Source organism: Streptomyces sp. NPDC005962 (genome assembly GCF_040629205.1).
Taxonomy (GTDB): Bacteria; Actinomycetota; Actinomycetes; order Streptomycetales; family Streptomycetaceae; genus Streptomyces.
The window spans coordinates 57,672-115,342 of record NZ_JBEXVE010000030.1 but is presented as its reverse complement, the minus strand read 5'-3'; the positions used below and the strand labels follow the sequence as shown (position 1 = coordinate 115,342).

General features: G+C 70.2%; 48 protein-coding genes, 1 tRNA gene and 1 pseudogene (2 of these 50 cut by a window edge). 31 read left to right on the top strand and 19 right to left on the bottom strand.

The window, feature by feature from the left end:
* The 4 genes from metH to ABZ370_RS35540 all read left to right on the top strand — a co-directional run.
* A protein-coding gene (gene metH, locus ABZ370_RS35555) for a methionine synthase (protein ID WP_358629734.1) crosses the window boundary here: on the top strand, positions 1-2,722 show its 3' portion. Its footprint begins 785 nt before the window's first position; only the last 2,722 of its 3,507 coding nucleotides appear in the window; its start codon lies off the left edge, out of view; its stop codon occupies positions 2,720-2,722.
* Between the two features lie 125 nt (positions 2,723-2,847).
* Positions 2,848-3,549 (top strand): HAD family phosphatase, encoded by a 702-nt coding sequence (locus tag ABZ370_RS35550; RefSeq protein WP_358629731.1) that lies wholly within the window; start codon positions 2,848-2,850, stop codon positions 3,547-3,549.
* Positions 3,550-3,888: 339 nt separating this feature from the next.
* Positions 3,889-5,493, top strand: a complete 1,605-nt coding sequence (locus ABZ370_RS35545) for an ABC transporter substrate-binding protein (protein WP_358629728.1) — start codon at positions 3,889-3,891, stop codon at positions 5,491-5,493.
* Between the two features lie 56 nt (positions 5,494-5,549).
* Positions 5,550-7,145, top strand: coding sequence for an ABC transporter substrate-binding protein (locus ABZ370_RS35540; RefSeq protein ID WP_358629725.1), 1,596 nt, complete (start codon positions 5,550-5,552; stop codon positions 7,143-7,145).
* A gap of 31 nt (positions 7,146-7,176) precedes the next feature.
* On the opposite strand, the gene ABZ370_RS35535 is transcribed toward ABZ370_RS35540, so the two are convergent.
* Both ABZ370_RS35535 and ABZ370_RS35530 read right to left on the bottom strand, forming a co-directional pair.
* Positions 7,177-7,848 (bottom strand): response regulator transcription factor, encoded by a 672-nt coding sequence (locus tag ABZ370_RS35535; RefSeq protein ID WP_009719179.1) that lies wholly within the window; start codon positions 7,846-7,848, stop codon positions 7,177-7,179.
* 13 nt (positions 7,849-7,861) lie between these two features.
* A complete protein-coding gene (locus ABZ370_RS35530; protein ID WP_358629720.1) occupies positions 7,862-8,770 on the bottom strand; it encodes a PD-(D/E)XK nuclease family protein in 909 nt (302 codons plus the stop codon).
* Between the two features lie 128 nt (positions 8,771-8,898).
* On the opposite strand from ABZ370_RS35530, the gene ABZ370_RS35525 reads away from it, so the two are divergent.
* The 3 genes from ABZ370_RS35525 to ABZ370_RS35515 all read left to right on the top strand — a co-directional run bounded on the left by ABZ370_RS35525 (position 8,899) and on the right by ABZ370_RS35515 (position 11,947).
* On the top strand, positions 8,899-10,143 hold the full coding sequence (locus ABZ370_RS35525; RefSeq protein WP_358629717.1) for a site-2 protease family protein: 1,245 nt from the start codon (positions 8,899-8,901) through the stop codon (positions 10,141-10,143).
* Positions 10,144-10,226: 83 nt separating this feature from the next.
* Complete coding sequence (locus tag ABZ370_RS35520) at positions 10,227-11,204, top strand: tRNA (adenine-N1)-methyltransferase (protein ID WP_358629714.1); 978 nt, start codon at positions 10,227-10,229, stop codon at positions 11,202-11,204.
* Between the two features lie 140 nt (positions 11,205-11,344).
* Positions 11,345-11,947, top strand: a complete 603-nt coding sequence (locus ABZ370_RS35515) for a hypothetical protein (protein ID WP_358629711.1) — start codon at positions 11,345-11,347, stop codon at positions 11,945-11,947.
* A gap of 53 nt (positions 11,948-12,000) precedes the next feature.
* On the opposite strand, the gene ABZ370_RS35510 is transcribed toward ABZ370_RS35515, so the two are convergent.
* Positions 12,001-12,291: a ferredoxin gene (locus tag ABZ370_RS35510; RefSeq protein ID WP_358629708.1), complete on the bottom strand. Its 291-nt coding sequence runs from the start codon at positions 12,289-12,291 to the stop codon at positions 12,001-12,003.
* 257 nt (positions 12,292-12,548) lie between these two features.
* Here ABZ370_RS35510 and arc point away from each other — a divergent pair, with 257 nt between their 5' ends.
* The 6 genes from arc (at position 12,549) to prcA (ending at position 18,691) form a co-directional block, all read left to right on the top strand.
* Complete coding sequence (gene arc / locus ABZ370_RS35505; protein WP_358629705.1) at positions 12,549-14,315, top strand: proteasome ATPase; 1,767 nt, start codon at positions 12,549-12,551, stop codon at positions 14,313-14,315.
* A gap of 262 nt (positions 14,316-14,577) precedes the next feature.
* The gene (gene dop / locus ABZ370_RS35500) at positions 14,578-16,089 is read left to right on the top strand and encodes a depupylase/deamidase Dop (protein ID WP_358629702.1); all 1,512 of its coding nucleotides are present in this window, start codon (positions 14,578-14,580) and stop codon (positions 16,087-16,089) included.
* A 137-nt stretch (positions 16,090-16,226) separates the two neighbouring features.
* Entirely contained in the window at positions 16,227-16,445 is a 219-nt protein-coding gene (locus tag ABZ370_RS35495) for a ubiquitin-like protein Pup (RefSeq protein WP_039939482.1), read from the top strand.
* A gap of 33 nt (positions 16,446-16,478) precedes the next feature.
* Complete coding sequence (locus ABZ370_RS35490; protein ID WP_358629698.1) at positions 16,479-17,072, top strand: endonuclease VII domain-containing protein; 594 nt, start codon at positions 16,479-16,481, stop codon at positions 17,070-17,072.
* Positions 17,024-17,869 (top strand): proteasome subunit beta, encoded by an 846-nt coding sequence (prcB, locus tag ABZ370_RS35485; protein WP_358629695.1) that lies wholly within the window; start codon positions 17,024-17,026, stop codon positions 17,867-17,869. Before ABZ370_RS35490 ends, prcB begins: the two co-directional genes overlap by 49 nt.
* A 54-nt stretch (positions 17,870-17,923) precedes the next feature.
* On the top strand, positions 17,924-18,691 hold the full coding sequence (gene prcA, locus ABZ370_RS35480; protein ID WP_358629692.1) for a proteasome subunit alpha: 768 nt from the start codon (positions 17,924-17,926) through the stop codon (positions 18,689-18,691).
* A 71-nt stretch (positions 18,692-18,762) separates the two neighbouring features.
* Here prcA and ABZ370_RS35475 read toward each other — a convergent pair whose 3' ends face one another.
* Positions 18,763-19,830, bottom strand: coding sequence for a LacI family DNA-binding transcriptional regulator (locus ABZ370_RS35475; RefSeq protein WP_358629689.1), 1,068 nt, complete (start codon positions 19,828-19,830; stop codon positions 18,763-18,765).
* A 143-nt stretch (positions 19,831-19,973) separates the two neighbouring features.
* On the opposite strand from ABZ370_RS35475, the gene ABZ370_RS35470 reads away from it, so the two are divergent.
* The 11 genes from ABZ370_RS35470 to ABZ370_RS35420 all read left to right on the top strand — a co-directional run bounded on the left by ABZ370_RS35470 (position 19,974) and on the right by ABZ370_RS35420 (position 31,326).
* Positions 19,974-21,233, top strand: coding sequence for an MFS transporter (locus ABZ370_RS35470; RefSeq protein WP_358629686.1), 1,260 nt, complete (start codon positions 19,974-19,976; stop codon positions 21,231-21,233).
* 9 nt (positions 21,234-21,242) lie between these two features.
* The gene (gene pafA / locus ABZ370_RS35465; RefSeq protein WP_358629683.1) at positions 21,243-22,604 is read left to right on the top strand and encodes a Pup--protein ligase; all 1,362 of its coding nucleotides are present in this window, start codon (positions 21,243-21,245) and stop codon (positions 22,602-22,604) included.
* 137 nt (positions 22,605-22,741) lie between these two features.
* Positions 22,742-23,731, top strand: a complete 990-nt coding sequence (locus tag ABZ370_RS35460) for an FKBP-type peptidyl-prolyl cis-trans isomerase (protein ID WP_358629680.1) — start codon at positions 22,742-22,744, stop codon at positions 23,729-23,731.
* Positions 23,732-23,786: 55 nt separating this feature from the next.
* The gene (locus ABZ370_RS35455) at positions 23,787-24,161 is read left to right on the top strand and encodes an FKBP-type peptidyl-prolyl cis-trans isomerase (protein ID WP_358629677.1); all 375 of its coding nucleotides are present in this window, start codon (positions 23,787-23,789) and stop codon (positions 24,159-24,161) included.
* A 117-nt stretch (positions 24,162-24,278) separates the two neighbouring features.
* Complete coding sequence (locus ABZ370_RS35450; RefSeq protein ID WP_358629674.1) at positions 24,279-25,253, top strand: WYL domain-containing protein; 975 nt, start codon at positions 24,279-24,281, stop codon at positions 25,251-25,253.
* Positions 25,254-25,273: 20 nt separating this feature from the next.
* Positions 25,274-26,233, top strand: coding sequence for a WYL domain-containing protein (locus tag ABZ370_RS35445; RefSeq protein ID WP_358629671.1), 960 nt, complete (start codon positions 25,274-25,276; stop codon positions 26,231-26,233).
* 43 nt (positions 26,234-26,276) lie between these two features.
* Positions 26,277-26,540, top strand: a complete 264-nt coding sequence (locus tag ABZ370_RS35440; RefSeq protein ID WP_358629668.1) for a hypothetical protein — start codon at positions 26,277-26,279, stop codon at positions 26,538-26,540.
* 108 nt (positions 26,541-26,648) lie between these two features.
* Positions 26,649-26,876 carry a hypothetical protein gene (locus tag ABZ370_RS35435; RefSeq protein WP_358629666.1) on the top strand — a complete coding sequence of 76 codons (228 nt, stop codon included), beginning with the start codon at positions 26,649-26,651 and terminating at the stop codon, positions 26,874-26,876.
* A 208-nt stretch (positions 26,877-27,084) separates the two neighbouring features.
* Positions 27,085-27,375, top strand: coding sequence for a Sec-independent protein translocase subunit TatA (gene tatA, locus ABZ370_RS35430; protein WP_358629663.1), 291 nt, complete (start codon positions 27,085-27,087; stop codon positions 27,373-27,375).
* Positions 27,376-27,437: 62 nt separating this feature from the next.
* The gene (gene tatC, locus ABZ370_RS35425) at positions 27,438-28,403 is read left to right on the top strand and encodes a twin-arginine translocase subunit TatC (protein WP_358629660.1); all 966 of its coding nucleotides are present in this window, start codon (positions 27,438-27,440) and stop codon (positions 28,401-28,403) included.
* Positions 28,404-28,500: 97 nt separating this feature from the next.
* Entirely contained in the window at positions 28,501-31,326 is a 2,826-nt protein-coding gene (locus ABZ370_RS35420) for a DEAD/DEAH box helicase (protein WP_358629657.1), read from the top strand.
* 49 nt (positions 31,327-31,375) lie between these two features.
* Here ABZ370_RS35420 and ABZ370_RS35415 read toward each other — a convergent pair whose 3' ends face one another.
* From ABZ370_RS35415 to ABZ370_RS35400, 4 genes are all read right to left on the bottom strand, one after another.
* On the bottom strand, positions 31,376-32,638 hold the full coding sequence (locus ABZ370_RS35415; protein ID WP_358629654.1) for an IPT/TIG domain-containing protein: 1,263 nt from the start codon (positions 32,636-32,638) through the stop codon (positions 31,376-31,378).
* A gap of 107 nt (positions 32,639-32,745) precedes the next feature.
* Entirely contained in the window at positions 32,746-33,537 is a 792-nt protein-coding gene (locus ABZ370_RS35410; RefSeq protein ID WP_358629651.1) for an IPT/TIG domain-containing protein, read from the bottom strand.
* Between the two features lie 430 nt (positions 33,538-33,967).
* Positions 33,968-34,846, bottom strand: a complete 879-nt coding sequence (locus tag ABZ370_RS35405; RefSeq protein ID WP_358629648.1) for a siderophore-interacting protein — start codon at positions 34,844-34,846, stop codon at positions 33,968-33,970.
* Between the two features lie 47 nt (positions 34,847-34,893).
* The gene (locus ABZ370_RS35400) at positions 34,894-35,820 is read right to left on the bottom strand and encodes a 5'-3' exonuclease (RefSeq protein WP_358629645.1); all 927 of its coding nucleotides are present in this window, start codon (positions 35,818-35,820) and stop codon (positions 34,894-34,896) included.
* Positions 35,821-36,038: 218 nt separating this feature from the next.
* On the opposite strand from ABZ370_RS35400, the gene ABZ370_RS35395 reads away from it, so the two are divergent.
* A complete protein-coding gene (locus ABZ370_RS35395; protein WP_358629642.1) occupies positions 36,039-37,187 on the top strand; it encodes a glycine betaine/L-proline ABC transporter ATP-binding protein in 1,149 nt (382 codons plus the stop codon).
* Entirely contained in the window at positions 37,180-39,801 is a 2,622-nt protein-coding gene (locus ABZ370_RS35390) for an ABC transporter permease/substrate binding protein (protein WP_358629639.1), read from the top strand. The genes ABZ370_RS35395 and ABZ370_RS35390 overlap by 8 nt, the downstream gene beginning before the upstream one ends.
* Positions 39,802-39,919: 118 nt before the next feature.
* On the opposite strand, the gene ABZ370_RS35385 is transcribed toward ABZ370_RS35390, so the two are convergent.
* Positions 39,920-41,101: a TDT family transporter gene (locus ABZ370_RS35385; protein ID WP_358629636.1), complete on the bottom strand. Its 1,182-nt coding sequence runs from the start codon at positions 41,099-41,101 to the stop codon at positions 39,920-39,922.
* A gap of 37 nt (positions 41,102-41,138) precedes the next feature.
* Here ABZ370_RS35385 and ABZ370_RS35380 point away from each other — a divergent pair, with 37 nt between their 5' ends.
* Positions 41,139-42,101 (top strand): LysR family transcriptional regulator, encoded by a 963-nt coding sequence (locus ABZ370_RS35380; RefSeq protein ID WP_358629633.1) that lies wholly within the window; start codon positions 41,139-41,141, stop codon positions 42,099-42,101.
* A 15-nt stretch (positions 42,102-42,116) separates the two neighbouring features.
* Here the strand turns inward: ABZ370_RS35380 and ABZ370_RS35375 are convergent, their stop codons facing one another.
* Positions 42,117-45,314: an amidohydrolase family protein gene (locus ABZ370_RS35375; RefSeq protein WP_358629764.1), complete on the bottom strand. Its 3,198-nt coding sequence runs from the start codon at positions 45,312-45,314 to the stop codon at positions 42,117-42,119.
* A 355-nt stretch (positions 45,315-45,669) separates the two neighbouring features.
* On the opposite strand from ABZ370_RS35375, the gene ABZ370_RS35370 reads away from it, so the two are divergent.
* On the top strand, positions 45,670-46,623 hold the full coding sequence (locus ABZ370_RS35370; protein WP_358629630.1) for an alpha/beta hydrolase: 954 nt from the start codon (positions 45,670-45,672) through the stop codon (positions 46,621-46,623).
* Here ABZ370_RS35370 and ABZ370_RS35365 read toward each other — a convergent pair.
* Complete coding sequence (locus tag ABZ370_RS35365) at positions 46,611-47,525, bottom strand: transketolase (RefSeq protein ID WP_358629627.1); 915 nt, start codon at positions 47,523-47,525, stop codon at positions 46,611-46,613. The genes ABZ370_RS35370 and ABZ370_RS35365 overlap by 13 nt on opposite strands.
* A 57-nt stretch (positions 47,526-47,582) precedes the next feature.
* On the bottom strand, positions 47,583-48,284 hold the full coding sequence (locus ABZ370_RS35360; protein ID WP_358629624.1) for a transketolase: 702 nt from the start codon (positions 48,282-48,284) through the stop codon (positions 47,583-47,585).
* Between the two features lie 55 nt (positions 48,285-48,339).
* On the opposite strand from ABZ370_RS35360, the gene soxR reads away from it, so the two are divergent.
* Complete coding sequence (gene soxR / locus ABZ370_RS35355) at positions 48,340-48,807, top strand: redox-sensitive transcriptional activator SoxR (RefSeq protein WP_358629621.1); 468 nt, start codon at positions 48,340-48,342, stop codon at positions 48,805-48,807.
* A 110-nt stretch (positions 48,808-48,917) separates the two neighbouring features.
* Positions 48,918-48,994: transfer RNA gene (locus ABZ370_RS35350), tRNA-Pro, on the top strand.
* Here the strand turns inward: ABZ370_RS35350 and ABZ370_RS35345 are convergent.
* Positions 48,957-49,418: a hypothetical protein gene (locus tag ABZ370_RS35345; protein WP_358629761.1), complete on the bottom strand. Its 462-nt coding sequence runs from the start codon at positions 49,416-49,418 to the stop codon at positions 48,957-48,959. The two genes, ABZ370_RS35350 and ABZ370_RS35345, sit on opposite strands and share 38 nt — an antisense overlap.
* A 106-nt stretch (positions 49,419-49,524) precedes the next feature.
* Here ABZ370_RS35345 and ABZ370_RS35340 point away from each other — a divergent pair, with 106 nt between their 5' ends.
* Positions 49,525-50,610, top strand: a complete 1,086-nt coding sequence (locus ABZ370_RS35340) for an integrase core domain-containing protein (protein WP_358629618.1) — start codon at positions 49,525-49,527, stop codon at positions 50,608-50,610.
* A 156-nt stretch (positions 50,611-50,766) separates the two neighbouring features.
* On the opposite strand, the gene ABZ370_RS35335 is transcribed toward ABZ370_RS35340, so the two are convergent.
* The 6 genes and pseudogenes from ABZ370_RS35335 to ABZ370_RS35310 form a co-directional block, all read right to left on the bottom strand.
* Entirely contained in the window at positions 50,767-52,056 is a 1,290-nt protein-coding gene (locus ABZ370_RS35335; RefSeq protein ID WP_358629615.1) for an MFS transporter, read from the bottom strand.
* Positions 52,057-52,460: 404 nt separating this feature from the next.
* Positions 52,461-53,396: a carbohydrate ABC transporter permease gene (locus ABZ370_RS35330; RefSeq protein ID WP_358629612.1), complete on the bottom strand. Its 936-nt coding sequence runs from the start codon at positions 53,394-53,396 to the stop codon at positions 52,461-52,463.
* On the bottom strand, positions 53,393-54,748 hold the full coding sequence (locus ABZ370_RS35325; RefSeq protein ID WP_358629609.1) for an ABC transporter permease subunit: 1,356 nt from the start codon (positions 54,746-54,748) through the stop codon (positions 53,393-53,395). Before ABZ370_RS35325 ends, ABZ370_RS35330 begins: the two co-directional genes overlap by 4 nt.
* A gap of 11 nt (positions 54,749-54,759) precedes the next feature.
* A complete protein-coding gene (locus tag ABZ370_RS35320; protein ID WP_358629606.1) occupies positions 54,760-56,085 on the bottom strand; it encodes an ABC transporter substrate-binding protein in 1,326 nt (441 codons plus the stop codon).
* A gap of 75 nt (positions 56,086-56,160) precedes the next feature.
* A pseudogene (locus ABZ370_RS35315) lies at positions 56,161-57,229 on the bottom strand (alpha-amylase family glycosyl hydrolase); the annotation flags it as partial.
* A gap of 287 nt (positions 57,230-57,516) precedes the next feature.
* Positions 57,517-57,671, bottom strand: partial view of an ABC transporter substrate-binding protein gene (locus ABZ370_RS35310; protein ID WP_358629603.1) — the final stretch only. It continues 1,123 nt past the right edge of the window; the window shows 155 of its 1,278 coding nt (coding positions 1,124-1,278); its start codon lies off the right edge, out of view; the stop codon is at positions 57,517-57,519.

Below are 57,671 nucleotides of genomic sequence, written 5' to 3'. Positions count from 1 at the left end.
GAACGCGGGCCTGCCGGTGCTCGGCAAGGACGGCGCCCACTACCCGCTCACCCCGGGCGAGCTGGCCGACGCCCAGGAGACCTTCGTCCGCGAGTACGGGATGTCCCTGGTCGGCGGCTGCTGCGGCACCACGCCCGAGCATCTGCGCCAGGTCGTCGAGCGGGTCCGTGACCTGACCCCGACCGCGCGCGAGCCGCGCCCCGAGCCGGGCGCCGCGTCGCTGTACCAGACGGTGCCGTTCCGCCAGGACACCTCGTACCTGGCCATCGGCGAGCGGACGAACGCCAACGGGTCGAAGAAGTTCCGCGAGGCCATGCTGGAGGCCCGCTGGGACGACTGCGTGGAGCTGGCCCGCGAGCAGATCCGCGAAGGCGCCCACCTGCTCGACCTGTGCGTCGACTACGTCGGCCGCGACGGCGTCGCCGACATGCAGGAGCTGGCGGGCCGCTTCGCCACCGCCTCCACCCTGCCCATCGTGCTGGACTCCACCGAGGTGGACGTCATCCAGGCAGGTCTGGAGAAGCTGGGCGGCCGGGCCGTCATCAACTCGGTCAACTACGAGGACGGCGACGGCCCCGAGTCCCGCTTCGCCAAGGTCACCCAGCTCGCCCGCGAGCACGGCGCCGCGCTGATCGCGCTGACCATCGACGAGGTGGGCCAGGCGCGCACGCCGGAGAAGAAGGTCGAGATCGCCCAGCGGATCATCGCCGACCTCACCGGCAACTGGGGCATCCACGAGTCGGACATCCTCATCGACACCCTGACCTTCACCATCTGTACCGGTCAGGAGGAGTCCCGCAAGGACGGCATCGCCACCATCGAGGCGATCCGCGAGCTCAAGCGCCGCCACCCGGACGTGCAGACGACGCTGGGCCTGTCGAACATCTCCTTCGGCCTCAACCCGGCCGCCCGCATCCTGCTCAACTCCGTCTTCCTGGACGAATGCGTCAAGGCCGGGCTGGACTCGGCGATCGTGCACGCGTCCAAGATCCTCCCGATCGCGCGGTTCGACGACGAGCAGGTCACCACGGCCCTCGACCTGATCTACGACCGCCGCGCCGAGGACTACGACCCGCTGCAGAAGCTGATGGCGCTCTTCGAGGGCGCCACCGCGAAGTCCCTCAAGGCGGGCAAGGCAGAGGAACTGCTGGCCCTGCCGCTGGACGAGCGCCTGCAGCGGCGCATCATCGACGGCGAGCGCAAGGGGCTGGAGGCCGACCTCGACGAAGCCCTCACCGAGCGGCCCGCCCTCGACATCGTCAACCAGACGCTGCTGGAGGGTATGAAGGTCGTCGGCGAGCTCTTCGGCTCCGGCCAGATGCAGCTGCCGTTCGTGCTCCAGTCCGCCGAGGTGATGAAGACCGCGGTGGCCCACCTGGAGCCGCACATGGAGAAGACGGACGACGACGGCAAGGGCACGATCGTGCTCGCCACCGTCCGCGGCGACGTCCACGACATCGGCAAGAACCTCGTCGACATCATCCTCTCCAACAACGGCTACAACGTCGTCAACCTCGGCATCAAGCAGCCGGTCTCCGCGATCCTGGACGCCGCCAAGGAGAACCGCGCCGACGTCATCGGCATGTCCGGCCTGCTGGTGAAGTCCACCGTGATCATGAAGGAGAACCTTCAGGAGCTGAACCAGCGCAAGCTGGCCTCCGACTACCCCGTCATCCTCGGCGGCGCCGCCCTCACCCGTGCCTACGTCGAACAGGATCTCCACGAGATCTACGAGGGCGAGGTCCGCTACGCCCGCGACGCCTTCGAGGGGCTGCGCCTGATGGACGCCCTCATCGCCGTCAAGCGCGGCGTCCCCGGCGCGGAGCTGCCCGCGCTCAAGCAGCGCCGGGTGCCCAAGCGGAACACGGCGCTGAGCGACCCGGAGCCGGAGGGCCCCTCGCGCTCGGATGTCGCCACCGACAACCCGGTGCCCACCCCGCCCTTCTGGGGCACCCGCGTCGTCAAGGGCATCCAGCAGGTCGACTACGCCACCTGGCTGGACGAGGGCGCGCTGTTCAAGGGCCAGTGGGGGCTGAAGGAGGCCCGCACGGGCGACGGCCCGAGCTACGCGGAGCTGGTGGAGTCCGAGGGACGCCCGCGGCTGCGCGGCTGGCTGGACAAGCTGCGTACGGAGAACCTGCTGGAGGCCGCCGTGGTCTACGGCTACTTCCCCTGCGTCTCCAAGGGCGACGACCTGGTCCTGCTCAACGAGGACGGCAGCGAGCGGACCCGCTTCACCTTCCCGCGCCAGCGCCGCGGCCGCCGCCTGTGCATGGCGGACTTCTTCCGGCCCGAGGAGTCCGGCGAGACCGATGTGGTCGGCCTCCAGGTGGTCACCGTCGGCTCGAAGATCGGCGAGGCGACCGCCGAGCTGTTCGCCGCCGACTCCTACCGCGACTACCTGGAGCTGCACGGGCTGTCCGTGCAGCTCGCCGAGGCGCTGGCCGAGTACTGGCACGCCCGGGTCCGGGCCGAGCTGGGCTACGCCGGTGAGGACCCCGGCGACATCGAGGACATGTTCGCGCTGAAGTACCGCGGCGCGCGCTTCTCGCTCGGCTACGGCGCCTGCCCCGACCTGGAAGACCGGGCGAAGATCGCCGATCTGCTGGAGCCGGAGCGGATCGGGGTGAAGCTCTCCGAGGAGTTCCAGCTGCACCCCGAGCAGTCGACCGACGCGATCGTCATTCATCACCCGGAGGCCAAGTACTTCAACGCTCGGTAATGGGAGCGCCTTCCAGGGGCGCCGCGACGCGACGCGTCGTAGACTGGTCGATCCGGTAGAGGCCGGTCGTCTTCCACATCGTGGAAGGGGGCCGGCCTTCGTGCCCCGTATCCGGAGGTGTTTGGATGACCAGCAGCATCCCCGCCGTCGACACCCGTTCGGCCGAAGGGTCCGCCCTCCAGGCGGTCCTGCTCGACATGGACGGCACCCTGGTGGACACCGAGGACATCTGGTGGGACGCGGAAGTGTCCATCTTCGCCGAGCTGGGCCACGCCCTCGCCGAGGAGTACCGCGAGGTGGTGGTCGGCGGCCCGATGACCCGCAGCGCCTCGTTCCTCATCGAGGCCACCGGCGCCGACATCGCCCTCGCGGAGCTGTCCGGCCTGCTCAACAGCCGATTCACCGAGCTGCTGGACGGCACCGTGCCCATGCTGCCCGGTGCGCGCCGGCTGCTGACCGAGCTGGGCGCGCACGGGGTGCCGACCGCCCTGGTCTCCGCCTCGCACCGGCGGGTCATGGACCGGCTGCTGCGGTCGATCGGCGTTGAGAACTTCGCGCTGACGGTCGCGGGCGACGAGATCGGCCGTACCAAGCCGCACCCCGACCCGTATCTGTTCGCCGCCGCGGGGCTGGCCGCCGACCCGGCGCGGTGCGTGGTCATCGAGGACACGGCGACCGGGGTCCGGGCTGCCGAGGCGGCGGGGTGCCAGGTGCTGGCGGTCCCGTCCGTCGTACCGATCGAGCCCGCGGCGGGCCGTACGGTCGTCGGATCGCTGGAAGAAGTCGATCTTCCATTTCTCCGCTCACTGGTCACAGTAATGCACTGATCGCGTACTGAGCGTATGTCTGTAAATTGCAGACTGAATAACGCGGTCCGCGTTTTTGTGTGACGGCGGCGGCATTTCGGGCGTGATGTTTATCACTGCATATGCCGTCGACAGATGAGGTGGGTATCTGCTGCGCGTCCCGTTTGGTGTGATCTGGGCGCGCCCTTGTGTCCGGATTGGTGACGCGTCGTACGATACGCGACCGTGTTCGGATATCGGTCGGCCCTTATCCGTTAACGGTGCGTGATATCGCCTCAACTTCGTTGTGTCTGAGCATGACTGGCGCCTCGGTCTAATCTCATCGCGAGTGGTTGATCGATCGCAGGGAGACTCCCGACAATGAAGCGCAAGTCGCTCGCGCTGCCGGCCGTGGCGGGCCTACTGACGTCAGCGCTCACCGCATGCGGTGGATCCGACGGCTCGGGCACGGACGACGGCGCCATCGTCCTGGGGAGCACCGACCGGATCGAGGCGTCGAAGGTGGCGCCCGCCCCGCTGGACCCCGCCCAGGCATACGACTTCGCCTCGTGGAGCGTGCTGCACAACAGCCTCCAGACGCTGATGCGGCTGCCCCGCTCGGGAACCGAGCCGATACCCGACGCCGCGCAGAAGTGCGGCTTCCAGGACCGGCAGAGCGAGCAGTACCGCTGCACCCTGCGCAGCGGGCTGGAGTTCTCCAACGGTCACGCGCTCACCTCCGAGGACGTCAAGTTCTCCCTCGACCGGATGCTGCGGATCAAGGACCGCAACGGCCCGGTCTCCCTGCTCTCGAACGTGGACACGGTGGAGACCCCCACCTCCCGCGAGGTCGTCATCCATCTCCGCGCGCCCGACGCGACCTTCCCGTCCAAGCTCACCACCCCGGCCGCGGCCATCCTGGACAGCGAGGTCTATCAGGCGAACGCGCTGCACAAGGGCTTCGACCTGGTGGGTTCGGGCCCGTACCAGGCGAAGACCGAGGTGCGCGACAACCGGCTGGTGAAGGTCCGCTTCAGCCGGAACCCGAACTACCAGGGCGATGTGAAGCCGGACAGCGACAAGGTCGAGATGCGGTTCTTCGAATCCGCCTCGGCGATGGAGAAGGCGCTGACGAAGGGTGACATCGACGCGGTGCACCGCGGCTTCTCGCCCGGCCAGATCGACAAGCTCAACAAGGGCGAGGTCAAGGGCGTCCGGCTCTTCGAGTCCTCCGGCCAGGGCATCCGCTACCTCGTCTTCGACACCGACGCCCCCTCGGTCAGGTCCAAGGCCGTACGGCAGGCCATCGCCCATCTGGTGGACCGTCAGGCACTGGTCCGCGACGTCTACAAGCGGACCGCCGAGCCCCTCTACTCGCTGATCCCGAACAACGTCGCCTCGCACACCAACTCGTTCTACAACGAGTACGGCGACCCCGACCCCGCCGCCGCCCGCAGCGCCCTGCGCAACGCCGGGATCAGCACCCCGGTGAAGCTGACCCTGACGTACACGACGGACCATTACGGTCCGGAGACCGCCCAGGAGTTCAAGGAGCTGCGGAGCCAGCTCAACCGCAGCGGTCTGTTCAAGGTCAAGATCAAGGGCGTCCGCTGGACCGAGTTCCGCCCCAACCTCCCCAAGCGCGAGTACGCCGCCTACGGCATGGGATGGCTGCCGGACTTCCCGGACCCGGACAACTACGTCGCGCCCTTCCTGACCAAGGACAACTTCCTCAACTCGCCCTACCGCAACAACAGCGTGCAGGACAAGTTGATCCCGCGGACCCGGCAGGAGAGCCAGCGCACCCGCACGGCCGGAGACTTCCAGGCCATCCAGAACACCGTCGCCGACGATGTGCCCTATCTGCCGCTGTGGCAGGGGAACACCTATGTGGCGGCGCGAGAGAACATCACCGGGGCCGAATACGCGTTCGACTCCTCGACCATGCTGCAGCTCTGGGAGCTGGGCCGAGGCGCCGACAGCTGACGTAACGCCAGACGGGGGCCGGATAACCAGACGACGAAACTGTGAGGAAACCACCCGTGAGGAAACGTGATCAGTGGCTGGCAGCCCCGCTCGGAGCGGGCCTTGCCGCCGCCCTGCTCACCGGCTGTGGGAGCGAGGACGGGGACGCCGCGGGCAGCGGTGAGCACGTCGTCATGGGTATGTCGGACGAGGTGCTGGCGACCGACCCGGCATCCGGCTACGACCCGGGCTCCTGGCTGTTGTTCAACAACGTGTTCCAGTCGCTGCTGAGCTTCCCCAAGGGCGGCACCACCCCGCAGCCGGAGGCGGCGGAGAAGTGCCGCTTCAAGGACAACTCCAGCCAGGTCTTCACCTGCACCCTGCGGAACGACCTGAAGTTCTCCAACGGACATCCGCTCACCGCCGAGGACGTCAAGTTCTCGTTCGAGCGCACCATGCGGATCAACGACGAGAACGGCCCCGCGGTGATGCTCTCCACCATCGGGAACATCAAGACCCCGGACGAGCGGACCGTCGTCTTCAATCTGAAGACCCCGGACGCCACCTTCCCGCAGAAGATCGCCTCCGGCGCCGGGTCCATCGTGGACCACAGCGAATACCCGGCCGACAAGCTGCGCACCGACAACAAGGCGATCGGCTCCGGCGTCTACAAGCTGGACTCCTTCAGCAAGAAGGAGGCGGACTTCTCGGTCAACGGCGAGTACGAGGGCCCCGCCGAGGCCCAGAACACCGGGATGACCCTGAAGTTCTACCAGGGCCGCCAGCAGGAGCTGAAGAACGCCGTCCAGAACGGCGACGTGGACCTCGCCTACCGCGGACTGGCCATGAAGGACCTGGCCGACCTCCAGGCCGAGTCCCTCAGCGGCGGCAAGAACCTGAACGTCGTCGAGGGCACCGGCGCCGAGGTCCAGCACCTGGTCTTCAACATGAAGGACGCGGTGGCCGGAAAGCTGGGCGTCCGCAAGGCGATGGCGTACCTCCTCGACCGCTCCACCCTGGTCCGGGACGTCTACAAGCGCACCGCCGAGCCGCTGTACTCGGTCGTCCCGGCCGGTATCACCGGCCACAACACGGCCTTCTTCGACAAGTACGGCGACCGGCCGCAGCCCGAGAAGGCCAAGCAGGCGCTGCGTGAGGAGGGGATCACCGGCAAGGTCAAGCTCACCCTGTGGGGCACCCCGATCCGCTACGGCCCCGGCACCGTGCCCGGCCTGCAGGAGATCGCCAAGCAGCTCAACGCCAGCGGGCTGTTCGACGTCGACGTGAAGAGCACCGACGTCGCCGCCTACGAGAAGGGCGTGGCCGCAGGCGACTACCCCGTCTACGTCAAGGGCTGGGTGCCCGACTACCCGGACCCGGACAACTTCGTCGCCCCGTTCTTCGGCTCCGGCAACGTCCTGGCCAACCACTACACCCAGGCGCAGCTGACCGGCCAGCTCATACCGGCCACCGCCGGCCAGCCCAGCCGCGCGGCCACGGTCGGCGACTTCCAGAAGATCCAGAACCTGGTCGCCGACGATGTGCCGATGCTGCCGCTGTGGCAGGGCAAGCAGTACGCGGTGGCCCAGGAATCCATCTCCGGGCTCCAGTGGACCCTGGACGCCTCGACGGTCTTCCGCTTCTGGGAGATCAAGAAGTCGCCCACGGACTGACGCCCGCCCCGCCCCGGCGCACGCCTCCCGGCTACTGCGCGCCGGGGCGGACCAGCCCGCTCTCGTACGCGTACACCGCGGCCTGCACCCGGTCCCGCAGCCCCAGCTTGGTCAGCACATGGCCCACATGCGTCTTGACCGTCGTCTCGCTGACGAACAGATCCGCGGCGATCTCCGCGTTCGACAGCCCCCGGGCCACCAGCTTGAGCACCTCGACCTCGCGCTCGGTGAGCGTGTGCAGGGTGTCCGGAACCGGCTCCTCACCCGACGGCAGATGCCCGGCGTACTTGTCGAGCAGCCGGCGCGTGATGCTCGGCGCCAGCATGGCCTCGCCCGCCGCCACCACCCGGATGGCCTGCACCAGCTCGGTGGCCGGAGCGTCCTTCAGCAGAAAGCCGCTGGCCCCGGCGCGCAGCGCCTCCACCACGTACTCGTCGAGGTCGAAGGTGGTCAGCACCAGCACCTTCGCCGGGCCGTCCCGCCCGGGACCGGTGATCTGCCGGGTCGCCTCCACTCCGTCCATCCGCGGCATCCGGATGTCCATGAGCACCACGTCGGGCTGGAGCGCCCGCACCTGGTCGAGGGCCTGCAGACCGTCCCCCGCCTCGCCGACGACCGCCAGATCCTGCTCCGCCTCCAGGATCATCCGGAAGCCGGTACGCAGCAGCGGTTGATCATCGACCAGTAGGACGCGGATCGCCACGGGATCTCCTTCGCTAGACCGCGTCCATTCTGCCGGAGTCACCGCCCCGGGACTGAGCCGGGATGACGGGCAGCGGAAACGGCGGGGGAGTGCCGCCGAATTCCGGACAGTGCGCCTGGTGGTCGCACCAGCCGCACAGCTTCGTCCGGCGCGGCAGGAAATCCCCCGTCTCCGTCGCCAGCCGGATCGCCTCCCACAGGGCCAGCACCTTGCGCTCCACCCCGAGCAGATCCCGCTCCACCGGGTCGTACGTCCGCACCTCGCCGCTGCCCAGATAGACCAGCTGGAGCCGGCGCGGCACCGTGCCGCGCAGCCGCCACAGCACCAGGGCGTAGAACTTCATCTGAAAGAGCGCCTCGCCCGCGAACTGCGGCGCGGGCGCCTTCCCCGTCTTGTAGTCGACGATTCGCACATCCCCGGCCGGCGCGATGTCCACCCGGTCGATGATCCCGCGCAGCGTCAGCCCCGACTCCAGGGCCGTCTCCACGAACAGCTCCCGCTCGGCGGGCTCCAGCCGGGTCGGGTCCTCCAGCGAGAACCACCCCTCCACCAGCTTCTCGGCCCCCGCCAGCCACTCGGCCAGCCGCTCCGGGGACTCCGCGCCGTCCTCCTCGCGGAACAGCTCCGCAAGCTCCGGCTTGGCCGCCAGCAGCCGCTCCCACTCGCCCGGCACCATCGCCCGGGCGCGCGGCGCGGTGCGCTCGGCGGCGGGCGCGTCGAAGAGCCGCTCCAGCACCGCGTGCACCACCGTGCCGCGCGTGGCGGCGGCGCTCGGCTTCTCCGGCAGTTTGTCGATCACCCGGAAGCGGTACAGCAAGGGGCACCGCATGAAGTCAGCCGCACGGGATGGCGAGAGCGACGCGGCGCGGCCGGACTGCGGTGCCGCGTCCGCCTGTTCGGGCTGCCCTGAGGTGATTCCCATGGCGAAGACCCTACGACCCGCCGCCGACAGCCGGACGCATACCATCGACGTCCGAGCCCCTCGCACTGCATGATCGTGGGGACCGTATCAAAAGAGGGTGCGACGGAAGCATCCGACGAAGGGACACCGTGGACAACAGCGGGCAGCGGCAGTCCGGCGACGGGGGAGCGGACCGCTCGACCGAGCCCGAGGCGGACAAGCCGCGCCGCCCACGCGATCCGGGCGGCGGCATCCTCATGGGGCGTCCCTTCGGCGTACCCGTCTACGTCTCGCCCAGCTGGTTCCTCGTGGCCGCCCTCATCACCTGGGTCTTCGGCGGCCAGCTGGAGCGGGTGCTGCCGGAGCTGGGCGCCGCCCGCTATCTGGTGTCGCTCTTCTTCGCGGTCGCCTTCTACGCCTCCGTCCTGGTGCACGAGCTGGCACACACCGTGGCCGCCCTGCGCTTCAAACTGCCGGTGCGCCGGATTCAGCTGCAGTTCTTCGGCGGCGTCTCGGAGATCGAGAAGGAGTCCGAGACCCCCGGCCGGGAGTTCGTCCTCGCCTTCGTCGGCCCCCTGCTCTCCCTGGTCCTCTCCGGGGTCTTCTACCTCGGGATGCTGGTCGTCGATCCCGACTCGGTGCCCGGGGTGCTGCTCGCCGGGCTGATGATCTCCAACCTCATCGTGGCCGCCTTCAACCTGCTGCCCGGCCTTCCGCTGGACGGCGGGCGGATGCTGCGCGCCGTCGTCTGGAAGATCAGCGGCAGGCCCATGGCCGGCACCGTCGCCGCTGCCTGGACCGGCCGCGCGCTCGCCGTCGCCGTCCTGGTCGGGCTGCCGCTGCTCACCCAGGCGGGTGGCCTCGGCGGGGAGCCCAAGGACTTCGGCAGCGTCGACTCGCTCACCGACGCGCTGCTCGCCGCCATACTCGCCGCGATCATCTGGACCGGCGCCGGGAACAGCCTGCGTATGGCCCGGCTGCGGGAGCGCCTGCCGGACCTGCGCGCCCGCAGCCTCACCCGGCGTGCCGTGCCCGTCGCGTCCGACACCCCGCTCTCCGAGGCGCTGCGGCGGGCCAACGAGGCGGGGGCGCGCGCCCTGGTCGTGGTGGACGGCCACGGCGCCCCGACCGCCGTGGTGCGGGAGGCGGCCATCGTCGGGGTACCGGAGCACCGGCGCCCCTGGGTCGCGGTCAGCGGCCTCGCCCAGGACCTCAAGGACGGCATGCGGGTCTCGGCCGAGCTGGGCGGCGAGGAGCTGCTCGACACCCTGCGCGCCACCCCCGCGACCGAGTACCTGGTGGTGGAAGAGACCGGCGAGATCTACGGCGTGCTCTCCACGGCGGACGTCGAGCGCGCCTTCGTCAACGCCATGGCACGCACCCCGACCGCCTGAGGTGAGGCTCGTCCGCGCGGCCCCCACCCGGACCCCGAGGCCCGCCGTCCTCGGCACGCCCCCGGTCCCGGTAGGCTGTTCACATGTCCGAACCGACCGGTGCCGCCCGCCGTCGCGGGCCCTTCCAGGTCGGGGACCAGGTCCAGCTCACCGATCCCAAGGGACGCCACTACACGTTCACGCTCGAAGCCGGGAAGAATTTCCACACCCACAAGGGTTCCTTCCCCCATGACGAGCTGATCGGCGCCCCCGAGGGAACCGTCGTGCGTACCACGGGAAACGTCGCGTATCTCGCGCTGCGTCCCCTGCTCCCCGACTATGTCCTGTCCATGCCACGCGGTGCCGCCGTGGTCTACCCCAAGGACGCCGGGCAGATCTTGGCGATGGCCGACATCTTCCCCGGCGCACGCATCGTCGAGGCAGGCGTCGGCTCCGGCTCGCTGTCCACCTTCCTGCTGCGGGCCATCGGCGACCAGGGCATGCTGCACTCCTACGAGCGCCGGGCCGACTTCGCCGACATCGCCTCCCAGAACGTCGAGCGCTACTTCGGCGCCCCGCACCCCGCCTGGCAGCTGACCGTCGGCGACCTCCAGGACAACCTGTCCGACACCGAGGTCGACCGCGTCATCCTGGACATGCTCGCCCCCTGGGAATGCCTGGAAGCGGTGTCCAAGGCCCTCGTGCCCGGCGGCATCCTGTGCGCCTACGTCGCCACCACCACCCAGCTGGCCCGCACCGTGGAGTCCATCCGCGAGCACGGCACCTTCAACGAGCCGTCGGCCTGGGAGACCATGGTCCGCACCTGGCACGTCGAAGGCCTGGCGGTCCGCCCCGACCACCGGATGATCGGCCACACCGGCTTCCTCCTCACCGCCCGCCGCCTCGCGGACGGCGTGGAGCCGCCGCTGCGCCGCCGCCGCCCCGCCAAGGGCGCGTACGGCGACGACTACCCGGGCTACGGCAGCGGGAAGGACAGCGGCGGGAAGGACGGCAGCGGAAAGGGCACCGGCGGGAAGGACACCGGCTCCACCGGCACCCCGGACGGCAAGCCGGGCGCCTGACGGTAGCCAGGGCGCGGCCGATCGCGGCCGACCGTCGTCAACGACTCGGCGCGGCCACCGACTTCCCCCATACGGGGCGGTGGCCGCGCCGGTGTGAGATGTGGCACGATGCGGAGCACCCCCTCCGCCGCAGCCATCTCATGGAGTCATCCCGCGTGCAGCCTCTGGGCCCGGATCTCGCGCACACCCGTCCCCGTCCGGTGCACTGGATCGCGACCGCGGCCGCCGTGGCCGCCGTCGTCGCCGGAGCGTCGGCCTTCCAGCCCGCCGACGCCAAGGCCACCTCGGCCCCCACCACCCTCTCCGCGCCCAGCACCGGCGGTCTGCCGGTGACGCGGGCCCCCGACCCGCGAGCCGCGCACTATCCGATGGACTGCGGCCGGGCCGAGCCCGGCGTCGTGGACCGGGCCTCCTCGGACCTGGACGGCGACGGGCGGCCGGAAACAGTCGCCGTGGTGCGCTGCGAGAGCGCGGCCGGCAACCCGCCCAGCGGCGTCTACGTCCTCGCGCGGCCGGACCGCGCGGGCGCGGCCCCCCGGATCGTGGCGACCTTCGTCGATCCGAAGGAGGGGATGAGTGTCCAGGATTTCGCGGTACGCGGAACGAAGGTTTCGGCCACTTTGCTGGGCTACTCGTCGACCAAGGTCCCGCGGTGCTGTCCGGACCTGCAGCGCAAGGTCAACTGGCAGTGGCAGGACGGCGAGTTCGTCCTGAAGGCACTGCCCGTGCCGGGGAGTGTCTGACCGGTCACGCGGCGTCCCGCGGGCGCCGTCCCGGCCGGCCCGGCCCCCGGACGCTACTCGGCGTCCGGGCCGTACACCTCGACCCGGTCCGCGGCGCGCCGCACATGGATGCAGTCGCCCGGGCACTCCTTGGCGGAGTCCACGACCTCGGTGAGCAGTGGCAGCGGCACCTTCGTCGTCGCGCCCTTGTCCTGCAGAAGCTCGTCGTCGGCGCTCTTGACGTAGGCTAGACCGTCGATGTCGAGTTCGAAGACCTCGGGCGCGTACTGGGCACAGATCCCATCCCCCGTGCACAGGTCCTGGTCAATCCAGACTTCAAGATCGCCGAGCTCCTCGTTCCGCACGGTGCGTCGCCTGCCGTTCCCTCGATACGTGATTCAACATTGACTAAATATCGCCAGCCCTGGCGGGTGTTGACCGGGTCGACGATACAACCGCTCGCTTTCCGATGTTGTTGGGTGGGTATTCACCTGGCGTGAGGGAGTGCGCAAGGGTGAAGATCGGACACACGCCGACCGGGTTTGTGATCTAGGGGTTTCAACCCGCACCGGCCCAGGTAGGGTCAGGAAGCGTCCAGCTCCCCTTGGAGGAGGTGAGGACCGTGGCAGCCCACGACGACGACACCAACCGCGGCATCCGGCCGGGGCGTGGGTCTGATGACCCCGCCGGTCAGGTTGCCTATCTCGAGCAGGAAATCGCCGTCCTGCGCCGCAAGCTCGCCGACTCTCCGCGTCACACGAGGATTCTCGAAGAGCGGATCGTCGAGCTGCAGACCAATCTGGCGGGAGTCTCCGCACAGAATGAGCGGCTCGCGAACACCCTCCGTGAGGCACGCGACCAGATCGTGGCCCTCAAGGAGGAGGTCGACCGGCTCGCCCAGCCGCCGGCCGGTTTCGGTGCCTTTCTGCAGGCGAACGAGGACGGCACAGCCGACATCTTCACCGGGGGCCGTAAACTCCGCGTGAATGTCAGCCCAAGCGTCGAGCTCGATGACCTCCAGAAGGGCCAGGAGGTCATGCTCAACGAGGCGCTCAACGTGGTCGAGGCCATGGAGTTCGAGCGCGCCGGGGACATCGTCACCCTCAAGGAGGTCCTTGAGGACGGCGAGCGCGCCCTGGTGATCGGGCACACCGACGAGGAGCGCGTGGTGCGGCTCGCCGAGCCGCTGCTGGAAACCACCATCCGCCCCGGTGACGCCCTGCTGCTGGAGCCCCGGTCCGGCTACGTCTACGAGGTCGTGCCGAAGAGCGAGGTCGAGGAACTCGTCCTCGAAGAGGTTCCGGACATCGACTACACCAAGATCGGCGGCCTGGGCAACCAGATCGAGCTGATCCGGGACGCGGTCGAGCTCCCGTACCTCTACCCCGATCTGTTCAAGGAGCACGAACTGCGGCCGCCCAAGGGCGTGCTGCTGTACGGCCCGCCCGGCTGCGGCAAGACGCTGATCGCGAAGGCCGTCGCCAACTCCCTTGCCAAGAAGGTCGCCGAGGTCACCGGCAAGCCCGCGGGGAAGAGCTTCTTCCTCAATATCAAGGGCCCCGAGCTGCTCAACAAGTACGTCGGTGAGACGGAGCGGCACATCCGGCTGGTCTTCCAGCGCGCTCGGGAGAAGGCCAGCGAGGGCACACCGGTCATCGTCTTCTTCGACGAGATGGACTCCCTGTTCCGCACCCGCGGCTCCGGAGTCAGCTCGGACGTGGAGAACACCATCGTCCCCCAGCTGCTCTCCGAGATCGACGGTGTCGAGGGCCTGGAGAACGTCATCGTCATCGGCGCCTCGAACCGCGAGGACATGATCGACCCGGCCATCCTGCGCCCCGGCCGCCTCGACGTGAAGATCAAGATCGAGCGTCCGGACGCGGAAGCCGCCAAGGACATCTTCTCGAAGTACCTGACCGCCACCCTGCCGGTCCACACGGACGACCTCGCCGAGCACAGCGGGTCGGCCAAGGCCGCCGTCGCCGGCATGATTCAGTCGGTCGTCGAGCAGATGTACGCGGAATCCGAGGAGAACCGCTTCCTCGAGGTCACCTACGCCAATGGTGACAAGGAAGTCCTTTACTTCAAGGACTTCAACTCCGGCGCCATGATCCAGAACATTGTGGACCGGGCGAAGAAGATGGCCATCAAGGCATTCCTCGACCACAACCAGAAGGGCCTGCGGGTCTCCCATCTGCTCGCCGCTTGCGTGGATGAGTTCAAGGAGAACGAGGACCTGCCCAACACCACGAACCCGGACGACTGGGCCCGCATCTCCGGCAAGAAGGGGGAGCGGATCGTCTTCATCCGTACCCTGGTCACCGGAAAGCAGGGCGCGGACACGGGACGCTCCATCGACACGGTGGCCAACACCGGTCAGTACCTGTAACACCGCTGTCCGGCTGCGGATGTCCTGGACGGGGCATCCGCAGCCGGATGCGCTTTTCGGACGGCATTCATCGTATGAGCCCTACGAGCCCCACCGGAGCAATGACTGTCATGATCTCCGCAGCACCGCACAGCCGTATCCGGCTCGTCGGTACCGCCGCGACTGCGCGGCGCGGCGGCTCGGGGGCCGGTTGCGGACCGGAAGCGCAGCGGTACTTGAGCGCCGGCCCCTGCCTGGGGCGGCGTCGGGCAAGGAGGGCCGCATGACCGTACGGCGCGTAATGGGAATCGAGACGGAGTACGGGATCTCCGTCCCGGGGCACCCGAACGCCAATGCCATGCTCACCTCATCCCAGGTCGTCAACGCCTACGCGGCGGCGATGCACCGGGCGCGCCGCGCCCGCTGGGACTTCGAGGAGGAGAACCCGCTGCGGGACGCCCGCGGCTTCGACCTCGCGCGCGAGTCCGCGGACGCCAGCCAGCTCACGGACGAGGACATCGGCCTGGCCAATGTCATCCTCACCAACGGTGCCCGGCTCTACGTCGACCACGCGCACCCCGAGTACTCCGCCCCCGAGGTCACCAACCCGCGGGACGCGGTGCTCTGGGACAAGGCGGGCGAGCGCATCATGGCCGAGGCCGCGATGCGCGCCGCCGAGCTGCCCGGCGCCCAGCCGATCCACCTCTACAAGAACAACACCGACAACAAGGGCGCGTCCTACGGCACGCACGAGAACTACCTGATGAAGCGGGAGACCCCCTTCTCGGACATCGTGCGCCATCTGACGCCGTTCTTCGTCTCCCGCCAGGTCGTCACGGGCGCCGGCCGCGTCGGCATCGGCCAGGACGGGCATGAGCACGGCTTCCAGATCAGCCAGCGGGCCGACTACTTCGAGGTCGAGGTCGGGCTGGAGACCACCCTCAAGCGGCCCATCATCAACACCCGCGACGAACCGCACGCCGACGCCGAGAAGTACCGCCGGCTGCATGTGATCATCGGCGACGCCAACCTCTCCGAGCTGTCGACCTACCTCAAGCTCGGCACCACCGCGCTGGTGCTGTCGATGATCGAGGACGGCTTCATCGCCGTGGACCTGGCCGTGGACCAGCCGGTCCGCACGCTGCACCAGGTCTCGCACGACCCAACGCTCCAGCGCCTGATCACGCTGCGCAGCGGCCGTACGCTGACCGCCGTACAGCTCCAGATGGAGTACTTCGAGCTGGCCCGCAAGTACGTCGAGGACCGCTTCGGCGCGGACGCCGACGATCAGACCCGGGACGTGCTCACCCGCTGGGAGGACGTGCTCAACCGGCTGGAGCGCGATCCGATGTCCCTGTCCGGCGAGCTGGACTGGGTGGCCAAGCGCGAGCTGCTGGAGGGCTACCGCAGGCGCGACGGCCTGGAGTGGGACGCCGCCCGGCTCCATCTGGTGGACCTGCAGTACGCCGACGTACGGCCCGAGAAGGGCCTGTACAACCGGCTGGCGGCGCGCGGCAAGATGAAGCGGCTGCTGGACGACTCCGACGTGGCACGGGCCCAGAACAAGCCCCCGGAGGACACCCGCGCCTACTTCCGCGGCCGCTGCCTGGAGCAGTACGCGGACGACGTGGCCGCGGCCTCCTGGGACTCGGTGATCTTCGACCTCCCGGGCCGTGACTCTCTGCAACGGGTCCCCACGCTGGAGCCCCTCCGGGGTACCCGCAACCACGTCAAGGAGCTGCTGGACCGCTGCCGCACGGCCGAGGACCTGGTCCGGGTGCTGTCCGGAGGCTGAAATGGCCTCCGACCGGGAATCATCGTGGTGGCCTCCACGCTTTGTACCGAGTGGGAGGCCGATGTCGGACCCTGCTTGTAGGGTCTGATCTTGAGACACCGATCGAATCAGCGGGCGAACCGAGCGGGGTGAGGGACATGGCGACCAAGGACACCGGCGGCGGTCAGCAGAAGGCGTCGCGCCAGACCGAGGAGGTCGAGGAGCAGGCGCAGGACGCACAGGCCCAGGAGGACCTCAAGGAGCGGCAGGAGAAGCTGTCGGACGACGTCGATTCGGTTCTCGACGAAATCGACGACGTGCTCGAAGAGAACGCAGAGGATTTCGTGAGGTCCTTCGTTCAAAAGGGCGGCCAGTAGGTCGCTTTGGCCTTCGAATCGAAGGTTGGCGGGGTGAACGAAGAGACGGGAACGAGGCGCTGTTCGCGCTGTAAGCAGGACCTGCGGCGGACTGCCTTCGCGAGCAACAAATCCATGTCCGATGGTCTCCAGGCGTACTGCCGGGAGTGCTCCGCCGAGTACTACCGGCAACGCCAGGAGGCCAAGGGGAAGCGGGTCCGAGAGAAAGTTCCGACCCCGCCGGGACACAAGCGGTGTCCGCAGTGCGAAGAGGCGAAGCCGCACTCCGAATGGGAGCGCAACAAGTCCTCGTCGGACGGCCGGGCGAGCTATTGCCGTGCGTGCAGGGCGGGGCTGAACCGGGTCAGCTATTTCAAGCGCAAGTACGGCCTCACACCGGCAGAGTTGGACGCGCTGGTTGCCGAGCAGCAAGGCGTCTGCTGCATATGCCTTGCCGCCCCGGCCGCACATGTGGATCACTGCCATGAGAAGGGTAGGGTCCGTGGCGTACTCTGCTTCAGCTGCAATGCGGCATTGGGGCAGTTCAAGGACCGAGCGGATGCCATACGGCGTGGCGCCGCATATCTGGAAGGAAACGTGTGGAAGCCAACACTCGTAGCACTGGGCGTCTACCAGCTGCCTTCCTGACGCCAGGCTCATCCTCCTTCATGGACTTCCTCGGTGCGCATCAGCCCGAGCTGCTTCCGGGGAACCGTCCGCTTCCCCCGGTGCAGGGTGTCATCGAGGCACCGCATGGCACGACGATCGTGGCGGCGACGTTCGCCGGTGGAGTGGCGCTCGCCGGTGACCGCCGCGCGACCATGGGGAACCTCATCGCGCAGCGCGACATCGAGAAGGTCTTCCCGGCGGACGAGTATTCGGCCGTCGGCATCGCGGGCACAGCCGGTCTCGCCGTCGAGATGGTCAAGCTCTTCCAGCTGGAGCTGGAGCACTTCGAGAAGGTCGAGGGCACCGTCCTCTCGCTGGAGGGCAAGGCCAACCGGCTGTCGACCATGATCCGCGGCAATCTCGGCATGGCGATGCAGGGGCTCGCCGTCGTCCCGCTCTTCGCGGGCTATGACGTCGACCGCGAGAAGGGCCGCATCTTCTCCTACGACGTGACCGGCGGGCGTTCGGAGGAGCGTGGCTTCGCAGCCACCGGCTCCGGCTCGACGTTCGCCCGCGGCGCGCTCAAGAAGCTCTACCGCGAGGACCTGACGGAGGAACAGGCCGCCACCGCCGTCATCCAGGCGCTGTACGACGCCGCGGACGACGACTCGGCGACCGGCGGCCCCGATCTGGCCCGGCGTATTTATCCCATCGTCACGGTCATCACCGAGGACGGTTTCAGGAGGTTCACCGAGACCGAGGTGGCCGACATCGTCCGCGCCATCCACGAGCGGCGGCTCGAAGAGCCGGACGGCCCGCGCGCCGCCCTGCTCTGAGGGGACGGTTGACCCGGAATGTATTCGCCAATGACAGAAAGGGACGGATAGCCGGTGACGACGCCGTTCTATGTATCGCCCCAGCAGGCCATGGCCGACCGCGCGGAATATGCCCGCAAGGGCATCGCGCGCGGCCGCAGCGTGGTAGTGCTGCAGTATTCCGACGGCATCCTCTTCGTCGCCGAGAATCCGTCCCGCGCCCTGCACAAGGTCAGCGAGATCTATGACCGGATCGCCTTCGCGGCGGTCGGCAAGTACAACGAATTCGAGAATCTGCGCATCGGCGGCGTCCGCTACGCCGATCTGCGCGGCTATACCTACGACCGCGACGATGTGACGGCCCGCGGGCTCGCCAACGTCTACGCGCAGACGCTGGGCACGATCTTCTCCAGCGCCGCCGAGAAGCCGTACGAGGTCGAGCTGATCGTCGCCGAGGTCGGGGAAGGCCCCGCCGACGACCAGATCTACCGGCTGCCGCACGACGGCTCGATCGTGGACGAGCACGGCTCGGTCGCCGTTGGCGGCAACGCCGACCAGATCAGCACCTATCTCGACCAGCGCCACCGGGACGGCATGACGCTGGCCGAAGCCCTCAAGCTGGCCGTCGACTCGCTGGCCCGGGACAACAACGGCGGCGAGCGCAGCCTGACCGCCGAGCAGATGGAGGTCGCGGTCCTGGACCGCAAGCGGCCTCAGGCCCGGAAGTTCAAGCGCGTCCTGGGCGGTCAGCTGTCCCGTCTCCTGGAGGGGGCCGGTGCCGCGGCGGAGTCCGACGCGGAGTCGGAGGAGTCCGGCGACTCCGAGGAGTCGGGCGAGGAGTAGCCACCGCCCTGCTGTGGTGGGTCCCCGGCGGGGCCCACCACAGCAGGCACGGCCCGCCTCGTCCGGGCGTTTCAGCCGGGCGCCTCTCCGGGCGCCTCTTCGGGCGGCGGGGGAAGGGCGCTGGAGTCCCGTACGGCCAGCTCCACGGGCAGCGTGGTGTCCCCGGCCGGTTCCCCGTCCAGGACCGCCATCAGCGCCCGCATCCCCTCCGCCCCGACCGCCTGCGCGGGCAGCGTCACGGTGGTCAGCTCCGGCTCGACCGCCGTGGCCAGCGCCAGGTCGTCGAAGCCGGTGACCGACACGTCCTCCGGCACCCGCAGCCCCAGCCGCCGGACGGCCTTGCACGCGCCCGCGGCGAGGATGTCGTCGTCGCACATCAGCGCCGTGGGCCGGGGCCCCGGGCCGGTGAGCGCCCGTAGCGCCGCCCGCCGCCCCTCCTCGACGCTCAGCGCAGCGGACTCGGTGTGCAGCACGGTGCCGGGCACCGCGTGCACCGCCCCGGCCAGGGCCCGGGCGCGCACCCGGAACGTCCAGGAGTCCACCGCCGCCGCCACATGGACGATCCGGCGGTGCCCCAGGCCGAGCAGATGCTCCGCCGCCTGCCGCATGCCGTCCCCGATGTCCAGGTTGACCGTGGCCGCCGCGGCGGCGGCCGGGTCGTCGGGGTCGCTGTCGAGCATCACCAGCGGCAGCCCGCCGCCGCGCACCGCGGCCAGCGCGTCGGCGGCCATCGAGGAGGCGATCACGCCGTCCAGCGAGGCCCGCGCCGAGTCGAAGGGGTCCCGGGCCGGGCCGATGCCTTCGGGGGAGGGGTAGAGCACCACGCCGAAGCCGTGGTCGGCGGCGACCTGTGCGGCGCCGGTGTAGATGTGCGCGAAGAACTCGTTGGTCAGGGCCGGGACGACGAGCAGCACGGTCCGGGTGCGGCCCAGCCGCAGGCTGCGTGCCGCCAGGTTCGGCCGGTAGCCCAGCTCGCGCGCCGCGGCCCGCACGGTGTCCGCCGTGCGCTCCGCCACCCGTCCGCGCCACTTGTCGCCGAGTACGAGGGAGACGGTCGCCTGGGACACTCCGGCGCGCCGTGCCACGTCCCGGCTGGTGACCCGTGCCGCGGCCGCGGGTGGTCCGGTCCCGTGTGCCACATCGCCTCCGCTCCGTCCGTGCCTGCTGTCCACCCGCCACGGGTGGACCCGGGGCAGGCGGCCATGGTACGTATAACGACGCTTCGTTATACGTAAAACTCGATCACCGATCCATGATCCACGATTCACACGGAGGGGCGGCCATGGCGTCCGGCTACGGGGAAATGCTGCGCACCCGCCACGCGGCACGGCTGCTCACCGGAACGCTGATCGGCCGGCTCCCGAACGCCACCGCCGCGCTCGCCGTGGTGCTCTTCACCCGCGCCGAGGGCGGAAGCTACGCGCTCGCCGGGGCGCTCTCGGCCCTCTACGGGGTGGCCAACGCCATCGGGCAGCCGCTGCTGGGCCGGGCGGTGGACCACTGGGGCCAGCCGCGGGTGATGCTCCCGGCCGCCGTGGTGTCCGCGCTCGGGATGGCCCTGTTCGCCGCCGTGGGCCTGGACCCGCTGCCCGTGGCGTACGCCGCGATGCTCGTCGCGGGGCTGTTCACACCCCCGCTGGAGGGCGGGCTGCGGGCCCTGTGGCCGGATGTGCTGCGCCGCTCGGACCAGGTGCACGCGGCGTACGCGCTGGACGCCGTGGCCCAGGAGGTGATGTTCGCCGTCGGCCCGCTGCTGGTCACCCTGCTGGTCGCCGGATGGTCCGAGGCGGCCGCGCTGTTGGTCATCAACGCGGTGGGGGTCCTGGGCGCGCTGTCCGTCGTGGTGTCCCAGCCGTCCCGGCGGTGGCGCTCCGCGCCGCGCGAGGCGCACTGGCTGGGCGCGCTGCGCTCCTCGGGGATGCTGGTGCTGATCGGCTCGTTCTTCTTCGTCGGCACCGCGCTCGGCGCGATCGCCGTGGCCGCCGTCGCTTACGCCGACGAGCACGGCGGCGGCATGGTCTCCAGCTATCTGCTCTCCGCGCTCGGCGCGGGCGCGCTGGTCGGGGGCGTGGTCTACGGTGCGCGCCCGTGGGCCGGTCCGCCCGAGCGGCGGCTGCGGCTGCTGGTGGCCGCCCTGGCGCTCGGCTATCTGCCGCTCGCCCTGGTGCCGGGCGTTCCCGCGATGACGGCCCTCGCGGGCGTGGCGGGGGTGTTCCTGGCCCCGGCGCTCGCGTGCGCCTTCGTCGTCATCGACCGGCACGCCCCGGCGGGGACGGTCACCGAGGCGTTCTCGTGGCTGGTGACCGCCTTCGGGGTGGGCAGTTCGGTCGGCACGGCCGCCGCCGGACCCGCCGTGGAGCTGGGCGGTGTGGGCCTGGGATTCGCCGTCCCGGGGGCCGCCGGAGCGGCCGCGCTGGCGGTGCTGCTGGCCGCCCGGAGGCACCTGAACGAGGCGCCTCGGCGAACGCCGGATGGCCCTCGTCCGGAAAATGATCGCAGCCATGCCGCCGAACCCGGTTTCAGAGCAGGCCATCAGGCGTAATGTTCAGGCATGGACCGCCGCATTTTCGGGCTGGAGAACGAGTACGGCGTCACGTGCACATTCAGGGGACAGCGCCGGTTGTCTCCTGACGAAGTGGCGCGGTACCTCTTCCGCCGTGTCGTCTCGTGGGGCCGCAGCAGCAATGTCTTCCTGCGCAACGGTGCCCGCCTCTATCTCGACGTGGGTTCGCACCCGGAATACGCCACACCCGAGTGCGACAACGTGACCGAGCTGGTCACCCACGACAAGGCCGGTGAGCGCATTCTCGAAGGTCTGCTCGTCGACGCCGAGCGCCGCCTGCACGAGGAGGGAATCGCGGGCGACGTCTATCTCTTCAAGAACAACACCGACTCGGCGGGCAACTCCTACGGCTGCCACGAGAACTATCTGGTGGCCCGGCACGGGGAGTTCTCCCGCCTCGCCGACATTCTCATCCCGTTCCTGGTGACGCGGCAGCTGCTGTGCGGGGCGGGCAAGGTGCTGCAGACACCGCGTGGCGCGGTCTACTGCGTCAGCCAGCGCGCCGAGCACATCTGGGAGGGTGTCAGCTCGGCGACGACCCGCTCCCGGCCGATCATCAACACCCGCGACGAGCCGCACGCCGACGCCGAGCGCTACCGGCGGCTGCACGTCATCGTGGGCGACTCCAACATGTCCGAGACCACGATGCTGCTCAAGGTCGGCGCCACCGACCTGGTGCTCCGCATGATCGAGGCGGGCACCGTGATGCGCGACCTGACCCTGGAGAACCCGATCCGGGCGATCCGCGAGGTCAGCCACGACATCACCGGGCAGCGCAAGGTGCGGCTCGCCAGCGGGCGCGAGGCGTCCGCCCTGGAGGTGCAGCAGGAGTACTACGAGAAGGCCGTCGACTTCTGCGAGCGCCGGGGCATCCGCACCGGCACCGTCGAGCGGGTGCTGGAGCTGTGGGGCCGCACCCTGGAGGCGATCCGTACCGAGGAGCTGGACCGGATCGGCACCGAGATCGACTGGGTGATGAAGTATCGGCTCATCGAGCGGTACCGGGCGAAGAACAACATCACCATGTCCCATCCGCGGGTCGCCCAGATGGACCTCGCCTACCACGACATCCACCGCCGACGTGGGCTGTACTACCTGCTGGAGAAGCGCGGTCAGGCGGCTAGGGTGTGCAACGACCTGAAGATCTTCGAGGGCAAGTCGGTGCCCCCGCAGACCACTCGCGCCCGGCTGCGCGGTGACTTCATCCGGCGTGCCCAGGAGCAGCGCCGCGACTTCACCGTGGACTGGGTGCACTTGAAGCTCAATGACCAGGCACAGCGCACGGTGCTGTGCAAGGACCCGTTCCGTTCGGTCGATGACCGGGTGGAGAAACTCATCGCCGGTATGTAGGCCGTTAATCGGAGTCGGCCTGAGTCGGCGTACGGCTTATGTATGACGCGGGCCCCGTGCGTTTCTCGGACGGGGCCCGCGGCACGCCGTAAAGTGGCGCGCATTGGCCATCGCAAGATCTACCTAACGAGGACTCCGTGCGCCGACGCTCCGTACTCCTTGCCGTGCCCGCGGGCCTGCTCACGCTCGCGGGCTGCGGTGACGACAAGTCAGGCTCCGACAAGGCCAAGCCCTCCCAGGAACCGACCGGGCCCTCACCGGCCCCCACCGGGAAGATCGTGAGCGGGCCGGTGCCGGACATCACCGGTGGCAAGAAGTTCGGTGACAAGCCGAAGATCGCCAAGGGCAGCGGGAAGCCGTCCTCCGATCTCGCGGTCAAGACGGTGATCAAGGGGGATGGGCCGAAGACGGCCAAGGGCGACTTCGTCCAGGTGAACTACCTCGCCCAGATCTGGAACACCGGCAAGGTCGTGGACAACACCTACGACAAGAAGCAGACCGCCGCCTTCCCGATCGGCAAGGGCCAGGTGCTGCCAGGCTGGGACCAGGGCCTGGTGGGCCGCACCGTCGGGAGCAGGCTGGAGTTGGCCGTTCCGCCGGCGTACGCGTACGGCAAGCAGGGCCAGCCGCAGGCGGGCATCAAGGGCACGGACACCCTGGTGTTCGTCATCGACATCGAGGGTGCCTTCAGCGCCAAGAGCTCCGCCAAGGGCAAGAAGGTGGCGCAGAGCAACTTCGACCTGCCCAAGGTGTCCGACAACACCGACGGCAAGGCTCCCACCATCACCGTGCCCAAGAAGGACGCGCCGAAGAAGCTCGTTTCCGAGTACGTCATCGAGGGCGACGGCCCCGAGGTCTCGGCGAAGGACGCGCTGCTCGTCCAGTACAAGGGTGTGCTGTGGGACGGCGGCAAGGAGTTCGACTCCACGTACAAGCGTGGTGAGCTCGCCCAGTTCTCCCTTCAGCAGGTCGTCAAGGGCTGGTCGCAGGGGCTCACGGGCAAGAAGGCCGGCAGCCGGGTGCTGATCGTCGTACCCCCGGACCTGGGTTACGGGAAGAAGGCCCAGAAGGGCATCCCGGCCAACTCCACTCTGGTCTTCACCGTCGACATCCTGGCCGTTCTCTAGTTCTGCCGTTCTGTAGGGTGTGCGGGTTGCCCACCACGTAACGAGGAGCAATTTCGTGAGCATCGACAAGCCCGAGGTCGATTTCCCGGGCGGCGAGCCGCCGGCGGATCTGGAGATCAAGGACATCTGGGAGGGCGACGGTCCCGCGGCACAGGCCGGGAACGACGTCGCCGTCCACTACGTGGGCGTGGCCTTCTCCACCGGCGAGGAGTTCGACGCGAGCTACAACCGTGGCACCCCGCTGCGTATCAAGCTCGGCGTCGGCCAGGTCATCCCCGGCTGGGACCAGGGGCTGCAGGGTATGAAGGTCGGCGGTCGCCGCCAGCTGATCATCCCGCCGCACCTGGCCTACGGCGACAGTGGCGCCGGTGGCGGCCGGATCAAGCCGGGCGAGTCGCTGATCTTCGTCTGCGACCTGGTCTCCGCCTGAGACCTGCCGCACGGCACAGCCGAGGCCTTCTCGCCGGTGGGCGGGGGGCCTCGGCTTTTGCGGTGCGTGCCCGGAGCGGTACGGTCACGGTCGTAAGGTCAAGAAGAAAGGGCGTCGATGGCGATTGCCAAGGCCGAGCGGCTGATGAATCTGGCGCTGTGCCTGCTGGGAACCCGGCGTCCGCTGACCAAACGGGAGTTGCGGGGCTCCATAGAGGCCTACCTCGAGGGGACGAGCGGCTCCACGGCGGCGGGTGACGAGGCGTTCAACCGCATGTTCGAGCGCGACAAGGACGATCTGCGCGAACTCGGCCTGGTCATCGAGACGGTGGAGGGCCTCGACGGCGAAGTCGGCTACCTCGCCCGCCGGGACAGCAACCGCCTTCCCCCCATCACCCTGGACGGTGAGGAGGCCGCCGCCCTCGGGCTGGCCGCCAAGGTCTGGCAGCAGGCCCGGCTCGCGGGCGCGGCGAGCGGCGCGCTGCAGAAGCTGCGCGCCGCCGGGATGCCGGTCGCCGAGGACCCGTACGACACCCAGCCGGGCGCGCTGCAGCCGCTCATCCCGGTCCACGAGGCCGCCTTCGAACCGCTGATGCTCGCCTGCCGCGACCGCCGCCCGGTCGTCTTCGACTACCGCAAGTCCAACGCCGCCCGCCCCGAGCAGCGCCAGGTCGAGCCCTGGACGCTGGAGTGCTGGCGCGGCCACTGGTACCTCGCCGGGTGGGACCGCGGGCGGTCGGCCGAGCGAGTCTTCCGGCTCTCCCGGATCACCGGCCGGGTGCGGCTGCGCTCCGGCGCGTACACCGCCGAGGTGCCGGACCACTCCACCGTGCGGGAGACCGTGGAGACCTGGGCGGGGGAGACCGCCACCGGCACCGCCCGGATCAGGGTGCGGGCCGGGCACGGCTATCCGCTGCGCACGAAGGCGCTCACCACCCGCACCGGGGACGACGGCTGGGACGAGCTGGAGATCCCGTACGGGCACGGACTGGACGCCTGGCTCGTGGAATTCGGCCCGGAGGTGGTCGTACTGGGGCCCGACGAGCTGCGGGCGGACGTCGTGGAGCGGCTGCGCGCCGTGGCCAAGGGCTGAGGGGACGGAACGACTTCATCATGGCCGGAAACGCCATTGACCAGACCCGCCGGATGCTGTCCTTGGTGACGTATCTGCGGGAACGCCCCGGCGCCCGCGTCGCCGAGGTCGCCCGCGCCTTCGGCATCAGCGAGGACGAGCTGATCGCCGACCTGGACGTGCTGCCGCTGTGCGGCACCAGCTTCCGCGGCGGCGATCTGCTGGACATCGACACCGACGGTGAGCGCATCTGGTGGCACAACCCCGACGATGTCGCCGAGCCGCTGCGGCTGGCCGCCGACGAGGCCACCGCGCTGCTCGTCGCCGCCCGCGCCGTCGCCACCCTGCCCGGGCTGCGCGAGAGCGACCGGGAGGCGCTGCTGCGGGCCACCGCCAAGCTGGAGGCCGCGGCGGGCGAGGTGGCGGGCGCCAGCTCCCGGCTCTCGGTGACCTTCGAATCCGAGGGCGGCGTCTTCGCGGACGTCGACCGGGCCATCTCCGAGCGCCGCAGGCTGTGGCTGCGCTACTACTCGCCCGCGCGGGACGAGGTCACCGAGCGTGAGGTCGACCCGATCCGGCTGTTCGCCGTCGGCCACACCTATATGGAGGCCTGGTGCCGGCTGTCGGAGGCCCGCCGCACCTTCCGGCTCGACCGGGTGGTGGAGATCAAGCTGCTGGACGAGGCGTCCGACCCGCCCCCCATCGAGCTGCGCGACCTCTCCGATCCGTCCACCGGGCTGGTGCAGACCGGAGCCGAGGACCCCGAGGTGGTCGTCGAGGTCGGCCCCGGCGGGCGCTGGGTCGCCGAGTACTACCCGCATGACAGCGCGGAGGAGCTGCCCGACGGGGCCCTGCGGATCACGCTGCGCGCCCCCGACCCCGGTAGCTTGCGCAGGCTGGCGCTGCGGCTCGGCAAGGACGGACGGATCGTCGCACCGCAGGGGCTCGCGGACAGCGCTCGGGAAGCGGCGCGGCAAGCGCTTGCGCCATACGGCGAGTGAGGGCTTGCGGCGAGTGAGGGCTTACAGCGAGTGATGGCCTGCGGTGAGTGAAGGGACGCACACAGTGACCGCTGGGGGGAATCCCACCTCGGTGATCTTCAAGGCAGCCTGCCCGGAGTGCCGGGGCCGGTTCGAGCTGGCCGCCGGTGCGCTGCGGCTGGCGATCGGGGCCAGTGACCGCACCACGTTCTACTCCTTCACCTGTCCCGACTGCGGCAGCGCGGTGCGCAAGCCCGCGGGGGAGCGGATCGTGGAGCTGCTCACCGGCGGCGGGGTGCGCACCCTGCGGCTGCACTCGACGGCCTGACGGCCGCTCGGACGTCTTGACGGCCACTCGACGGTCTTCACTGCCGCCCGGCGGTCCGACTGCCCTTCCACGGTCCGGCCGCCGCGGCGGCCCCGATAGGCTCGCCCCATGCTCTGGCCGATGCTTGCCCTCGCCCTCGCCTTCTGCGGAATCGCCGTCCTCGCCGTGCTCTCCGTACGGGTCTACGCGGAGGTGCGCAGACTGGCCCGGCAGGTGTCGGACAGCTCCGTGCGGATCACCCGGGCCGCGGAGGACCTGGAGCGGGCCACGGAACCGCTGAGTGCGCAGGTGGGGGCCGTGCGCCGGGACGAGGGCAGCACCCCGGGCCACGGGTAGACGGGCCCTGCTGTGTCACAGGGAAGCGGGGTACGCTGGCTGGTCGTGGCCCTGGAATCGAGGCGGAGGGCCGCAACCAGGCGTCTGCATGGGGATTGCCCTGCATTTACCCCTGCGCGCTACGATCGCTGACAGCACGGCTGCCGGACTTTTGTCCGAACGGTCGGCAGCCCCACCCCCAGCCGCCTCGGTGAGAAGGTAGACGAATATGTTCGGAAGGCTCGGCGCTACCGAGATCATCCTCATCCTGATCGTCGTTCTGCTGCTGTTCGGTGCGAAGAAGCTCCCCGACATGGCGCGCTCGCTGGGTAAGTCGGCCCGCATTCTCAAGAGCGAGGCCAAGGCGATGAAGTCGGACGGCCAGAAGGACCAGAACGCCCCGGCCGACCCGCCGAACCCGGGCCAGGACCAGAGCGCGCACCGCACCATTCAGGCCGCCCCGGGCGATGTCTCCAGCTCCCGTCCGGTGGCCGAACCGAGCGACACCACCAAGCGCTGACCCAGGGCCACTTGGAGGCGGCGCCGACGGCCGCCGTCCGACGCACGAGATGAGGACGTGGGTTGCTCAAGTCTGCCCGCAACAACAAGGAGAAGGACCCCGAGGGGCGGATGCCCCTCGCGGACCACCTGCGCGAGCTGCGCAACCGGTTGCTGAAATCGGTGCTGGCGATCTGTGTGATCACGATCGTGGCGATGTTCGTCTACAAGGACATCGTCGACTTTCTGATGAAGCCGGTCCTGGATTCCGTCGGCTGCCCCGGTGGGGCCCGGCTGTCCCAGCTCACCAACAGCGACGCCGGTAAGCAGTGCGCGTACTTCACCGTGAACGGTCTGCTGTCGCCGTTCACGATCATGCTGAAGGTCTCCTTCACCACCGGTCTGGTCCTCGCCACCCCGGTCTGGCTGTACCAGCTGTGGGCGTTCCTCGCGCCTGGTCTGCACCGCAACGAGAAGAAGTACGGGCTCTTCTTCGTCGGTCTCGGGGTGCCTCTGTTCGTCGGCGGAGCCTTCTTCGCGTACAAGATCCTTCCGACCAGCGCCAAGGTTCTGCTCGACTTCACGCCGGGCGGGGCCAACAACCTCCTCCCGCTGGACGACTTCCTCGATCTGCTCGCCCGCATGATCGTCGTATTCGGGCTGGCGTTCGAACTGCCGCTGCTGCTGATCCTGCTGAACTTCACCGGCATCCTCAGCGGGCGCCGGATGCTCGGCTGGTGGCGGGGCATGATCATGGGCATCACGGTCTTCGGCGCGGTCGCCACCCCCAGCACCGACCCGATCGGCATGTTCGCCCTGGCCGGGCCGGTCACCGTGCTCTACTTCGGCGCGGTCGCCGTCGCCCTCCTCAACGACCGGCGCAAGTCGCGGCGCCAGGCCGCCGACCCCGACTTCGGGCTGAGCGACGACGAGGCGTCGAGCCTGGATCTGACCCCGGAGGCCGTCGAGGGGAACGAGCGCGTCGGCGTCGGCGAGCTGCCCGCCGGTGACGACCCCGTGCGGCGCAACGGCTACGACGACGTCACGTAAGGCGGGCCGCCGACCGGGGCCCGTCGCGGCCCCGGTCCCCATCCCGCCGTAAAGATCGCGTGCGTTGTCGGAGGTGGCCGGTAGTCTCGTACATACGATGACCGACGAGCTGACTCCCGCCGAGCGCTATGCGGCTGCCCGCGTCCGGGCCGCCGAGCAGGCCACCGCGCTGGCCCCCTTCCGCGAGATGTACGCCTTCGCGCTGGACCCGTTCCAGATCGAGGCGTGCCAGGCCCTCGAAGCAGGCAAGGGCGTGCTGGTCGCCGCCCCTACCGGCTCGGGCAAGACCATTGTGGGCGAGTTCGCCGTCCACCTGGCGCTCACCCAGGGCCGTAAGTGCTTCTACACCACGCCCATCAAGGCGCTGTCCAACCAGAAGTACGCCGACCTCGTCAAGCGCTACGGCGCCGACAAGGTCGGCCTGCTCACCGGGGACAACAGCGTCAATTCCGAGGCCCCGGTGGTCGTCATGACCACCGAGGTGCTGCGCAACATGCTCTACGCGGGCTCGCAGTCCCTGCTCGGCCTCGGCTATGTGGTGATGGACGAGGTGCACTACCTCTCCGACCGCTTCCGCGGCGCCGTCTGGGAAGAGGTCATCATCCACCTCCCCGAGTCGGTGACGCTCGTATCACTGTCCGCGACGGTCTCCAACGCCGAGGAGTTCGGCGACTGGCTGGACACCGTGCGCGGTGACACCGAGGTGATCGTCTCCGAGCACCGCCCCGTGCCGCTGTGGCAGCACGTGCTCGCGGGGCGCCGGATGTACGACCTCTTCGAGGAGAAGAGCGGGCGGGACGGTGATCAGGCCGGGCGCCGCGAGGTCAATCCCGACCTGGTCCGGCTGGCCCGGATGGAGAACAGCCGCCCCGCCTCCGGCCGCGACAAGCGCCGGGGGCGGAACAACATGCGGGAGGCCGACCGCGAGCGCGAGCGTCGCCAGCGCAGCCGCATCTGGACCCCGGGCAGAGCGGAGGTCATCGACCGGCTCGACTCCGAGGGCCTGTTGCCCGCCATCACCTTCATCTTCAGCCGGGCCGGCTGCGAATCGGCCGTCCAGCAGTGCCTGTACGCGGGGCTTCGGCTCAACGACGACGCGGCGCGCGCCCAGGTGCGGGCGATAGTCGAGGAGCGCACCGCGGGCATCCCCGACGAAGACCTGCACGTGCTCGGGTATTTCGAGTGGCTGGAGGGGCTGGAGCGGGGCATCGCGGCACACCACGCCGGAATGCTGCCCACCTTCAAGGAGGTCGTCGAGGAGCTGTTCGTCCGCGGTCTGGTCAAGGCCGTCTTCGCCACCGAGACCCTGGCACTGGGCATCAACATGCCCGCCCGCTCGGTGGTGTTGGAGAAGCTCGTCAAGTGGAACGGGGAGCAGCACGCCGACATCACCCCCGGCGAGTACACCCAGTTGACCGGGCGGGCCGGGCGGCGCGGCATCGACGTCGAGGGCCACGCCGTGGTGCTGTGGCAGCGCGCCATGGACCCGGCCGCCCTCGCGGGCCTGGCCGGCACGCGCACGTATCCGCTGCGCTCGTCCTTCAAGCCCTCGTACAACATGGCCGTCAACCTGGTCTCTCAGTTCGGCCGGCACCGCTCGCGGGAGCTGCTGGAGACCTCGTTCGCCCAGTTCCAGGCGGACAAGGCGGTCGTCGGGATCTCCCGTCAGGTGCAGCGCAACGAGGAGGGTCTCGAGGGCTACCGCGACTCGATGACCTGCCACCTCGGCGACTTCGACGAGTACGCGGGGCTGCGCCGCGATCTGAAGGACCGCGAGACCGAATTGGCCCGGCAGGGCGCCGCCCAGCGCCGCGCGGCCGCCGCGGTGGCGCTGGAGAAGCTCCGCCCGGGCGATGTCATCCAGGTGCCCACCGGCAAGTTCGCCGGGCTCGCCCTGGTGCTGGACCCGGGGCTGGCCGCCGGGCGGTCCAACGGCCACCGCGGCTTCGAGCACCACGACGGGCCGCGCCCGCTGGTGCTCACCGCCGAGCGCCAGGTCAAGCGGCTGGCCTCGATCGACTTCCCGGTGCCGGTCGAGCCGCTGGACCGGATGCGGATTCCCAAGTCGTTCAACCCGCGCAGCCCGCAGTCCCGCCGGGACCTCGCGTCCGCGCTGCGCACCAAGGCCGGTCACCACGATGCGCGGCGGCACCGCAAGGAGCGCTCGCGCGCGGCCGACGACGCCGAGATCGCCCGGCTGCGCACCGCCATCCGGGCCCACCCCTGCCACGGCTGCTCCGACCGCGAGGACCACGCCCGCTGGGGCGAGCGCTACCACCGCCTGCTGCGGGACACCCGCCAGCTGGAGCGGCGCATCGAGGGGCGGACGAACACCATCGCCCGCACCTTCGACCGGATCTGCGCCCTGCTGTCCGAGCTGGACTATCTCCGCGATGACGAGGTCACGGACGTCGGCAGGCGGCTGGCCCGGCTCTACGGCGAGCTGGACCTGCTGGCCAGCGAATGCCTGCGGGACGGTGTGTGGGAGGGGCTGACCCCCGCCGAGCTGGCGGCGTGCGCCTCGGCGCTGGTGTACGAGTCCCGGTCGGCGGACGACGCGCTGCCGCCCAAGCTCCCCACCGGCGCGGCCAAGGAGGCGCTGGGCGAGATGGTCCGCATCTGGGGCCGGCTGGACGCCCTGGAGGAGGAGCACAAGATCAACCAGGCCGAGGGGGTCGGCCAGCGCGAACCGGACCTGGGCTTCGCCTGGGCCGCCTATCGCTGGGCGTCCGGCCACGGGCTGGACGAGCTGCTGCGGGAAGTGGACATGCCCGCCGGTGACTTCGTGCGCTGGTGCAAGCAGCTGATCGACGTGCTGGGCCAGATCGCGGCGGCCGCCCCGAACGGCGCGGTGGCGCGCAACGCCCGCAAGGCGGTCGACGGGCTGCTGCGCGGGGTCGTGGCGTACTCCTCCGTCGGCTGAGGCCCGTCGGCGGAGGTTCGTCGGCTCAGGCGGATCACGAGGAGTCGGATCACGACGGGTCGTAGGTGAACGGCAGCGCGTTGCTGTTTCCGGCCGGGGTGTGTGCCACGACGTTCACCACCCCGGGCGGCCCGCCCGGGGTGGTGGCGACGACCTGGGTGTCCGAGATCGCGGCGAACGAGGCCGGGACACCGCCAAAGGTCACCGAGTCGGTGTAGGTGAGGTTGCTGCCGACGAGGACGACCGAGTCGCCCCCGGCATCCGAGCCGTTCGGCGGGTTGAGGCTGGTGAGGACCGGGGCGCCGAGATACGTGTAGTGGGGGTTCCCGGTCCCCGTCGAGCTGGTGCCGCCGGGCGTGGTGACGGTGACCTGGACCGTGCCGGACCCGGCGGGGGCGGTGACGGTCAGCTGGCTGTCGGAGATCACATTGATGGAGGTGGCCGGGTTTCCCCCGAAGTCGACGGCGCTGGTGAGGGTCAGACCGCTGCCGAAGACGGTGACGGTGTTGCCGCCGGTGGCCGGGCCGAGGTGGGTGGACAGCTCGGTGACGGTCGGCGCGGTGATGTAGAAGTACGGCAGCGGATTGCTGGTGCCGCCGGGCGTGGTGACGCTGACGCTGACCGCGGAGGCCGGTCCGGCGGGCGCGGTGACGGTGATCTGGGTGGCGGTGTTGGTGAGGATGGCCGCCGCGTTGATCCCGAACATGACCGAGGTCGCCCCGGAGAGGTTGGTTCCGTTGATGGTGACGGTGTTGCCGCCCGAGGTCGGCCCCGAGACCGGGCTGAGGCTGCTGAGGGACGGCGCGGGGGCGACGGCATAGGTGTAGGCGAGCGCGTTGCTGGTGCCGCCGGGGGTGGTGACGACGACGCCCACGGTGCCCGCGCCCGCCGGGGCGGTGACGGTGATCTGGGTGGGGGTATTGGTGAGGATGGTAGCGGGGTTGGGGCCGAAGAGCACCTGGGTGGCGCCGCCGAGGTTGGTGCCGTTCAGGGTGACGGTGTTGCCGCCGGAGGGGGGACCCGAGGCCGGGCCGATCGTGGTGAGTACGGGGGCCGCGACCGTGGTGTAGGTGAAGAACACGTTCTGGGTGCTGGTCCCCGACGGCCCGGTGACCGTGACCTTGACCGTGCCGGTCCCCGCGGGCGTCCTGGCCGTGATCTGCGTGCTGTTCACGACGACCAGGTTCGTGGCCAGGCCGGAGCCGAACCTGACCGCGGTGGCGCCGGTGAAGCCGGAGCCGGTGAGGGTGACGGGGGTCCCGCCCGCCGGGGCACCTTGGGCGGGGCTGACGCTGGTCACGATGGGGGCCATGACGCTGTTCTCCTTCTCGTACCTCGACGGCAGCGCCCTGGCCGGCAGCTGTCGGCCAGGGCGCGAGACGGTGCGGTGACGCTGAGGCGCTCGGTCGTCCCGGGCCGTCAGGTGATCGTGAAGGCCTGGTTGTTGGAGTTCCCGCCGCAGGTGTGGACGGTGATGGTCCCGGCGCCGGTGGCGAGTCCGCCGGGCACGGTGGCGACGAGTTGGGTGTTGCCGATGGGGGTGAAGTCTGCGAGGGCGGTGGCGGCGGCGCTGTCGGTGAAGGTGATGGTGTCGACGCCGATGAAGGACGTCCCGTTGATGACGACGCTGTCGCCCGCCGTGCCCGAGGTGGGTGCCACGGAGGTGATGGCCGGGGCGAGGTAGTAGTCGACCAGGGTGGTGCCCGAGGAACTGGTGCCGCCCGCGGTGGTGATGGTCACCGCCTGGGTCGACACCGCACCGACCTGCCCCGGGTTGGCCGGTGCGGTGAAGGTGACCTGGCTGTTCTGGGTGGGGGTGACCGCCACGTTGCCGACGGTGCCCACCCCGACCTGCGTCCCGGTCAGGAAGTTGGTGCCGAACAGCGTCGCCGCGCCGCCCGTGGCGGCGGGCAGACAGGTGACGCTCATCCCGGTGGTCGTCGGCGTGGCGATGACGAAGAACGGCAGCGCGTTGCTGGTGGCGCCGGTGTTGCTGCTCACGCTGACGGCGACCTGGCCCGAGCACGGTGCCGTGCTGGGCACGACGAAGGTGACCTGGGTGGCGGTGACGCCCGTCGGAGTGACCGTCGTCGACCCGAAGTTCACGCGGCTGGTGGTGGCCAACGCGGTGCCGTTGATCTGGACGGTGTCCCCGGGTTTGCCTTGGTTGGTGGTGGTCGTCGTGTCCACCAGCGAAGTGATGGTTGCCATGATCCTTCTCCTTCGAGAGTGCCGCCGATCGTGCCGCTTCGCCGGGAGGGCGCGGAGAGCAGGCCGATGGCTGACGCGCTCCGCGACCGCGGAGGGCGCCCCGGTGGGCGGGAAGGGCGGATGAAAGACCCGTGGCCTCGGGGCCGGCGCCTGGGGGCGGGTCTTCGGAATGAAGCGACTCGGCGCCGTCATCGAAGGGGCGCCGTCAATCTCGCTGCTTCCGATTTAACCCATCGGGTGAAGGAGCCGGAAGGTGGAACTGGAGCGACCAGGGATTCATGTGTAAGTAGGGTTAACTCCTCTTAGTGGGTCTTCTCCGCCGTCGTGCGCCCCTCGAAAAGCGGAGAGTCCTCGAAAAGAAGACGGGCGGGTGGACCGGCCTCAGCCGTCCACCCGCCCGTCGTCGCGTCGTGGCGTCGCGCGCGGTGCCCTACGCCGCGGCCTCCTCGGGACGCGGTGCCTCCTGCTCGGCCTCCACCTGCTGGTTCCACTCCCGCTTCGAGGCCTGCCAGCCGTCCTCGTTGTGGCCGCGCCGCCAGTAGCCGGAGATGGACAGCCACTCGCGCGGCACCTCACGCTCCATCCGCAGATGGCGGCGGATCTCCTTCACGAAGCCCGCCTCGCCGTGTACGAACGCGTGCACCTGACCGGCCGGGCAGTCCAGCCCGCGGACGGCCGCCACCAGCGCCTCGCCGACCGGTGCGGTGCCCCGGTGCAGCCACACCACCTCGGCCCCGTCCGGCACGGACAGTTTGTGCTCCTCCGCCGGGCCCTCGACCTCGATGAAGGCGTACACCGGCGATCCGCTCGCGCTCCGCGGCCGGTGGGCCAGCCGCTCCAGCGCGGTGGCGATCGCGGGCAGCGCGCTCTCGTCACCGGCGAGCAGATGCCAGTCGGCGTCCTCGCGCGGGGCGTAGGCGCCGCCGGGTCCCTGGAAGTAGATCTCCTCGCCGGGCCGCACCCGCGCCGCCCACGGCCCGGCCAGGCCCTCGTCGCCGTGGACCACGAAGTCGATGGTCAGCTCGCGGGCCGCCGGGTCCCAGCCCCGCACCGTGTAGGTGCGGGTGACCGGCCACTGCTCGCGCGGGTACTCCTCGCGGATACGCTCCAGGTCCAGCGGCTCGGGATAGGTCACACCCTCGGCGGGGAACAGCAGCTTGACGTAGTGGTCCGTCCATTCACCGGCGCTGAAATCGGCGAGACCGCCGCCACCGAGCACCACCCGCACCATGTGGGGGGTGAGCCGGTCGGTGCGTACCACCTGCGCCCGATGGGGCCGCGGACGTTTACGGGCCGGACGGTCCGCCATGGCGGCCTCCTTGATCGGCAATGGTTAGGTTAAGCTAACCTAACACCTTATTCCTCAAGGGTGGAGAGCAACCGACGCAACGATCCCCCTAGTCCCCAGCGCTCCGCGAGCGCGTCCACCGCGCGAGGGTCGCGCGGCGCCCGCGGCACGGCGGCGTCGAACGGGGGCAGCGCGACGTCCGAGGCGACCTTGACGACCTTCGGGGCGACCGCGAGATACGGCCGCGCCTCGTCCAGCCGCTTGCGCTGCGCGGGGGTCAGCGCCGAGCCGGGGTCGTCGACCGCGGCCATGATCCCGGCCAGGTCGCCATGGGCGGCCAGCAGCTTGGCGGCCGTCTTCTCGCCGACTCCGCGGACCCCCGGCAGGCCGTCGCTCGGGTCGCCGCGCAGCAGCGCCAGATCCGCGTACCCCGCGCCGTCCACCCCGTACTTCTCGCGCAGTGCGGCCTCGTCCACCAGCTGTAGCGTGCCGACGCCCTTGACCGGGTAGAGCACCCGCGCCCGGCGCTCGTCGCTGACCAGCTGGAAGAGGTCGCGGTCGCCGGTGACGATATCGACGGGCCCGGTCGCGCGCCCGGCGAGCGTGCCGATCACATCGTCCGCCTCGTAGCCCGCGGAGCCCACCCGGGCGATCCCCACCGCGTCCAGCACCGCGTCGATCACCGGGACCTGCGGGGAGAGGGTGTCCGGGACCTCCTCCTGGTCGACCCCGGCCCCCTGGGGAGCCTCCTCGGCGACCCGGTGCGCCTTGTACGTGGGGATCAGCTCGACCCGCCAGGCGGGCCGCCAGTCGAAGTCCATACAGGCCACCAGGTCGTCCGGCCGGTGGTCCTGGACGAGCCGGGCGATGAAGTCGAGCAGCCCGCGCACGGCGTTGACCGGGGTGCCGTCGGGGGCCCTGACCGAATCGGGCACCCCGAAATAGGCGCGGAAGTACAGAGAAGCGGTATCAAGAAGCATCAGGCGTCGGGTCACAACTCGATGATGCCGCACTCCACTGACACCGCCGGGCTGGGATTGTGAGCTGGGTCACCGTATGGTTTACGCCACAAGGAGCGGGGCAGGCGCGCAGCCGGAGCGAAGCCCTTGCGCAATTCAACTATTGCGTGGGGCATGCGGACCGGTGCCGTGCTGTTCCACGACCTGCCGGCGGGGGTGGCGGGTCGTTTTTTGGTGCGATCTGAGAGGTATATGTGTCCAAACTGCGAGTCGAACACCTCTACAAGGTGTTCGGCAGAAGACCCGATGAGGCGGTAGCCGACCTCGAGGGCGGTGCGGACCGCGACGAACTGCGTGCGCAGGGTACGACGGCCGCGGTCGTCGACGCCTCCTTCGCGGTCGAAGCGGGCCAGACATTCGTTGTCATGGGTCTGTCCGGGTCCGGGAAGTCCACGCTGCTGCGCATGCTGAACGGGCTGCTGGAACCGACCGCCGGACGCGTCCTCTTCGACGACGACGACCTCACCGCGCTCACTCCGCGCGATCTGCGCCAGGTGCGCTCCCACAAGATCAGCATGGTTTTCCAGCACTTCGCCCTCTTCCCGCACCGCAATGTGCTGGAGAACGCGGCCTACGGCCTGGAGGTCCAGGGCATACCGGCCGCGGAGCGCGATCGGCGCGCCACCGAGGCCCTGGAGATGGTCGGCCTGGCCGGGTGGGAGAAGTCCTGGCCCGACGAGCTGTCCGGCGGTATGCAGCAGCGCGTGGGCCTCGCCCGCGCCCTGGCCACCGACGCCGACGTGCTGCTGATGGACGAGTCCTTCAGCGCGCTCGACCCGCTGATCCGCCGCGATATGCAGGACCAGCTGGTCCAGCTGCAGAAGCGGCTCAAGAAGACCATTGTTTTCATCACCCATGATCTCAACGAGGCCATGCGGCTCGGCGACCGCATCGCCGTCATGCGCGACGGCCGGATCGTCCAGATCGGCACCGCCGAGGACATCCTGGTCACCCCGGCCAACGACTACGTCGCCTCGTTCACCCAGGACGTCGACCGGTCCCGGGTGCTCACCGCCGGGGCGATCATGTCCGACCCCGCCGAGGCGCTGGGCACCACCACCGACGACGGCACGCCGCTGCGCACCGAGCAGGACGTGCTGGACGCGGCCCCCGCCACCGTCGGCACCGAAACCCCGATCGTCGAGCTGTTCACCCCCTGCTCGCGCAGCGGCACCGCGGTCGCGGTGACCAACGGGGACGGCGCCCTCGTCGGCGTCGTCTCCCGCGCCCGGCTGCTCGCCGTCCTCGGCGACGGGGACACCGGTGGTGACGGCGTGAGCCCGCCGGAACCCGGATCACCGGACGCTCCCGAGTCCGCGAAGAAGGTGATTTCCGGTGCCTAGGATTCCGCTCGGCGACTGGATCAATTCCGCCGTCAATTGGCTCCGTGACAACCTGAGCTGGCTCTTCGATTTCATCACCAGCGTCGTGCAGGGCATGTACGACGGGGTGAACGCGGTGCTCAGCGCCCCCGAGCCGCTGCTGATGGCGGGCATCCTCGCGGTGCTCGCCTGGTGGCTGCGCGGGCTGCTGCCCGCCGTACTGGCCTTCGCGGGCTTCGCGCTCATCGATTCGATCGAGCTGTGGGGCGAGGCGATGAACACCCTCGCGCTGGTGCTCGTCGCCGGTGTGATCACCATCGTGTTCGCGGTGCCGCTGGGCATCTGGGCCTCGCGCAACCGCGCGGTGAGCGCGGCGATCCGTCCGGTGCTGGACTTCATGCAGACGATGCCCGCCTTCGTCTACCTGATCCCCGGCATCTTCTTCTTCGGCCTCGGGGTGGTCCCCGGCGCCGTCGCGACCGTCATCTTCTCGATGCCCCCCGGCGTCCGCATGACGGAGCTGGGCATCCGGCAGGTCGACGCGGAGCTGGTCGAGGCGGCCGACGCCTTCGGCACCCATCCGCGCCGCACCCTGCTGCGCGTCCAGCTACCGCTCGCGCTGCCCACCATCATGGCGGGCATCAACCAGGTGATCATGCTGGCGCTGTCCATGGTGGTCATCGCCGGTATGGTCGGCGCCGAGGGCCTCGGTTCCACGGTCTTCCAGGCGATCAGCTCCGTCGACGTGGCCATGGGCTTCGAGGGCGGCATCGCCGTCGTCATCCTGGCCATGTACCTGGACCGGATGACCAGCGCGCTCAACCAGCGGGTCTCCCCGCTCGCCCGGCGCGCGCTGGCCAAGGAGCGCGCCAAGGCGCTCAGCGGTTCGCGGGTGCTCCACTGGCGGCCCGCGACCTCGGTCGCCATGGTCGGCGTGGTCATCCTGGCCCTGGTCGCCGGCGGCATGAAGATGTTCGGCGGCAACGAGTCCGGCCCGACCGTCTCCGCCAACGTCGGCAAGGGCCAGTCGGTCAACCTCGGCTACATCAACTGGGACGAGGGCGTCGCCTCCACCTTCCTGTGGAAGGAACTGCTGGAGCAGCGCGGCTTCAAGCCCAAGGTGCAGTCGTACGACGTCGGCGCCCTGTGGACCGGTATGGCCGCGGGCAACATCGACCTGCAGACCGACGCCTGGCTGCCCGCCACCCACGCCACGTACTGGGCGAAGTACAAGGACAAGCTGGAGAACCTCGGCTCCTGGTACGACAAGACCTCGCTGGAGGTCGCCGTCCCGTCGTACGTCAAGGGCGTGAAGTCCCTGTCCGACCTCAAGTCCAAGTCCAGCACCTTCAAGGGCAAGATCATCGGCATTGAGCCCGGCGCCGGTGAGATGAAGCTGATGCAGGACAAGGTCATGCCGGAGTACGGCCTGAACAAGGACTACACCCTGGTCAAGGGCTCCACCGCGGCGATGCTGTCCCAGCTGGACCGCTCGTACGCCAAGAAGGAGCCGATCGCGGTCACCCTGTGGTCCCCGCACTGGGCGTACAACAAGTACAAGCTCACCAAGCTGCAGGACCCCAAGGGCGCCTTCGGCAAGGGCGACCACATCGACACGATCGCGCGTAAGGGCTTCGCGAAGAAGAACCCGCAGATCGCCAAGTGGATGAAGCACTTCAAGCTGACTGAGAAGCAGCTCACCAGCCTGGAGGCGGCCATCCAGGACGCCGGCAAGGGCAAGGAGCAGCAGGGCGTGCGCGCCTGGCTGAAGGACAACCCGGGCGTGGCCAACAAGCTCGCCCCGGTGCCCGGCGGCGCCGACCAGAAGGGCAAGGACGCGGGCGCCGCGCCGCAGATCGGCTACTTCCCGTGGGACGAGGACATCGCGACCACGTACCTGTGGAAGAACGTCCTGGAGAAGCGCGGCTACAAGCCGTCGATCAAGCAGTACGACGTCGGCTCGATGTTCACCGGGATGAGCACCGGCCAAATCGATGTCGAGTTCGACGGCTGGTTGCCGGTCGCGCAGAAACAGTACTGGGACAGATACAAGAAGAATCTCGTCGACGTCGGGTCGTGGTACGACAAGACCTCGCTGGAGATCGCGGTTCCCTCGTACGTCAAGGACGTGAAGTCCCTGGCCGACCTCAAGGGGAAGTCCGGCACCTTCAAGGGCAAGATCGTCGGCATCGAACCGGGCACCGGTGAGATGAAGATCCTCAAGAGCAAGGTCCTGAAGGCGTACGGCCTCGACAAGGAGTACAAGGTCTCCGACGGCTCCTCCCCGGCGATGCTGGCGCAGCTCGAGCGCTCGTACGCCAAGAAGGAACCGGTGGCGGTCGTTCTGTGGACCCCGCACTGGGCGTACAGCAAGTACAAGCTCACCAAGCTCGCGGACCCGCAGAAGGCGTTCGGCGCCAACAACCAGCTCCACACCCTCGCCAACAAGTCCTTCCCGAAGAAGTTCCCCGAGTTCAACGGGTGGCTGAAGAAGTGGCACATGAGCGAGAAGGAACTGGCGAGCCTGGAGCAGGCCGTGCAGGACGCGGGCAAGGGCAACGAGGCGGAGGGCGTCCAGAAGTGGATCGACGCCAACCCCGGCATCGTCGACAAGATGGCGCCGGTCAACCCCTGATCCCCGTCCCGCCGCTGTAACACGCACCATCCGCCGCCGCGGTCCGGAGCCTCCATCGCTCCGGCCCGCGGCGGCGGTGCGTTGACCCGGCTTACGGCGCTTGCGGCCCTTACGGCGCTTACGGCGTGAGCAGCGTGCCGCGCGCCAAGCCGAGCGCCGTGCGCGCCGCTACCAGCGTCCACGCCGCCACCAGGGCGCCGTACAGCGCGACCGCCAGCCAGCCCAGCGCGTGCAGGCCGGTGTGCCGGGACAGCGCCGCCGCGCCCGTGACACATGTGCCCACGGGGAAGGTGAACCCCCACCAGGTCATCGCGAACGGCATCCCGCCCCGCGCCGCCCGCACCACCAGCGCCACCGCCGACGCCAGCCACAGCAGCGCGAACCCCATCACCGGCACCCCGTACGCCACCGAGGCGAACCGGGCGGCGGCCTCCGGCACCCCCGCCGTGTACGCCGCGGCGTCGGCCAGCCCGCCCGCGGCCGTCGTGGACTGCCCGAGCGGGCCCAGCACGAGGAAGAGCGCGGGCGTCAGCACCGCCGGGAGCGGACCGTGGCGGACCAGCCGGTCGAAGATCAGCGGCAGCATCAGGAACGTCCCCAGCAGGCTCACCCCGGCCAGCGCCAGGCAGCCCAGCAGCAGAGCCTCCCGCCCCTGCCCGGGCGGCAGATGCGGCACCAGCGCCGGACCGGTCGCCGCCGACACCATCGGCGCCACGACCGGCAGCAGCCACACCGGGGACGCGTCCCGGGGGCCGATCCGGTGCCGCAGGACCATCAGGGCCGGGATACCGGCCGCCGTCAGCAGGGCGAGGAGCGTACCGGCCGTCCACAGGGTCGCGTCCACGGCCACCGCCGCCCGTACGCCGATCACCTCCGCGCCCACGGACAGCGTCGCCGCGCCGACCGCCGACAGTGCCATCGGAAGGCAGCCGTGGAAGGGCGCGACCGCCGGGTCGAGGAGGTCGGCGCGGGCCCGGTCGCGGTGGCGCGCCCAGTGTGCCGCGCGGGCGGCCAGTACGGCACCGAGCAGCAGCACCGACAACCCCCACACCATCCGGCAGACGCCGGGCAGGCCGGGGACGTCCACCGGCAGCCCGGCGCCCGCGGTGGCGACGATCGCGGTGCCCATCACCGTGGCGTACCAGTTCGGGCCGAGGCCGCGTACGGACGGCCGGGGGCGGTCCCGGACGGCGGGGTCGGCGGCGGGGTCGGCGTCGCCTGGGTCGGCGTCGGCGGGGAGGGGCGGGGCGGGTGCGGCAGTGACCATGAACGCACCCTCGCCCGCCGCCGCGTCCCCCACCAGACCCGTTCCTCCTATGAGGGCATAAGCTGGCTTTATGAGCGAGCGGAGCCGGAAGAGCCCCACCCCCGGCGACGACGGCCTGACGCCCACCCCCCTTGCCCACCGCGTCCCCGACCTCGGCGCGCTGGAGCTGCTGCTCGCCGTCGCCCGGCTGGGCAGCCTCGGCCGGGCCGCCCGGGAGCTGGGCATCACCCAGCCCGCCGCGAGCAGCCGGATTCGCGCGATGGAGCGGCGGCTGGGCGTCGCGCTCGTGGACCGCTCACCGCGCGGCTCCCGGCTCACCGCCCCCGGGGCGCTCGTCACGGACTGGGCGCGGCGCGTGGTGGAGGCGGCCGAGGCGTTCGACGCGGGCGTTCACGCGCTGCGCGACCGCCGCGACTCCCGGCTGCGGGTCGCCGCCAGCATGACGATCGCCGAGTACCTGCTGCCCGGCTGGCTGATCGCCCTGCGCGCCCTGCGCCCCGACACCGCCGTCTCGCTCCAGGCCGGGAACACGGCGGCCGTCGCCGGCCGGCTGCTGGACGGCGAGGCGGACATCGGGTTCGTCGAGGGCCTGGACACCCCGAGCGGACTGGACGGCGCGGTCATCGGCCATGACCGCCTCACGGTCGTCACCGCCCCCGGCCACCCCTGGGCCCGCCGCCGCACCCCGCCGGACGCCGCCGAACTGGCCGCCACGCCGCTCATCCTCCGCGAGCGCGGCTCCGGCACCCGGCAGGTGCTGGACGCCGCCCTCGCGGCCCACGGCGGCCTGGCCGCACCGCTGCTGGAGCTGGCCTCGACGACCGCCGTCAAGGCGGCGGCGGTGAGCGGGGCGGGCCCCGCGGTGCTCAGCCGTCTGGCCGTCCGCGAAGAACTGGCGGCCCGCCGCCTGGTGGAGATCGCGGTCCCGGACATCCCCCTCCGCCGCGATCTGCGCGCCGTCTGGCCGTCCGGCCCCCACCCCACCGGCCCGGCCCGCGACCTGCTCGGCCTGACCCGGCCGGGCCCGTCATGAGGTGCGAGCGGCGGTTCAGATGTGGAGTTCGCAGCACCCGTCGCGCCGCAGCTGCCGCCCCACCTCCAGCCAGTGGTCCGCCGACCGCCCGTGCGCCAGGGCACCGGCGGGTGCCGGGAACGCCTCGACGAGCTGCCGCTGCTCGTACGGGACCCCGCCCCGCAGCACCGACACCGTCCGTACCAGCGAGTCGAAGTCGGTGAACGGGTCACCGTCCACGACCGTCAGATCCGCCAGCTTGCCGACCTCCAGGGTGCCCAGATCCCGGTCGGCGCCGAACGCCCGCGCCGGGAGGACGGTCACCGTGCGCAGCGCCTCGGCGGGCGACAGCCCGAACCGGTGCAGCGCCCGCAGCCCCATATGCAGATGGAGCCCCACCGGCACCAGCGGCTGGTCCGTCCCCAGGGCGACCACCCCGCCACCGGCCAGGATGCGCCGGTATATGTCGATCTCGGTGCGCAGGGTCGCCAGTTGGGCACCGGTCGGCGGCGCCCCGGCGAGCTGCCGCACCAGGGCGGTGTCCCACGGCGGCATCAGCCGGGTGACCCGCGCGTCTTCGGCGAGCGACGGGTCCGCGCCGACCAGCGGCTGGGCGGTGAACGGGGTGGCGATCAGCCGGAAGTCGGACGCCGTGTAGATCTCCTCCACGTCCTGGAAGGTCCGCCCGGCCGCCGTCGTCGCATGCCCGAACTCCAGCCGCTGGGTGGCCTGGAGATGCGTCGTCAGGTCCTGTCCGAGCTGTATGCCGGGCGTGCACAGATGGCTGCCGGAGCGCACCCCGAGCCGCTCGTGCGCGAAGCGGGCCGCCTCCTCCATGATCCAGCCGGGCGCGCGGACGTACGTCTTGACGAAGTCCCACTCGAGGGCCGCGGCGCGGTCCAGCGAGCGGCGCAGCCCGTCCCGGGTACGGTGCGCCCGGCCCATGCTGTACGCGACCCGCGGCCCGTCCAGCAGCTCTCCGGTGGCCAGCAGCCGCGGCCCGGCCAGCGCGCCCGCCGCCACCGCCTCCCGCAGCCGCGCCTGCTCGTACGCGAAGCCGCCGAACGAGACGGCGGTGGTGATGCCGTACGCGAGCTGCAGCGCGGTCTGGCGGCCGCCGTACGTGTACTGCCAGGGGTGGGTGTGGGCGTCCCACAGCCCGGGCACGACGGTACGTTCCGACGCGTCGATACGGCGCTTCGCGGGCCGCCCGCCCCGGTGCGCCTCGACGGCGGTGATCCGGCCGCCGCGCACCACGATGTCGACGTCCTCACGGACCGTGCCACCGCCGCCCGTGCGCCCGTTGCTCGTGCCGTCGCCGCCCGTGCCGTCCCAGAACTTCCCGGCGTGCACTACGGTGTCGGCCGGTCGCGGCCGCCGGTGGTCGAGCGGGACGCGTACCGTACGGGCGTCGCCGCTCGCGACGTCCAGCAGGCGCAGCCTGCCCGCCGACAGATACAGGATGCTGCCCGAATCCGCAGACCAGGACGGATGGTCGGCCGCCTCGTCGGTCAGCCGGCGCGGGGCGCCGTCCGGGCTGCCGTCCGGCCGGACCGGCAGCAGCCACAGGGCGGACTCGACGACGACCGCCATATGACGGCCGTCCGGGGACCAGACGGGCCCGGAGTCGTAGCGGTCGGCCAGCGAGGTGTGCTCCGCGACGGCGTGCAGTTTCGCGGTGCCGCTGCTCGTGTCGACGACCCGGATGAGGTTGTAGCCCTCGCGGAATCTCTGGTTCAGCCGGTTGCGGTCGCACAGGGCGACATACCGGCCGTCCGGCGACCAGCTCGGCCGCCCGGGCAGCCCGCCCGCCCCGAGCGGCGCCGCCAGCACCTTCTCGGTACCGGCCGCGAGGTTCCGTACGACGAGGTTTCCCGACATGTCGATACTGGCGAGCCGTTCGCCGTCGGGGGAGAGCGCGGGATGTACGCGTCCGCCGGAGGCGAGCACCGTCTCCTTGCCGGAGGCGAGGTCCCGGCGGCGTACGGCGAGGAGCCCGTCGCGGTCGTCGGCGTACACCAGGGCGCGTCCGTCGCGCGTCCAGGAGGGCGCGAGCAGATACCGGGTGGCGTCCGCCCGTACGACCCGGCGCGGGGCGCGGCCGCCCGAGATGTTCGCGATCCAGAGGGAGTTGAGCGCGGCGAAGGCCACCTTGCGGCCGTCGGGCGAGAGCGCGGGCAGATGCAGCCCGCGCACCGGGCGCGCCCCGCCGCCCTCGAAGTCGTACCGCTTGACGGCGTACCGGGGCCGGTCGACCGGCAGGGTGGCGGCGAACGGGATCTCCTCGCCCTTCGCCGGGGCGTCGGGGCGCACCAGCCGGAAGCGCCCGCCCACCGTCAGCAGCAGCTCCTCGCGCGAGACCCACCGCGGCGGCACCGGCTGCACATCGCCCTCGACCGCGACCGGAGCGCCGTCCACGACCAGCGTGCAGGACGCCGCCGGTGCGACGGTGGTGCGCAGATAGGCGAGCCTGCCGCCCGCCGACACGGACGGCGTCATCACCTGCGCGCCCGTGGTCGCGTCGGTGCGCTCGACGGTCACCGGCCCGGTGCCGTCGGCCCTTACGGCGGCCACCGTACGGGAGTCCAGCGCGGTCCCGGCGGGCACGCCGCGGACGAACAGCACGCGCTCGCCGTCCGGGGACCAGGTGGGGTCGAAGTCCTCCCAGGCGCCGTCCTGGAGCGGCCCGTCCTGGCCGTGCAGCCCGGTCAGCCGGGTCAGCTCGCCGCTCGCCACGTCCAGCACCCACACCCGGTACGGGCTGCCCGCCACCGGGTCGCCGCCGCGCTCGGAGGCGAAGGCGATCCGGGTGCCGTCGGGCGACCAGGCCGGACCGCGGTCGTCCCACGGCCCGTCCGTACGCTGCCGCAGACCGGAGCCGTCGGGGCGCAGCGTCCAGATGTGGAAGCCGCCGCCCCGGTACGCGCACACGGCCAGCAGCTTCCCGTCGGGGGAGTGGACCGGACGGGTGGGCTCCAGATCGGGCGGGGTGAGCGCGACGGCGTCGCCGCCTTTGCGGTCGCCACCCTTGCGAGGGACGGACCAGAGCACGTTCTGGACCTCGGCGATCAGCCGGTCGCCGGAGGGGGAGAGGGACGCGGCGCCGTTGGTGGCCGCGGTGAAGGAGAGCGAGACCCGCCGCGCCTCCGCCCGGGCCGCGGCCTCCGCCACCGCCTCGGTGGGCAGCCCGGCCGTGGCGGCGACGGCGGTGCCCGCGGCGGCCGCCTGCAGCAGACGCCGCCGGGAGAGGGCGGACGGGGTGGCCGGGGCGGCCGGGGCGGCCGGGGCGGAACTTTCCGGTGACGTGTCAGATGCTTCGTGGGTGACCAACGATCCTCCTGGTACAGGGAGTTGCACGGCTCAGGAGTTGCGGGTGGTACGGAAAGCGCCTGATCGTTACACACCGCCCGCGCTCCCGGTCAACACCCCGTCGTGCTCCATCGACACTCCGTCAGCCCTCCACCAGCCCGTGCCTCCGGCAACACCTCCGGCGACACACGCAACACGTGTCAACGCCCTTGGCTTGGCGGCTCGGCGAGGGGAGAGTGGGATTCCGTCCTCATCCCATCGGCCCAGGAGACGCATACGCATGCCAGCTGGCGGCATCACCCCTCGCACGGATCACCTGACCGCCCCGGACGTCGTGCGCGTCGCGACGTACACCTGGCAGCCGGAGGCGGGCCCCGTGCGCGCGATCGTCCAGATCGCCCACGGCGCCGCCGAACACGCCCGGCGCTACGACCGGTTCGGCCGCTTCCTGGCCGGGCACGGCTACGCGGTCGTCGCCTCGGACCACCGCGGCCACGGGGCGACCGCGGAGTCCACCGGCGGCCTCGGGGTCATCGATGGTGAGGGCGACGGCTGGCGGGCGATCGTCGCGGACCTGCGGGCCGTCGGCGACCGGGCCCGCGCCGACCACCCCGGAGTGCCGCTGGTCCTGCTCGGCCACAGCATGGGCTCCATGCTGGCCCGCGACTGTGCCCAGGAGTACGGCGGGGAACTGGCCGGGCTGATCCTCTCCGGCACCTTCCGCTCGCTGCCGGGGGCGGAGATCGAGGACGCGATGGCGGACATCGAACGGGAGATCGCGGAACGCGGCCGCACCGCGCTGTCGACCTTCCTTCCCACGCTCTTCGCCTCGTTCAACGACCCGTACGAGTTCGGGACGGGCTTCGAATGGCTCTCCCGGGACCAGGCCGAGGTCGCCGCCTACGCGGCCGACGACCACTGCGGTTTCCCCTTCAGCACCGGGCTCTCGCTGGACTGGCTGCGCGCCGTCCGCAAGGTCAACGACCCGCGCAACCAGGCCCGCGTCCCGGCCGAGCTCCCGGTCCACCTGGCGGTGGGCACCGAGGACCCCTGCAACCAGCGGATGACCCTGGTCTACGAACTCCTGGAGGACTTCCGCTACGGCGGCACCCGCGACCTCAGCTGGAAGGGCTACCACGGCGCCCGGCACGAGATCCTCAACGAGACCAACCGCGAGGAGGTCCAGCAGGACCTCCTGGACTGGCTGGACAAGCACATCCCTCAGGCGGTGTGAGGCCGCAGGAAACCGGTGACGCGCTCCCGCAGCGAGACCGGGTCCAGCCCCTGGCCTGCCAGATGCTCCTCGATCGTCCCGTAGCGCCGCAGCTCGCGCCGGGCGATCCCGAGCCCCAGCACCCGGTGCGGAACGTCGGCGAGCGCGTCGTTCGCGGCCGCCGTCGACGTGCCCGCGAGATACGGCTCCACGAGCACGACCTCCGCACCGGACGGCTGCGCGCCGGTGGCGGCCCGCAGCGCACGCCCGTCGAAGGGGCGCACGGTCGTGGCGTACAGCACGGTCACGTCCAGCCCCTCGACGGCCGAGAGCACGCCGTCGAGCATCGGCCCGACCGCGACCACCACCCCGCCGCGCCCCTCCCGCACGGTCAGGAACCGCCCCGGAGCGGTGGCCCGCGGCGCTGCGTTGGTGTGCGCCGACAGCCGTACGTACACCGAGTCGTCCCCGGCCGCGGCCGCGTCCCGCAGCAGCGCCTCGGCCTCGTCGGGGTGGCCGGGGACGTGCACCGTCCAGCCGTCGAGCGTGTCCATCAGGGCGACGTCACCGGGTGCCATATGGGTAAGGCCGCCGGCCGGCCAGTCGTACGAACCGGCCGCGCTCACCAGTACCCCGCCCACCCCCTGATGCCCGAAGTCCAGCTTCACCTGCTCGAACGGCCGCTCGACCAGAAAACTGGCGAAGGTGTGCAGGATCGGTCGCATCCCGGTCAGCGCCAGTCCACCGCCGACCCCGACGAGCAGCTGCTCCCGGATGCCGACGTTGATCACCCGGTCGGGGTGGGCGCGCCGGGCGTCGGCGAAGCCGTCCTTGCCGATCTCCGCCAGGACGACGGCCAGCCGGGGGGCGTCGTCGAGGAGACGGGAGACGGTGGCGGCGAAGCGCTCACGCATGGTGTCCACGAGAGATCCCTTTCATGCAAATTCGATATGGAATGCGGAACGAAGCAGACGCGGAACTCAAGACCCCTTGGCCTCGACCCGTGCGACGACGGCGCGCGGCCGCCCCGGATGCGGTGCGGTGAAGGCCTCGTACAGCGCGTCGTGATCCCGCCCGTCGACCGTCGCCGTGGACCAGCCCGCGGCCTCGAACCGGGCGGCGATGCCGCCGGGCCGCGCGTACGTGGCGGAGGCGTTGTCGACGACGAGCGTGTGCAGCCGCTCCAGGCCGGCGGCGCCCGCGTAGGCGATCGCCTCGTGGTTGCTCCCCTCGTCCAGCTCGGCGTCGCCGATCAGCACCCACACCGCGGGCCCGCCGCCCTCGCCGCTCCCGTCGAGCCCCTGCGCCCGCAGCCCCAGCGCCGTCCCCACCCCCAGTGGCAGCCCGTGCCCGAGCGAACCACTGCTGATCTCGGCCCCCGGCACCAGCACCCGGTCCGGATGGTGGCCCAGCGGCGAGTCGTACGAGCCGAACCCCGGCAGCAGCGAGTCGGCGAAGAACCCCTTGGCCGCGAGCACCGCGTAGTACGCCATCGGCCCGTGCCCCTTGGACAGCAGGAACCGGTCCCGCCCGGGGTCGTCCGCGGTCTCCGGCGAGACACGCAGCACGCGGTCGTAGAGCACCCAGAGCGCGTCGAGCGTGGAGGTGGCGGCGGGCCCGTGCTTCTCGTCGCCGGTCATCAGGCTCATCAGCCGCGGAAGGGCGGTGTAGGTCGAGGTCATAGGGAGAGCCTGCAACTTCAAGTCGACTTGAAGTCAAGCGCTGGCATCACCGTCCATGACCTCGTCCTCCGACCGCCTCACCATCGGCGAGCTGGCCGCCCGCAGCGGCCTCCCCACCTCGGCCCTGCGCTACTACGAGGAACTCGGCCTGATTCACTCCGAACGCACCGCGGGCCGCCAGCGCCGCTACCCCCGCGTCACCCTCCGCCGCGTCGCCTTCGTCCGCGCCGCCCAGCACGTCGGCCTCACCCTCGACGAGGTCGCCGAGGCCCTCTCCCGCCTCCCCGCCGACCGCGCCCCCACCCAGTGGAACGCCGTCGCCCGCACCTGGACCCACCGCATCGACCAGCGGATCGCCGACCTGGAACGCCTGAAGCGCAAGCTCACCGGCTGTATCGGCTGCGGCTGCCTCTCCCTGCGCAAATGCGCCCTCTACAACCCCTCCGACACCGCCTCCACCCACGGCCCCGGCCCCCGCTACCTCCTCGGCGACGAACCGCCACCCCCGACGAACACTCCGTAACCGCGGACCGCCCGAAGCCCTGCCCAGGGGTGGAAGCGAGCACCCCCTGAAGTGCGGTATTGTTCTTCATGCGCGCTCGGCAAGGGAAAAACCCCAGGCCGGACAAGCACCGGGACGTGGCGCAGTTTGGTAGCGCACTTGACTGGGGGTCAAGGGGTCGCAGGTTCAAATCCTGTCGTCCCGACCAGCGTTTTCGCAGGTCGGAGGCCGTTTTTCCAGAGATGGGGAAGCGGCCTTTTCCGTGTTGTGCGGTGTGGTGGTCGCATGGTGGTCGCACGCATGCCTTGGGGTGTGGAGGCGCTGGGTGAACTGGCGGCCGGGGCGGTGGAGTAGGGCAGGGTGAGGCGTGCCCGGGGCCTGTTCGGGTGGTCGCGGTGTGGTCGCAGCCAGGCGGGCCAGTGCGGATGGCAATCGGTGGTGGGGTCGGCTTGGGTGAGTGCGGTGTCGATGGCGTCTACGGCGTCGTGGGCGGCTTGCTGGGTGAGGTGGCTGTAGAGGTTGGCGGTGGTGGAGAGGGTGGAGTGCCGCAGGGTTTTGGAGACGACGGTGAGCGGGGTGCCCGCGGTGATGGAGAGGGTGGCGGCGAGGTGCCGTAGGTCGTGAAGGGTGATGCGGGGGAGGCCGGCTTCTTCGGCGCGTCGGCGGAAGCTGTGGGGCTCGGAAAGTCGTCGCTGCAGGTGACGTCAGGTATTCGGCCTCGACTCAGAGCATGTCCGCGTGACCGTCTCACTGGTGTACAAGGTCGTGCGCAAGCTACTGTCCATCCCCCGGGTACTGCTGCGCAGCCAGGCCACGAAGGACGCGGAGTTGCTCGTGTTGCGGCACGAGAACGCGGTGTTGAGGCGTCAGATCCACGGCCGAGTCCGGTATGAGCCCTTTGATCGATTCTGGCTGGCTGCGCTATCCGGGCTGATACCCCGCTGCCGGTGGCGTGGGGTCTTCCCGATCACGCCCGGCACCCTGCTGGCGTGGCATCGCAGGTTCATCGCGGCGAAATGGGACTACAGCGCGCGACGCGCCCCGGCCGGGAGACCACCGACCAGGGCGGCGCTCAGGAAGCTCATACTGCGACTGGCCCGGGAAAATACGAGGTGGGGCCACAGGCGGATCCAGGGCGAGCTGGCTCGCCTGGGGCACCCGATCGCCGCATCCACCGTATGGAACATCCTGACAGCCGCGGGCATCGATCCAGCCCCACGCCGTACCGGCCCAACCTGGCGCGAGTTCCTCACGAACCAGGCCGAGGGCATCATCGCGGCAGACTTCTTCCATCTCGACACCGTGTTCGGACGCAGACTGTACGCGCTCGCTTTCCTCGAACACGGCACCCGGCGCCTCCATATCTCCAACGTCACGGCACATCCCTCCCGGGAATGGGCCGTACAGCAGGCCCGGAACGTAGCCGCCGACCTGAACACGCGTATGGAGTCCCTGCGATTCCTGCTCCGTGACCGCGATGGCAAGTACGGACAGTCCTTCGACGCCGTCTTCGAAGCCGATGGCATGGAGGTGATCAAGAGCGCGCCACGAACGCCGCGGATGAACGCCCACTGTGAACGGGTGATCGGCAGCATCCGGCGCGAGGCCCTCGACCACATCCTGATCACGAACGAGGCACACGCCCGACAGGTCCTGGCCGCCTACCAGCGGCACTACAACACACATCGCCCTCATCGAAGCCGAGACCAGCTACCTCCTGACGCCGGGCAGCAGCCCATCACCGTGCACAACCTCAACGCACGCAGACTCCTGCGCACACGCGTCCTCGGCGGCCCCATCAACGAGTACCACTACGCCGCTTGACCAGTAGCGATGACTTTTCGAGCCCGACAGGGTATGCGGTCAGGCAGGTGAATGGCTCCGGGTGCGGAAGATGGCGTTCCGATGAACACCTGGCTTCCGGCTTCGCCCATAAGACTGCCGTCCGCCCCGCGCCGGCCCGTCGCGCTCAGACCTGGCTTACCCGGTGCCGCCCGGGGCCTTCCTGGCGTCGGGGCGCAACACAGAGGCGAGGAGCAGGATGCCGAACCCGGCGATGACGACCGCCGAGACACCGGTTCGCAGGTTCACCCGGTCCCCGACCAGGCCCACCAAAGGCGGCCCTGCCAGGAATCCGAGCCGGGCTATCCACGAGACGACGGCGATCGCATCACCGCTGCGGACCCCCGGAATGCTGCCTGCGGCCTGCATGGCAGCGGGGAAGAGGGTCGCGGTGCCCAGCCCGGCGAACCCGAAGGCGATGATGACGGCCACCGCCGAGTCGGCGAGCAGGGCCAGCCCGAGGGGGATTGCGATCAGCAGTCCGCCGACCCGGGCGACGGCGACCCGGCCGTATCGGTCGATGGTGCGGTCGCCGAGGAGACGCCCGATGGTCATCATCGTCTGGAAGACCACGTAGGCCATGCCGGCCATCACGGCCGATGCCCGGTAGTCGTCCTGGAGCAGGGCCGACCCCCAGGATGCCGGGGTGTCCTCCACCACGGAGGACATGACCAGCAGGAGCCCCAGCATGGTCACCACGGGCAACGCCGCCATCGCCGCACGGCCGGCCGGGACAGCGGGGCCGCCGTCCCCCGCCGTGTCCGCCTCCCGGGGTCCGCTCTCCTCATCCGGCCCGGGCAGCAGCATCGGCCAGACGACCACGCTCAGGACCGCCAGCAGCACGCCCATCGCGAGCAGATGCCAGCCCAGGGCCAGGCCGGTACCGGCCAGCGTGGTCGAGATCAGGCCGCCGACGACCGCCCCAATGCTCCACAACGCGTGAAAGCTGCTGAGGATGGAACGCCCGTAGCCGTGCTGGACCCGCAGACCGTGGGCGTTCATGGCGACATCCATCAACGCGTCGAGCACACCCATCAGGAACAGGCAGCCGGCCAGCATCCACCAGGCGGAGGCAAGACTGATCAGGGGGAGCGCCAGTGCGAAGCCGAACGTGCACAGGGTGGCCAGGCGGCCGCTGCCGATCCGGGCCCCCAGCACGCCGGCGCTCAGCCCGGCGACCAACGCGCCGACGGGCATCGCGGCGATGGCCGTCCCCAGGGCGGTGTTGGACAGTCCGATGTCGTCCCGGATCTCCGGCAGCCGGGGGACGACGTTGGCGTAGGCGAGCGCGTTGGCGAAAAAGAGGAGGAAGACCGCGGTCCTGGCCCTGCGCAGTACCGGAGTCGTACGGGCGGGGCCCGGGTTCCGGTCCGGGGTGCCCCTGGCTCCGGAAACAGAAACTCCCTCGGAAGGTGAGGATTCGGTCACGCTGGCAACTCGTTTCTGTGTGGGGGAACGGCGCACGCCTATGGGACGTGCGGCGGATGTCAAGCCTCGCATCGTGCCGGCCGTCCGGCGCCGGGTGGGCCGGAGGCGCGTGCGTGCCGCTGTCGACGGTGGTGGCATAGCGTTCCGGGCGAACAGCGGGGCGGCCGCCCCGCTGTTCGCCCGGTGTTCTCGCCCAGCGCCGCGGGGCGCACCGTCACGCGGCGCAGGAACGCCAGGCCCGCGAACTCGCGGCGGATGCCCGCTGTGATGGGTTCGAAGAGCAGCGGGCCGCTCTCGGCGACACCGCCGCCGACGATGATCCCCATCTCCCCCTTCGGTTCGGGTGCCGGCCTCGTCCGGTCGTCGCACCGAGACCGCCGAATTCCGGTCGGCGCGCGCACGCCTCATTTCACGGAGCCGGACATCACACCTTGGACGAAGTGCCGCTGAAAAGCGAAGAAGACGCCGAGTGGCACGATGAGAGAGAGAAATGCGCCGGGCGCCAGGACGTCGATATTGGAGCCGAATTGCCGCATCTCCGATTGCAGGGCGACGGTGAGTGGCTGCGACCCGCTGTCGGCGAAGATCAATGCGACGAGCATGTCGTTCCAGACCCAGAGGAATTGGAAGATGGCGAGGCTGGCAATGGCCGGGCGCCCCACGGGCAGGATCAACCGACGGAAGATCAGCCATTCGCTGCCGCCGTCCATGCGTGCCGCCTCCAGCATTTCCTGGGGAATGTCCGCGAAGTAGTTCCGCAGCAGGAAGACGGCGAAGGGCAGCCCGTACGCGACGTGAAACAGCACGACCCCGGGGATCGTCCCGAACAGGCCGAGGGCGCCGAAGAGCCGGGCCACCGGCAGCAGACCGATCTGAACGGGGACGACCAGCATGGCCACGACCACGAGGAAGATGGCGTCGCGGCCGGGGAAGTCCAGCCAGGCGAAGGCGTACCCCGCCAGTGCGGCCAGGATGACGACCGCGGCGGTGGCGGGGACGGCGATGAGGACCGTGTTCCAGAACGCCCCGGTGATGCTGCTGTCGGACAGGATCTGCGTGTAGTTCTCGAAGTTCAGCGTGGCCGGGCGGGTGAGCGCGTTCCACCAGCCGGAGGAGGCGTTGTCCTGGGACGGGCGCAGCGAGGAGATGAACAGTCCGAAGGTCGGAGTGATCCATATCAGCGCGACCACGACCAGCAGGCCCTGGACCACACCGCCGCGCAGCCGGCCGGCCAGGCGCCGGAGCAGGCCGGGCCGCGGCGGGCCACCTCCCTTGCCGGCCTGGGGGAGCGTCGGCGCGGTGCTCGCCGGGGAGGATTCGGCGATGTCGTGGACGGTCATGACCGGCTCCTGCGGAAACGTCGGATGTTGAGGATCATCGCGGGGATGACGAGCAGCAGCAGCACGACCCCGAGGGCGCTGCCGAGGCCCTGGTTGTTGCCTCCGCCGAAGGAGACCAGCCACATCTGGAGAGACAGCACGTTCGCTTCCTGCTGCACCGGCCCGGGAGCGATGATGTAGACGAGGTCGAAGATCTTCAGGACGTTGATCACCATGGTCACGAAGACGACGCCGAGCACGGGAGCCAGCAGCGGCACCGTGATTCTGCGGAAGGTCTGCCACTCGCTCGCACCGTCCATCCGGGCCGCCTCCAGGACGTCCCGCGGCATGGCGGCGAGCCCGGCGCCGATCAGCACCATGGAGAAGCCGGTCCAGATCCACAGGTAGGCGCCGATGATCGCCGGGGTGATCAGCGTCGGCCCGAGCCAGGAGATGCCGTCGTAGGGCTCCGCGAAGTTCTCGGCGGGCAGCTGCACGCGGTACTGCCCGGAGTCCAAGCCGTTGAAGCGGAAGCGGCCGTCGGAGCCGGCCGTCGTGGTGGCGACGACCTTGCCTTCGCGGGTGAGCTGCACGGTGGTGTCCGGCAGTCCGCGCTCCTTGGCGTCGACCTTGTCGGGTACGCCGCCGCCGCCGAGCGAGAAGTCGAGGTAGACCGTGCCCTGCACGGTGTGGCCGGGGGCCGTGGATTCGGCCGGAACCCAGGCGTGCCGGGCCTTGTCCGGAAGCGAGGCCGGGGGGATGCCGACCAGACCGAGGGTCAGATTCGTGCCCGGACGGGCCTCGCCGGCCGTGCGGTAGCCACCGTCCTCCTTGTGCAGGATGTCCGATCCGCGCGGGTGGGCCCCGGGGTAGGGGGAGGGGTCGGTGAAGGCGTCGTGGGCCGCGACCGTCATGGCGTTGAGGACGCCGCGGTGCGAGTCCTCGTCGTACACCAGGCGGAAGGTGATGCCGGCCGCGAGGAAGGAGACCGCCATCGGCATGAAGATCAGTACCTTGAAGGCGGTGCCCCAGCGGATCTTCTCGGTGAGTACCGCCAGCATCAGGCCGAGGCCGGTGAGCAGGACGGGGGCCACCACCACCCACACCGCGGTGTTGCGGATGGCTTTGATGGTGCTCGGATCGCTGAACATCTCCCGGTAGTTGCCGAGACCGACGAACTGGCTGCCGTCGGCGTCGAAGAAGCTGCGGAAGAACGAGTAGAGGATGGGGTAGCCGACGAGGGCTCCGAGCAGGGCGAGTGCCGGGAGCGCGAAGAGCAGGGCGGTGATCCGCCTGCGACGGGAACGGCGCCGGGCGGAGGCGGCGCCGCCGCCGGTCTCCGCGGGCTGCACGGTACGGGTGAGAACGGACATGGTGGGCCGCCTCAGTTCCGGTAGGCCTTGGCCGCGGCGGACTCGAGTGTCCGGGCCGTGCGCTTCGGGTCCGAGGGATCCCTCAGGAAGTCCTGGAGGATCTTCCACTCGCCGGTTCCCTGGGTGCCGCCGAAGGCGGCGGGCGTCTGGTCCGACATGTCGAGCCGGGCGGTGTTGCCGGCGGCGACGAGGGACTTCGCCGCCTTGCGGAGCGTGGGGTCGTCGTATTCGGCCGGGTTGAGCTTCGCGTTGGGCGAGATGAATCCGCCTTCCTTCGCCCAGATGGCCGCCGCCTTGGGGCTTGCGAGGAATTCGACGAGCTTCATGGCCGCCTTGGGGTTCTTGCCCGCCTTGATGACTGTGGCCGCGTCGCCACCGGCCACCACGGGGGCCGGGCCGTCGTCCACCGGCGGGAAGGGGAAGAAGTCCGCGTCCTCGCCGACCGTCTTGCCGGTCTGATCGCTGATGATGCCGCTGACGAAGTCGCCTTCGTAGGTCATGGCGGACTTGGGCGGATCGGCGAAGACCTGTTGCACCGAGGTGGGGAAGTCGGTGTGCAGGGCGCCCTGCCGGCCGCCGGCGATCAGACGGTTCGCGCCGAACAGCTCGGCGAGGGTGTCCAGGGCGTTCACCACGGTGGGGTGGGTCCAGGGAATCTCGTGCCGGGCCAGCTTGTCGTAGTTGCCCGGTCCGGCCTGGGAGAGGTAGACGTTCTCGAACCAGTCGGTGAGCGGCCAGCCTGCCTCGCCGGCCACGGAGAAGGCCGGAAGCCCGGAATCATCGAGGATCCCGGCAGTGGTGTGCATTCTCTCGTACGTCTTGGGCGGTTTGACTCCCGCGTCGGTGAAGGCCTTGGGGCTGTACCACACCGTCGACTTGTGGGACGCCTTGAAGTACAGGCCGTAGAAGGTACCGTCGACGGTGCCGTACTTCCGCCAGACGTCGGCGTAGTTCTTGTTGGCGGCGCCGCGGACCCTGGGGGACAGCGGGCGCAGCCACCCCTTGCGCGCGAACTGCTGCAGCACGCCGACTTGAGGCACCATGACGACGTCCGGCGCGTCACCGCCCTCGATCTTGCTGCCGACGAGGGTGGAAACGTTGTCACCGGTGGAGATGAACCGGGTTTTGGCGCCGGTCTCTTCGGAGAAGGCGTCGAGAACCTTCGTGAAGTTCTCCTGCTCCGCGCCCGTCCACACCGCCGCGACCGTCACGGTCTGGCCATCGAGCTCGCCGCCCGAGGACGACGACAGTCCTCCGCCGCAGGCAGCCAGCGTCAGGGACAGTCCGCAGGCCATGGCAGTGGCCGCCGTGCCGGACCAGGGCGGTTTACGCTTCATCAAGTTGTGCCTTTCGTCGGGTGCGCAGGTGCCGGCCGTGGCAGCGGCGCGATGGGAGGCAAAGGGGCACCGAGGTCACTCCGCGGTGAGGTCGCTCATCCACCAGGCGGCCGTGTTACCGGGCAGAATCCCTGGCGGGCAGAGCGCGCTGCCCAGCAATGGCTGTCCGGCGACGGGCGCGGGCACCGGGGCGTCGCCGAAGTTGACGGCGGCCACCAGGCCGTTGCCGCGTACGAAGGCCAGGGGGGGGTCGAGCCACCGCAGGGCGCTCTCGCCCAGCTGCGGCAGGCGGTTGCGCAGGCTGAGAGCCTCGCGGTACAGGTGCCAGAAGGATCCGGTGTCCGACAGGGCCCGGTCGGTGGTGTGCTCGGCGAACCAGGCGGGCTGCGGCAGCCACGAACGGGCGGCGGAGCCGGCGGTGAAACCGAACGGTGAGGCATGCCCCGACCAGGGCAGCGGAACCCGGCAGCCGTCGCGGACGTATCGGCGGCTGCCGGTCCGCCGGAGGATCGGGTCGGTCAGCGCGTCGTCCGGGAGGTCGAGCACCTCCGGCAGACCGAGTTCCTCGCCCTGGTAGATATAGGCGGCACCGGGCAGGGCCAGCATCAGCAGCGCGGCGGCGCGCGCCCGGTTCGCCCCGAAGCCCTCGGTGTCGCCGGCGTAGCGGGTGACGGTGCGCACCTGATGCGGTTCGTCGGGCCGGACAGAGAGCGCCTGGTCGGCCGCGGTGCGCACCGCGGCCGACCAGCAGCCGTTCGCGGCTGTCGACGGAGGTGCACTCCTCGCAGATCGCGCGCCATCGACGCCATACGTCGTGTACCTCGGGCTGGTTCCAGGCCAGGGGGTTGGCCGAGTCCCGGGTCCGCTCGTCGGCGTACGGGTCGGGGGAGTCGGGCAGGTCGGGGTGCTTGAACAGACCGGCCGCCACGTCGATGCGGAAGCCGTCCACGCCGCGGTCGAGCCAGAAACGCAGCACCTTGTCGAAGAAGTCGCTGACCTGGGGGTTGCCCCAGTTCAGATCCGGCTGCTGGGGCGTGAAAAGGTGCAGGTACCACTGGCCTGGCCGACCGTCGGGCTCGGTCAGCCGCGACCAGGCGGGGCCGCCTGACATCACGCGCCAGTTGTTCGGGGGCAGTTCGCCGTCCTCGCGCCACCACGGCCGTTCCCGGCCGAGCGTACCGCTGGTGGCAGAGCGGTTCTGGGAACCATCTTCACAAGGGACTGTAAGCACCCGTCACCGTCCTGCAGTTCAGGCACGTGAGTAGCCGTGCATCTCAACACGCGTTATGCATACATGTTAAGTAGCGATGTCGCGGCGGTGTCAACAGAGGTCAGACGGAAAGTTCGTTGACAAAGTGGAGGTGTGCCCGAAAAGAGAAAATGGTCAGGCCGTGAAAGACATGGCACCTACCTAACGTGTAGGTAGGTGACTCACTGGCTCCGCACGATCAGCGTCAGCTCACGCCGGAGCCGGGCGATGGCGGCCTCCGGCGGCTGATGAAGGGTCAACGCGTTCTGGCTCACCGCCGCGATCGCCAGACTCACCTGCTCGTAGCTTTCGCTCTTCGGGCGGGGCCTGGCCGTGC

Coding starts and splice junctions, on each gene's coding strand:
- ABZ370_RS35550 (WP_358629731.1), top strand. CDS start 2,848: ATGACCAGCAGCATCCCCGCCGTCGACACCCGTTCGGCCGAAGGGTCC.
- ABZ370_RS35545 (WP_358629728.1), top strand. CDS start 3,889: ATGAAGCGCAAGTCGCTCGCGCTGCCGGCCGTGGCGGGCCTACTGACG.
- ABZ370_RS35530 (WP_358629720.1), bottom strand. CDS start 8,770: ATGGGAATCACCTCAGGGCAGCCCGAACAGGCGGACGCGGCACCGCAG.
- ABZ370_RS35520 (WP_358629714.1), top strand. CDS start 10,227: ATGTCCGAACCGACCGGTGCCGCCCGCCGTCGCGGGCCCTTCCAGGTC.
- ABZ370_RS35515 (WP_358629711.1), top strand. CDS start 11,345: ATGGAGTCATCCCGCGTGCAGCCTCTGGGCCCGGATCTCGCGCACACC.
- dop (WP_358629702.1), top strand. CDS start 14,578: ATGACCGTACGGCGCGTAATGGGAATCGAGACGGAGTACGGGATCTCC.
- ABZ370_RS35495 (WP_039939482.1), top strand. CDS start 16,227: ATGGCGACCAAGGACACCGGCGGCGGTCAGCAGAAGGCGTCGCGCCAG.
- ABZ370_RS35470 (WP_358629686.1), top strand. CDS start 19,974: ATGGCGTCCGGCTACGGGGAAATGCTGCGCACCCGCCACGCGGCACGG.
- pafA (WP_358629683.1), top strand. CDS start 21,243: ATGGACCGCCGCATTTTCGGGCTGGAGAACGAGTACGGCGTCACGTGC.
- ABZ370_RS35450 (WP_358629674.1), top strand. CDS start 24,279: ATGGCGATTGCCAAGGCCGAGCGGCTGATGAATCTGGCGCTGTGCCTG.
- ABZ370_RS35445 (WP_358629671.1), top strand. CDS start 25,274: ATGGCCGGAAACGCCATTGACCAGACCCGCCGGATGCTGTCCTTGGTG.
- ABZ370_RS35435 (WP_358629666.1), top strand. CDS start 26,649: ATGCTCTGGCCGATGCTTGCCCTCGCCCTCGCCTTCTGCGGAATCGCC.
- tatA (WP_358629663.1), top strand. CDS start 27,085: ATGTTCGGAAGGCTCGGCGCTACCGAGATCATCCTCATCCTGATCGTC.
- ABZ370_RS35420 (WP_358629657.1), top strand. CDS start 28,501: ATGACCGACGAGCTGACTCCCGCCGAGCGCTATGCGGCTGCCCGCGTC.
- ABZ370_RS35415 (WP_358629654.1), bottom strand. CDS start 32,638: ATGGCCCCCATCGTGACCAGCGTCAGCCCCGCCCAAGGTGCCCCGGCG.
- ABZ370_RS35410 (WP_358629651.1), bottom strand. CDS start 33,537: ATGGCAACCATCACTTCGCTGGTGGACACGACGACCACCACCAACCAA.
- ABZ370_RS35405 (WP_358629648.1), bottom strand. CDS start 34,846: ATGGCGGACCGTCCGGCCCGTAAACGTCCGCGGCCCCATCGGGCGCAG.
- ABZ370_RS35380 (WP_358629633.1), top strand. CDS start 41,139: ATGAGCGAGCGGAGCCGGAAGAGCCCCACCCCCGGCGACGACGGCCTG.
- ABZ370_RS35370 (WP_358629630.1), top strand. CDS start 45,670: ATGCCAGCTGGCGGCATCACCCCTCGCACGGATCACCTGACCGCCCCG.
- ABZ370_RS35360 (WP_358629624.1), bottom strand. CDS start 48,284: ATGACCTCGACCTACACCGCCCTTCCGCGGCTGATGAGCCTGATGACC.
- soxR (WP_358629621.1), top strand. CDS start 48,340: ATGACCTCGTCCTCCGACCGCCTCACCATCGGCGAGCTGGCCGCCCGC.
- ABZ370_RS35330 (WP_358629612.1), bottom strand. CDS start 53,396: ATGACCGTCCACGACATCGCCGAATCCTCCCCGGCGAGCACCGCGCCG.
- ABZ370_RS35325 (WP_358629609.1), bottom strand. CDS start 54,748: ATGTCCGTTCTCACCCGTACCGTGCAGCCCGCGGAGACCGGCGGCGGC.
- ABZ370_RS35320 (WP_358629606.1), bottom strand. CDS start 56,085: ATGAAGCGTAAACCGCCCTGGTCCGGCACGGCGGCCACTGCCATGGCC.